This is a genomic window from Paenibacillus sp. HJGM_3 (genome assembly GCF_045062745.1).
Classification (GTDB): domain Bacteria; phylum Bacillota; class Bacilli; order Paenibacillales; family NBRC-103111; genus Paenibacillus_AA.
In genome coordinates, this window is the sequence record NZ_JBJGED010000027.1 from 1 (window position 1) to 57,671 (window position 57,671).

Below are 57,671 nucleotides of genomic sequence, written 5' to 3' on the forward strand. Positions count from 1 at the left end.
TCCCCCATCGCTCCATGGTTTGGTTAGGAATTATTAACCAATATTATGGAGTTTGAAAAGGGAACCTAAGTAGTAACTTCTGATCTTACTTTTGAAAATGATACAAGATCTTTCACTGTTAAATATGAAACAGCAACAAATAGAGAAAATAGCATAATATTGCTACGAATATTATGGTGGGAGAGCATAAGAATAATTAAGTCAACAGTAGTAGGAGATAAAAAAACAACAGAATACTATAATCCATTTGATGTTTTCAAGTCAGAGAGCCTTGAGTTTTATTCCATTAAATAGGAAAAAGACTATCGAAGTTTGATCAGAATGCCGAAAATCGAGAAAAACGAAGACAAGATTTTCTTGTAAAGTGGGATTGCCTTGATAGTAAAAAAATACAGGAGTGGTACTACGAGAATAACTCTAGTTATAGGAAGGAAATTGATGTTATTAATTCAGTTTATTGGGTAAACACTTGTGAAGTAATCTTGACAAATGTGGACCTCGAGTTAACAAAGGATATTGTGCAAGAACATTACCAATCGTGGAACCAGAAAAGTCTTGAATATCTTAATCCAAAAGTTGAGAGAGTTGATCCATATCTATACGACCCATATTACTAAGATCCATTTGAGGGATATTACGAGTATATGCGCGACTTGGAAGATGCTGAATTACTCAGAGGAGACAGAAAGAGAGAAAAAGCCCCATATACTGATGCAATGAAATATAGGCGACCTGGACACTTTGGGGGATAATAAAATCCGATTTTACCGGATAGGGGATGAATTTGATTGAGTTTGGATAATATTTTCAAGGAACAAATCGATAATCTAATGTCCGAAGATTGGAACATTTCACTTGATCCCATAACTCTTGAGGTGAAAATAGTAAACAAAAGAGGTAGTGAAATGGACCATAAAACATTGACTTATCTCTTTGATAAATTGGATGATTTCATGTATAGAACCAAAGAAAAGGAATTTGGTCCTGATAGAAGAGAACCAATAGATGAGTTTACAAAGAAAAGACTAAACTTGAAAGATTATGCCTTAGCACAAGATGAAATTGCACCATATGGTAGAGTAATTACAGAAATTTATCACGATGATAATGAAATATTGACGATAAATAGATTCACAGTTTTGAGTAAAAGAAAGCGTGTTTCTCAAGATTTTACAGCACATTTATTAAGAGATGAAGCAGAAAAGATACTGCCTACTATCCAAAGTTTTGTAGATTCAACAAAACGTGAAAACAAATAATATTTCTAAATGATAGGGGGAGAAACGTGACTACCATTGATAGATCGTGCCAAACATGTAAAATGAACTTGGGTGGAGTTTGTGCGGATCATTCGGGAATTAACGGTTATGGTTGGAAAATTGATGATCAGAAAGCAAATCGAACTTGTTGGGATGCGAGTATTGAATATCTCTACAAACTAGCCCATTCTTTGCCTGAAGATCATCGTTTATTTTTTGAATATAGGGTTGTACCAAAAGAGGATTTGTATTTTCGGGTTGAACACGGTGTCTGGCCCAAGAAGATAAATCGATGATGTCATATTTTGAGGAGAACTTACAAACATGGTGAAGAAAAAATTTATTCTTAAAAGAAGCGAACTTAAATTTTCTGATCGCCAAAAGATGTATATTGATTACCATGTTAACTTGAAAAAGAACTGGAAAAATTTTAAGGATTTAATCGATATTGAATTAGTTGAAATTGATGATAACTCATTCACTGTACTTGTGAGTGATACTGATACTAAATGGCATTCTGGATTCTCAAGGGAACTTTGTAAAAAAGCTGATCTAAATAATTTGAAACTTAATACAGACAATGACGCGTTTCTTTTTGATGTTGTTATACTATAGAGGAATTATATAGAATACTATTTCATGGAGTATGTTATTAATGAAACATTCTAGAGAATCAATGAAATTATTAGCAGAGAAATATGGCGGTGCTTGTCTATCAAATGAATATATAAATAGCAAGACCAAAATGCTCTGGAGATGTGCCAAAGGACATACATTTGTGAAAAAGCCCAATGCTATCATTAGTGGTGGCCAATGGTGTCCAGAGTGTAAATTCGATAATGCTGAAGAGAAATGTAGATATATCTTTGAGAAACTTACTAATAACAAATTTCCTAGAACAAGAAAAGTAGTAGAAGGGTTTGAACTTGACGGCTATTGTGAACAGTTGAAACTTGCTTTTGAACATAATGGTAGGTTTCATTATGAACACATTGAGTATTTTGATAAAACAATTGATGAATTTGAAAGAAGAGTAAGGAGCGATATATTAAAAAAAAAGCGATGTTATGAACTGGGTATTAAATTAATTATTATCCCTCAAGATGTTGTAAAATCAGATGAAGACTTGCTTCATTTCATTTCTACAAATTTGGTTAATTCAGGAATTAAAGTTTCATCCATTAATGAGTTTACTTTCAAAGAGTTTTATATTAAATCTCCTATAATGGAGGAATTACAAGCATTAGCTATTGCTAAAGGTGGCAAATGCTTATCAAAAGATTATGAAGGTGCTCATAAACTCATGCTTTGGGAGTGCTCGTGTGGTAATAAATGGTTTGCGAAACCGAACACTATTAAGAATGGGCATTGGTGCTTCGAATGCAATGGAAATCAAAAAAAGACAATAGAAGAAATGCGTACAATAGCACATTCTAAAGGTGGTAAGTGCCTTTCAAATGAATACTTAGGAGCACATGTACATTTAGAATGGGAATGTTCGAAAGGACATAGATGGAAATCAAAACCCATGACTGTAATAAATCAAGGTACATGGTGCCGAAAGTGCTCTGGAAAAGAAAAAGGTACAATAGAACAGATGAGACAGCTAGCCGGGAGATATGGTGGGGAATGTTTATCTCTGGAATATGTTAATAGGAGAACAAAATTACAATGGCGTTGTAATGAAGGCCACATATGGGAACGTGATCCGGCTTCAATTGCAAAAGGACAATGGTGTTCAATTTGTCGTGGAACAAGGAAAAGCAAATGAAGAGAAGAGGAATCACTATGTCTCAAGTAAAGAAAGATCCCAATGTCCTACTTGCTAGAATGGAATACCAAAGAAAAACAAATTCCCGTCCATTTCCCTCGGAAAAATTGATAACAAATGGAAATTTGTTGGAACCAAATATTCGAGCAGGCTTATTGAATGTTTGCGCGAAATTGACCGACAATAATTGGTGCGGTAGGTCGGAAATGTGCATCTATTTTGCTTGCTTACTACGTTATTCATTAAAATTGTTAGGGCACAAAGCAGAGGTTCATGTTGGAGATGCTACCTATTACGGGGTGATGGGGACATCCTTTACGTGGGAACATTCATGGGTTGTTTGTGGTGAGATATTAATCGACGGTAATGTTGATTCCATGATAGAAAATCCTTACGTTCCTGTGGGGATAGATCCAAATCCTTACTGGGGGATTTTGAGTCAAATTCCATCAGACAGAACATTCTCTTTGAAGAGAACTATTAAAATTCTGGATGAGGAATTCGAGCTGGATGATGATTATTTGGAGTGGAAGCGAAGACTTAAAGAATTTATGAAGATTAACGATCTATTGAAATAACACCTTTATTAAGACCTATTAATATGGTCTGCTGAAATAGCAGGCTTTTTTCTTTATATATAAATATTTAATTTGAATAACAAGTTAACTCCGCTACTAAACCTTTGCGGTCAGATCGTCGTAGGTGATGGTATCGGTAGAGATACAAGCAGTTAGCAAACGGTTAAACATCTGACCTCCAAACTGCCGATTGGTTCGAAAGCAGAATTCATTCAAAAAGGATTGCAGATGCTTGGAATCTAATCCGTGAAATGTGCCGCCAATAAAGGCTTTTGGCGTTGGAAATCATCGTATGCAGCCACTTCAAGTGATCAGGATTATCCTTTACATTGAACTTGATTGGTTGGGGTCAAATTCTTCAGAGAGTGCGTTATAAGACCGATATGCGTCGCTACTGATCGTTGAACCTGGCTCGATGTGCAGTTTCGCAAACTCAACAAGCGTCTTAACTTTCACGTCTGGAATCACTTGCATCTTGACGTATTGCGGTGCTCCTTGTTATTGAGCGAAACCCGACAAGCACTGGCGTTTGATCCGTGCCACACCCACGTTTGCCGCCTTCTGTTGGCGCTCCGAAGAATGCGTCATTCAACTCCACTAAAGTTTTTGACAAGCACTAACTGAACAGGAACTCGACGAAATGGGGACTGCCTTCAAGCTAACAATAACTATGTTTGAAATGCGGAAGTTAGAAAGCCACCCACATATTGCCAGTATGACAAATGATCGAGATTGGCAGCACAAAATTTGTAGGCGCATTGAAGAACTGGAGGGAGGTTGGTCTTGATGCACCAAACGAGATATAAACAACTCGTGAAGGAAGCATGTCTTAGATAGATATCGCTCGAAAGAAGACTAGCAATTAGGGAATCATCCGATTATTCCAACAAGCGTGGTCGCTTTCTGCATCGCGGATTATGTGACTAAAGAGATTTATCACATCCACAACGTGAATGCGCATCCCGAACGGTTCAAAACCTTCCTGCACCGCTTCCGCGGCGTGGCTACGAAGTATTTGAATCACTATACAGCCTATCATTGATTCTTGGATGGAACAACATCTCTGTCCGCACATACGCGGACCAGAGAACTCTTTCATCAGGCGCTCCGGCAGCCCATGAAAACAACTGGCAAGGCTCTTTCAGCCAAAATTAAGTCCGAATTAAATTAACTAACGAAGTTTGATCAGACTTAATAGTCTGTGGTAAAATTTAGGTATTCTGTATTTTTGGGAGATGACATTGCATGGATGTACAAATAGGTTTGGTCTATAAAATAAACGACGGATCCAACACAACAGGTATCGTAACTGCAATCGTGGGTCAAAATGTCATTCTTAGTCACGGAGTTAGAACAAGTATTAATGGATTCATGAATGGCGATCGGTATGAAATAATCGGTAAAATTAATATTGAAGACATTCAAAAATAAAAAACTTTAAGACGCCACGAAGTGGTGTCTTTTTTATTTAACAAGCGAAACTCGTAAGTTTAGAGCTAACCACCTTATGTGGTCAGCAATCAACAATCAAGGATAAAAGAGCCATACAAAGGGGGATGTACCTAATAGCCACAGCGATTTCAAAATTCGCTAAGTGGTATTCCCCATTCTATTAAAAAAGCACCGGTTAGGTGCTTCAAGTACAATATATGATTATTGCCATGAATCTTTCGTCCTTCCCGTTAAACGCGCCAGCAAATTTGATATCTACCAGACTGCTTCATCAAGATGAGACAGTACTTCGTTAAGTTCATCCTCCATAGTCTTTAGTCCTGACGCCTTGATTCCCGTAGTTTTTAACATGATCTCATCACCTCCCTAGTGTCATACTTCGTCAAAAGGAAGGAATTTCCTACATGGTGACGAATAGTTATTTTCGGAGGTGTTACATGTACAATAAATATCCACTACTGAACGAGCCTGGAATGACAATGTTCGTTTTCGAAAAGTTTGGCAAGGTGTACGGCCATATAATCAAAGACCCTACTGATAAGGCACCAGCGAAGCTTATATTCGAAACGCCGAAGTATGATTCAGTCGAAAAGTTAGAAAGTGATTTTCCACCTAAGATCGAGGAGGACGAAGAATAACAATGTTCAAAACCAATCATATCCTTAAAACCCCTTCCGAGATCCAGGTTGCCGTAGACAATCAAATTCCAGTTTTCATACTTCAGAGAAACTGTATAGTAGAGTATGACGTTCTCATTACTTCCCAGAACGAAGATGTTGTAGTGATTGAGGACGGAAAGTACTTAAAAGCCACCTGCGAAATTAGAGTTCGCTAGGTGGCTTGTTTTAATCAATTCACATTCGATCATTGCCTTATTCAATCGAAACAATATTATCGTATCGTTTAAACTCGGAACGGAGATGATTAATGTGATTAAGGTTAAGCTTGGTTTCTTGCAAGTTTTACCGTTAGATTTGTGAATGGTATAACTCGAACCTGCGGCACTGTCGACTTCCGTAGACATGTCTATAGATGAGTATACATCCCCTTGGAAATGCGAGTACAAAGTCCACACGCTGGCTTGAGAACAACAACTGAAAGGATTAGCTAACTGACACGCTTCAAGACCTTACGCATTCGATTAGGGCTTATCAGCCGTATTGTCTACAATAAGATGCATCCGCTATCTTTTAAAGTGTTTTGACTTTGCACTTTTGCCTGAAGTAATTTGGTGATGTGGTATTACGTTTTAAAAATACACCAGAATGCCTGCTTAAATAAATTATGGGAGGACATTAAACCTACTGGCTATAAAGGGTCCTACTGGTTGCACTCTGAAATATATTCTTATCACTCGATAGGATTGTATCGTAAGGATTCAATATTCCGGCAGCACCAATAAAGAAAGTAAGGAACAACACTTGAATAAGAACAAATGTTCCGGTTATAATAGGATCGATGTTCTATTTTTTTCGAAGGGAGGCGATTGTGATGGAAGGAGCTGAGTAAGAAGATCGGGTGTATTATTTAGATCATTTACATAAAAAAACCAACTTGATCACTCAGTGATGCATTGAGATCCGATCCGTCTCGGATTGTGTAATTAAAACGTATTGCTTTCAGCGTAGAGCACTGAGGGTAATTTCGAATAGGTAAATATTCTTACCGTGGGGCAGGACTTCACGCTACCTGATGCTGAAAGAAAGGTCTGGAACCTTGATCAAAGCCAATGGACACGGCCAGACTTCCCCAAATCATGCAGGTTGACTGGCCGTATTGAATCTCAAGTAAGGGAGTGCTTGGTGACGCTTGTTAAGACTGGTCACATTTAATACGCCCAGGAGAGCTTAGAATGTCGGATATATGAAAGGTGCTTCGACAATAGATGGGTAAGAAACTTGATAATAACGGACTATGGGAGTCGTCGCGGATGATGTTGCCACAACATAAGGAACAAAGTCTTCAGCAAGCCAGGGAAACAAAGATGCGATCCCGGCCAAAGCTAGATCCACAGGAACAAGAGCTAATATTTCAAGAAATCGGGTACGCATTGCAGTCCAGGTCCGAAATCACGCTTACTTTGTTCGGTAGCTACGGTGATAGGATTATCACGGGGCAGCCTGTTATCTATAATCAGCACAAGAAAACATTGAATCTCAACGTCGGTGGCGATATTGAATGGGTCCTGATCAACGACATAATTGGGGTAGTGAACTCGGACTAATAAATCAAAGCTAACTTCATAACATTTTAAGTGAGACATTCGAGAACAAGCCGCATCTGATGGTCGAATTCTCTTATCCAGCTACAAACAGAATACGGAGACCCAGAATTAATCTGCGGTCTCCGTTTGCTTTATGAGTTTTCGAATATTTAATTCTCTCATTCCATGTGCTGCGAGTAGTTTAAGGTACAACGGATGATTCTGTATCCTTCTGAAGTTCCGTTCACTGCTTTCACCCGCCCACCCGAGTTTTTGACGAATGTCTTTTTTGCTGATCTCCTGTCCAACTTCCAATTGGCTGAACACCTCAGCAAGTGGCTCATACCAGTCCGGTAGGTCAAATAGCATTTCTAGCCCCGCCCAAGAATTCAATATACTCCCATTAAAATACTCAAGAAGTAAGTTCACGATCACCTTGTCTTTGGTTGGTAAATAAATTTTTACTGGCTCTCGGAACTCAGGGTTTCTGATAGCAATTCGGCAGATGTCCTGTATTAAAGAGACAAGCTGGTCATTCAGTCGGAGTCTTTCCAGTTCAAGGTCTTGAAAACGTCTTACCCCTTTAATTGTAGTGGTCTCCCGTTGTTCTGGAAGCTGTCCATTGATCTCGGCATGCTTCGCGATGTAGTACGGATCACCCTTATGGAGAGTTCCCGCGGCCACCAAGGCCGTGCACATCATGTACTCATTAGACCCCTTCACGTTACCGAAATGATTTAATAAGACCGCCCCCGTTGAGATCTCGACCTCCAAATGAACCATCAATCGTTCCTCGAACTCTTTGTGGCACAATACAAGAGTTTTATCGTTGGTGGCGATCTGCTTAATCTGATCTGCCAGAGTAGCGATAAACGCGCTCTGATTACGAAGTACATATTTACTGAACGGGACTTCGGCAACGTGGAAAGAAACATTATCGTACATCCTCATACCCTCTGGAATTTGAAGAAAGTCAGTTTGAAGCATAGTGTTATACTCCATGTCCAGAGCAGATGTCCCGTCCAGAATCAATGTGTTATAATCCGTAAAGTCAAATTGATTCATCTGCGCTACATGGATTTGGCCTTTTTTGCTCGGGTGTTTCTGCCAAATGCCACCCTGTCGAATCAACAATTCGACCTGCTCCAGAAGCCCCACCCTATTCCCATGGTAACGTTTATACCATAGAGACTTAAAACAGAATGCAAATTCTGGATCGATAGCCCCAACTATTTCTTGAACAGCAGTCTGGCAAAACATGTCTTTGACTTGGCCAAGAATCTGTTTTGTTTTCGTAAAGTCAGGGATCTCTTCAGCCATAATTTCGACCTGCTTTTCAAGTACGATTATGTCGGCTAAACTCAGTGCAAAGACAGTGACTGTGCATGGTTTCTCGTCTACAATCAGGAAACGTCTGCGGTGCAACTTTTCATTGGCATCCTGCCAGTCGTTGTACTTGTTTAAACTTTGTTTTTCCATCACCAATCGGCTATGTGTGATGATTACTATAGGGTGGCGGCGTTGTTCACTGTACTTGTTGTAGGTAGGACAATCAAACCTATACCCACAGCCCCTGCATATACCGTACGTATACTCAGTTAGCTCTTGCTGACAATGCTCGGACGTAAAGGCGCTCTCCATGACATAAGCCGCCTGCCGCTCTTCGGAGTATGGAGCATCTATATCCAACATGACTTCATAAGAACCAAGTTGTTTAGCCAGTTGTTTGGCGCTCTCAATACGTTCTACAACAATGACCGCTCCGGCATTCGCTAGATCATGCTGTAGGTTGTACTGGTTGAAAGCGACATTCCATGTGCTTTTCCCGCCGCCGGGGGGTACAGGGACACATAATGTATTGGTCGGTCTTAGAATGTGGTAAGTCATGTTGGCGAACACCTTTGCCAGTGCTGGTGAAATCTCAATACCTCGGTCTTTGTACAGTCCCATTACCCTCTCTAAAACACTTTGAACAGCGTCTGAATGATCCCCATATGAATACATTAAGGGAACTACCATCTGAATAGACATGCTGGTCAGGTCAATGTCTAAGTATTTCTGTTCCCGTATGGATTCCAGCTCAAGAAGGGATTGTTGGATGTCGTCCCACAGTTCACTCTCAGCCACCCATTTTAAATGTTTGCCGTTCTCAATGTCACAATTTCCAGCTGCCCCCGCTGAACAGTGGATGACCAAGTCGCTTTTAAACATGTATGCTGAAGGAGATGAGTCATCGTGAATGGGACATTGGAAGGCAAATCGATCATCATAATCCTTCCACTCCAAGCCATCCATATCCAACTGATCTGTAAATGCTTTCAGCACTGCCCCAAGATGTTCGGGATGCTCCTCAAGAGAAAATTTCGCCTTCTGGAAGTGGTGTACTTTCTGACTAGGCGGAAAGGCGTTGATGAGCTGCTGTTGACTATAGATGTGGTCGGGGGTAAACGATACCACTTCCTCTGTGGCAACTTGCGGCCAGTCCTTGTAGTTCTTTACGAAAGGCAGACGGAGTGCATTTGACGGGTTTATAACGGCTGGATCACCATTAAAATATTCTATGAGCTGTTGTTGAACGTTCTTGAAGTGGGCAATCGACTTCTGGATGGCTTCAGGTGATGATGTATCCCAAAAAGCTTCCGTAACACGGTACAATAACTTGTGCCCCGCCCGCCCTCGGTAAACTATGGTCGGTTGGAGGGGGGCGTCTTTAATAAGTTTCCACTGTTCCTCCTTACTCCTTTTATCAATATCTACAAAATGCCACTGAATGCCTTTCACCCATTTATCCTTGCGCTGTCCATTGGGATAAAAGAACACAGCTGCTCGCTTCTGTTCCATGACTGAAAGCAATGTATCGACTTCAGACTCGATACAAAACATATTCAAGCAGCCTTCCTCCCGCCACTTGTATTTGATACTCTTTGGGTCTTCTATGAAGAACAAAGGCATATACTCCATACCTTCACCCAAGTAAGCAATTGCATTCCTAAGGCTTTCCATTTCAGTTAGCATTAATGTTGTCATTCCCGCCCCTCCTTGATTTCAGATTGGCGGCGGGGGCGCGAAAACCGGACATTCGCCTCATAGTATATTTATAAGAGAATGTCCTCTTTTGGGATGGCAAATCCGTAATCCGCCCCCCCCGCCAAAAAGCACTAGCTACATAGCGGCGGGTGGCAAACATCTGAAATAAAGTCCCCTGTAATGTCCGCATCAGTGTTGCTTCGCTTGAATGGAAGCATAAGTAGCATAGTTTCCCCGCACTTATTCTTACTTCTTGCATAAAAACTACCTTCCTTCGTATGTTTAATTTCTTGTGCGTACCCTTATACGATTACTCGGCGCCCTTAATTAATGGGACTGTAAAAGGAAATTAGCACCAAGAATTTCGGGAAATTTTTCCGGTGTAGTTCGTCGGTCCCCGTGACCTGGCATGCAGACTTGCTTTTTCTAGGCACTGGGCGGGTTCGAATTTGAGGGAAATATCACGAAAAACAAGTGATAAGCGGTAGACTGCATAATCTTAATCTCAACCGACTACTCAGGTCGTGTTTTACTGTTCACGCGCGGGTGAATGCGCCCAAGAAAGGAGGGTGGCGGGGAGATTAGCAGGTGAGTATAGGGCAGTAATTTAGGGGTGTATCACTGAGGAATGATGTTAGTCTGAACTAGTTAGAGACTGGAGTAGTTTAATCCATACCACCTAGCCTCCCCAAAGAGAGATTTTGTCTACGTGAGTAATTCGCAACCGTAACTGCTGGTTAATTCCAAGAACGGCGGGGCGTATAAGAGTATGTGTAAGATAAGAATAATCAGGGAGTGTGGCAAACATGAGTAAAGCAGTGGGTGTTGGTAAGACGGGGAACAAATGGTATTACGTCATTACTGTGGGATACGATGAATCAGGGAAGCAAAAGCAGAAGAAACAGAGGGGTTTTAATACAAAGAAGGAGGCAATGGAAGCCCGGACTAAGGCACTCAATGAAGTGATGAGTGGAACATACATTGAACCAACCAAAACGCTGTACGGAGATTTCCTTAAGGATTGGCTAGAGAGTAAGAAGGTAAGTGTAAAAAGGCAGACACTCGACAATTATAAAATTATTATTCGCACCCACGTTGCTCCAACACTTGGACATATTCCATTAAGTAAACTGACTGCGTTAGACTTACAGCAGTTTATTAATAAGCTTCAAGAGGAAGGTCATTCAGGAGCGTATATGCGGAAAATATACTCCGTTGTTAGCGAGTCACTAAGAAAGGCGGAACGGTGGAACTTGATCTCGAGAAACCCCGCAGAACGTGTTGATCCGCCGCGCATAAATAAGAAAGATATTACCGTGTGGAATACGGAGGAGATTGCTATGTTCCTCAACTCCACGAGAGAAGAAGAGCTCCAAATTGCTTTCGTTCTTGCCATAACGACAGGGATGCGTCAGGGAGAAATATTGGGACTTCGCTGGTCGGATATTGACCTCGACAATAAGGTGCTTTATATTCGGCAGACGCTGAGCCATGACGGAAAGGAATTGATGTCTGGTGGAAAAACGAAATCCAGCGTCCGATCTGTGATGCTGCCAGAAAAATCGCTGACCGCTTTGCGAAAGCATCGGGGTACAATCAGAGAAAAGAAGGTAGCGCAGGGTAGAAACTTTCAAGAAAACGATCTGGTGATCTGCACGAAATTCGGAACACCAGTAACTCCACGGAACCTGATGCGGACGTTTTACAGAGTGATGAAAGAGGCAAAGGTACCGAAGATCAGATTCCACGACCTCCGTCATACTCATGCTACACTGCTTCTAATGCAAAACGTCAATCCGAAGATCGTTGCGGATCGGCTCGGTCACGCCAATGTTCGACTTACACTTGATACGTATAGTCATCTCTTGCCGAGTATGCAAAGAGAAGCCGTGCAGGAGATCGAGAAAGTGTTCGCAGATATGAAGCAATACGCCATTGCTATATGACCAGAATATGACCACTTGGCCGTTTTGGGGTGAAAAATGCCTCGAAACGGTCTTTCCTTTTGCTGATAAAAAGCAAAGAACCCTTGATTCATCAAGGGTTCTTCCGTATGACCTGTAGAGGGCTCGAACCTCTGACCCCTACCCTGTCAAGATAGTGCTCTCCCAGCTGAGCTAACAGGTCATGATCCAATCTTTTTGGGGAACGAGATTTATAATACCAAGGATCATGTCCAATGTCAACAAGCAATGTCAAATTTTTTGGCGGGGCAACGGAGGGACCTATGTCCGCCAAAATCCAACTAGGACGTAAGACAGCCAAATCATAACTTTTTTTGCTTGTCATCGGGGACAAAGAAGGATTTGTAAAGCAGGCGTCGAAACCATACATGTTTACTAAATCATGCCACATTCATAGTAGTGACAACTTATAGAGGCTGAGGGGTAAGAAAATGCAAAAAGGACTTTCGCACAACACGGTAATCGATCAAGAGCTTAGAGGAGTCAAGCTTTTTCTAGTCCTTTATTACTTATTGCAAGTGATTTTCGATTACAGCTACTATTATTTGTTTCCGAGTCTCGTAAACCGGAGCGGCAGCTTCAATGAAGGCGGGTTAGGCTACTATTTGTACGCGATTGAGCTCGCGCTGCTGCCATTCGCCATCTATCTGATCCGGAACAACAATCCGGTACCCATCAAGTACATCTACTTATGCGCGTTCTTGTTGGCCACTTTGGTCAACGATCTTATGATTTACTGGGGAACCGATGAGAATTACGCCAGCGGCAATATCGGGGATGTCTTATTCTTGATTTTTACCCCGATTTTTCTGAACCGGCGATACTTTTTCCTCGTATTCAGCGGATTTATTTTGAAATATGCGATATTGGGAATCGTCCTGCTTCAAGGGATCGTCATCGTCCCCATCTCCCTAACCGTTGTCATCTCCTGTATTACGTACATATTGCTGAACCGCTTCCTGGACTATGTGAAGGCGGTACGCGAGTCCTACAACACGCAGATGGAAGAGATCGTGAAGGGAATCGTTGCCACGCTGGAGCTGAAGGACCCCTATACGAGAGGACATAGCGAGAGAGTAGCCCATTTCTCCCTTCTGCTGGCTCACCGGATGGGACAATTCAGCGAAGAAGTATTGAAGACGTTCTACTATGCCTGCCTGCTGCACGATGTCGGCAAGGTGAACATACCTGACTACATCTTAATGAAGCCAACAACATTAACGGAGGAAGAATACGAGACGATTAAGAGTCATCCGGTAGTAGGCGCCGATGCCATGAAAGGGATAGAAGGATTGAAGGAAAGTGTCGACGTCATCCTTCATCATCACGAGCATTGGGACGGAAACGGCTATCCGGATCAGTTGATCGGAGAAGACATTCCGATTCTGGCCCGGATTACGGCGGTAGCGGATGCTTTCGATGCGATGACGTCGATGCGCTCTTATCGGGACGCGTTGCCGGTAGACGAAGCGTACAACCGGATTCTCGCCGGAAAAGGCACCCAATTCGATCCTCGGGTCGTAGAGGCGTTCCAGGAAATTTTCCCGCTCTGGGTGGACTATATCAAAACGCGGGATAGTCTGATGACGGACTCCATGAAAAAAGCAGCCATATAAAAGTTATCATCTAACGATTCGTAAAGGGGGTGAAACTATGTGCTGGTGGTGCTGGTGGGCTCCGTAAATTGAGCTGAATGAAAAAGAGGTGTCGACCTTGGTCGGCACCTCTTATCTGTGATTAGGCGGATGTCCCGGCATACAGCTCATCGCAGCGCTTCATCAGCTCGAAGTCGAGCTCCGAGATCCCGCCCGCGCTCCAGGTGGAGACACTGACGGTCACAAGCTTATAATCGATCGAGAGCATAGGGTGATGGTCCATCGCTTCCGCGGCGAGAGCGGCTTGCCGTACGAATTCGATCCCCTCCAGATACTGCGGGAACCGGTATTTGCGGGCCAGCCATTTCTCGTCCTTCCGCTGCCAGCCGGGGTACATCTTCAGCTTCTCCTCCACATCGGCATCGGCCATACGTTCCGTTCGGCTCATCCTAACGCCTCCCTTATCGAATTAAGCTCTAGAATTGGATAAACGGCGCCGCCCTATGCAGGACGACGCCGTTTGGTAAGGAGCTTCCCGCACATTCCTTATTGTACGATCAGCTTGGTTGTCATAGTAGCATGGCCGGCGCCGCAAGGTACGGTGCATACGATATTATATGTGCCGGCTTTGTCGAATGTAACTTCCTTGGAAGTTCCTTCGGTACCGCCTAACTTAATATCCAGCCCCTCAATCTCCATCCCGTGCTTGCCTTCCTTGTTCGACAGGACGACCTTGAGCGTCTCGCCTTTGGTCACTTTGTATTCGGTTTGATCAAACTGGAAGTTGGAGGCCACCAGCTTGAGTTGCTTTGCACCGCCTTCCGCCGCGGCTTCGTCCTCGGATTTCTCCGGTTGAGCCGATATCGTCAGGAAGATGAGGCCGAACAAGCAAGCTCCGAAAAACAAAATGGACATGAACCATTTATACATTGGGATCCCCCTCGTCGAAATATCACTTCAAAATTATAAACTATTTCCTAGCAAGAATCTATTCGACACCGCTCCGTCTTTTTGACAAAACGTTGAACAAACTTCCGCTCTAGTAGACGCTTGTACCCCTACCCAGTATGTCCACGGATTGACCTAGGCAAACGTGGATTTTGCCACAGTTGGGTGTTTACCGTGATCCTAGTGGGTGCTTCCCCATAGACTATCGTGTATCGTCAGAACAAAAGGGAGGTGGATTTATGGAAAACAAACATTATCCTTCTGTAAGTCCTGCAATGACACAAGGGCCGTTTCCGACATCGGTCATGCCGGCTATGATGAATGCCCCCATGGCGCCTATGCAAGTTTCCCCCGCCGCTTTCGAGAACGCGCACGTTATGGGGATGGGCATGGGCAAAGGCAAAGTATCGCCAGCCGCGGTAGAACCTTACTGCGCCTTCAACCCGGCGGTCGTGCTCGTCTTGTTCATCTTGCTCGTCATCGTCCTGCGCGGCGTATTTTTCTAGACATCCTGAATAACACGCTTGCCAATCGGGGGACGGCGGAGCCGTTCCCCTTTTCGGCTAAGCGGGTCAAGAGGCAGGAGAGGAGAGAGGAGCAGGAGGAATGTCCGGTTCGAAACGGTCCAACAAGTCTCAAGCTCGTACAAGCGCGATGCGCCATCGGAAGGTTAGCCCTTTGTTGCGCCGGCATTTGCAAACGATGAACAAAGGGGCGAGGGCTCGTAAGAAGATCAAGGTTATTATAGAATTCAAGCGTCTCCCATCCCGGGAGCAGCTGCGTGCACTTCGCGGCCGCATCGCGAGCCGGCCGCATCACTTCCGGGTGCGCCGCAAGCTGAAGCTGATCCGCTCGGTGGCGGCCCACATGCACGCCGGCTGCTTGCGCAAGCTGTGCGCCCACGGACTCGTCAAGCGCGTGCACCTCGACCGCAAGCTGCGCACGACGCTCAATGTCGCGACGCCGGCGATCGGCTCTACCGCCCTGCAGCGCCGCGGGGTGACAGGGAAGGGCGTGACGATCGGCATCATCGACACCGGCGTATTCCCCCACCCGGATCTGGTCAAGCCGGTCAATCGGATCACCGCCTTCCGCGACTTCGTAGGCAACCGGAAGAAGCCGTACGACGATAACGGCCATGGCACTCATGTGGCGGGGGATGCCGCCGGCAACGGGTTCAGCTCGAACGGCCGGTTCACTGGACCCGCGCCGCGATCGCGGCTCGTCGTGGCCAAGGCGTTCAACCGCAACGGTTCGGCGAACACCTCCGATGTGATCGCGGCGCTCGGCTGGATCCTCCGGACGCGCAAAAAATTCGGCACCCGAATCGTCAACATGTCGTTCGGCGCTCCGGGCGTTACGAATTGCGCGAACGATCCGCTGTGCGCCGCCGCTACGAAGGCGTGGAACGCCGGGCTCGTCGTTGTCGCAGCGGCCGGAAATTCCGGCCCCGGTGCGCGGACGATCGAATCGCCGGGGATCAACCCGAAGATCATCACGGTCGGCGCCGCCGATGATCGCGGCACGATTAGGCAGGCCGACGACACAGTGGCCGGCTTCTCCAGCCGCGGGCCGATCGCGGGCGGCAAGGTGAAGCCGGACCTCGTCGCGCCGGGGGTGGGCATCATCTCCCTGCGGGCGCCGGGCTCGTTGCTCGACATCGAGGAGCCCCAAGCCCGCGTGGGACGGAACTACTTCCGGATGTCAGGCACAAGCATGGCAACCCCGATCGTCAGCGGGGCGATCGCCCAAATCCTGCAGCGCAGGCCGAAGCTGTGCCCGGGACAAATCAAATCGAAGTTGAAGCGGACGGCCGTGAAGCTGCGGGGGTTCGGCCCGAATGCCCAAGGGCAAGGGGAAATCCATGTGTAAGGCGGAACTGGCATGAAAGGGAAAAAACGGTTGTCAGAATACCGCGGGCATGCTAGTATGTTCTAAACAAGTGGAAGGGTTTCTAGGGATCCGAGGTACGTCCTGTCATCAGGACCGGCACCGTCGAACCGAGCGAAGCCGGATGCGGCGGTTAGCCGCGTTACACCGTAGGGATAAAAGACCTTCGGCAAGTTCCGCCTCCCCAGGCGGCTTGCTGAAGGTCTTTGTTGCTGTAATCGGTTAAACCGCCAAAAGGGGCATACCAAAAGTGCGGGAGTGTGGGAGCGGGAATGAAAGCGATTCGTGTGCAGGGATTAAGCAAGCAATTCCAAGTGAAACGAAAAGGGGCCGGTCTCCTCGGCAGCTGGAGGGCGTTAGTCCGTCCCGAATACGTGGAGAAGACGGCGGTCCAGCCGATCGACCTCGAGATCGAGCGCGGGGATTTCGTCGCCTTCCTCGGACCGAACGGAGCCGGGAAATCGACGACGATCAAGATGCTGACCGGTATCCTGCATCCGACCGCCGGTACGGCGGAGGTGCTCGGACTCTGTCCGTGGACCGAACGGGCGAGGCTGGCGTTCCGCATCGGAACCGTCTTCGGCCAGAAGTCCCAGCTCTGGTACCACCTGCCGCCGATCGATACGTTCGAGCTCATGTCCCGCATCTATGAGCTGGGTCGTACGGATTTCAAGCTCCGCAGCGAAGAGCTGATCGAGCGGTTCGAGCTGCAGCCGTACTTGCACACGCCGGTGCGGAAGCTGTCGCTAGGAGAGCGGATGCGCTGCGAGATGGCGGCGGCGCTCCTGCACCGGCCGGACATCGTCTTCCTGGACGAACCGACGATCGGCCTCGACGTCGTCGTCAAGCTGAAGCTGCGGGAGCTGCTGCTCGAGATGAACCGGCAGGAGGGCACGACGCTGTTCCTGACGTCCCACGATGCCGGCGATGTGGAACAGCTGTGCCGCCGGGCGATCGTCATTAATCATGGGACGATCATCCTGGACGATCTCGTCGCGAACATGAAGCGGGCGTACATGACGCACAAGACGATCCGCCTGAAGCTGCGGGAGCCGGAAGCGAATCGTCCGCTCCCTTTCGATGGAGTGCAGGTAACGGAACGCCATGGGGACCGGTTGCAGCTGTCGGTCGACACGCGCCGCATCTCGATCGAAGACGTGCTCGCCCGCATCGTCGCCGAATTCAGACTGGACGATGTGACGATCGAGGATCCGCCGATGGAGCAGATCATTACGCAAATCTATGAAGGAACCGGGAAAGGAGCGAAAGAGCATGTCCACACGGGCTAAGTGGAGCAAGTACGCGGCGGTCGGCCGGATCACGATTCGAAGTCAGCTGGCGTACGTCGGCGACTTCGTCATTCGCTCCCTGTTCCTCCTGCTCATCCTCTACATCTTCATGCAGCTATGGCGGGTCACGTTCGCGGGAGAAGGGACGGACCGCATCGCCGGCTATACGTACGAGCAGATCATCTGGTATTTGATCGTAGCGGAGTCCGTCATTTTGTCGACGCCGAAGCTGATCGCCTTGATCGAAACGGAAGTGAAAAACGGCGACGTCGGCTACCGTCTCATTCGTCCGGTCCACTATGTGCTGTACCACTATGCGGGGTTCATGGGCGAAACCGTCGTCCGGCTAGCGGTTAACTTGGGCGTCGGTTCGCTATTAGGCGTCGCCGCATTCGGCTGGTCGATGCCGAGCGGAATCCGGCTCGCGGCGCTGGCCGTCGTTCTGATCGGCTCCTTCACAGTGCAATACGCGATGAACATGGCGATCGCGCTCTGCGCCTTCTGGGTAGAAGAGACCCGAGGCCTCGACTTCGTGTACCAGAAGCTGCTGTTCACCGTAGGCGGCATGCTGCTGCCGCTCGAGCTGTTTCCCGGTGCGCTGCAGTCGGTCAGCTCGTGGTTGCCGTTCCAGGCGGTAGCGTATTTCTCGGCGAAGACGGCGGTCCAGTTCGAAGCGAACGAATGGCTGCGGATGCTGGCGGTGCAAGGGCTGTGGATCGCCGCGCTGCTGACGCTCGCGTTCGCTATATACCGGAGAGGAGTGAGGAAGCTGCATGTTAACGGCGGGTAGCATGTTCCGGCTCATGCTCACATGCTGGAAGTTGAACTTGGCCGGAGCGATGGAATACCGGATGAGCTTCTTCTTGACGGCGGGCATGATGCTGATCAACAATGTAGTGTGGATTTTTTATTGGATGGTGTTTTTCCACCGGTTCCAGGTGGTGAAAGGATGGACGTTCGACGACGTGATGATGATGTGGGCGGTCGGCGCAGGTGGATTCGGGTTCGCGGCCGTATTCTTCGGCAATTGCTTCACGATCGCCAATCTAGTGGCGAACGGTATGCTGGACCCGTTCCTGCTGCAGCCCAAGCCGGTGCTGCCGCACTTGTTGGTGAGCCGTATGTCGGTATCCGCGATTGGCGATATCGTCTTCGCCCTGCTCCTGTATGGCGTGTTTGGGCCTCACAGTGCGTTGGGGATGTTCAAATTCGTTCTCGGATTGACGCTGGCGACGCTCCTGTTTATCGGGTTCAACGTGCTGGTGCAGTCGCTCGCCTTCTATCTCGGCAACGCCGAAGGTTTGGGCTATCAGATGAACATGGGTTTTTTGACGTTCGCCACATACCCTACGAATATTTTCCGAGGGTGGGGCAAGCTAGTTTTATTCACGCTGATCCCGGCCGGATTCATCAGCTATATGCCCATTGGGTTGCTGCGCGATGTGCAGGGTCCGTATTTAGCGGGCGTATTCGCTGTAGTCGCGGCATTCGCGGCAGGCGGGATCGCCTTGTTCTATAGAGGATTGCGCCGGTATAGCTCCGGCAATCAAATGACGATTCGCATGTAAGGGGAAAGGGGTATAAGGATGAAAGCGGAAGTGGTTACGACTCCGGAGCAGTTGGAGCAAGGGTTGGCCGTTCGCAAGGCGGTGTTCGTGCAGGAGCAGGGGGTGAGCGTGGAGCTGGAGGTGGACGAGTATGACGCCGCTCCCGACCGTTGTGTCCATTTCCTGCTCAGGAACTCGAACGGGGAAGCCATCGGCGCTTCTCGGATGAAGAGGTTCGACGCCGAGAGCGCGAAGCTGCAGCGCATCGCCGTTCTCCGGCCCTGGAGAGGAAAGGGTCTAGGCAGGATCATCGTGGAGGAGATGGAGCAGCGGGCGAAATCGGACGGGTACAAGTATGCGGTGCTGGACGCTCAGGTCCAGGCGGTGCCGTTCTATGCGAAGCAAGGCTACGAGGTCATCTCGGAGGAACCTTTCTACGATGCGGGCATCGAGCACGTGCGGATGCGCAAGCGGCTCTAGTCAAGCGCTTCCTCCGGCACCATAGCCAGCGGGAGCGTAATGCGGAACGTGGTGCCGACCATCAGTTTGCTCTCCATCTCCATGCTGCCGCCGTGATCGACGACGATTTTGTGGCAGATCGACAAACCGAGGCCGGTTCCGTTGTCCTTCGTCGTGTAGAACGGATGGAACACCTTGTCCATCTCGGTCTCGGGGATCCCTTTGCCGGTGTCCTGCACTTCGATGACCGCATACGTATCGCTTGCATACAGCCGGATCGTGACGACGCCTTCGTCCGACATCGCTTCGAACGCATTTTTGATGAGATTCAGGAACAGCTGCACGAGCTTATCCTGATCCATGCGGATCTCCAGCTCCGGATTGATCGGCTGATAGATGATCCGGTGCCCCAGGCGGACCGACTCGGATTCCATGAGGGAAATGACCCGGTGCAGGCATTGATGGATCGGCCGGACTTTGTATAGCGCGACATGGGGTTTGGAGAACTGCAGAAACTCCGCGGTCAGCTCGCTCATTCGGTTGATTTCATCCATAATAAGCTCGTACCAGGGTTCGATGTTGTAGCCATTGGACCTTGAAATTTGGAGGAAGCCTTTTACGGTCGTGAGCGGGTTGCGGATCTCGTGAGCCATGCCGGAGGCGAGCTCGCCGACGACCCGAAGCTTCTCCGACTGCACCAGATGATTTTCCCGCTTGATCCAGATCTCGCTTTTCATATGAAACAGCATTTTCTCGGCCGCATGGATGAGTGCTTCCTTCGTCGTCCCGTCGCTCGGGTACACGGCATAGCCGTACGTAATCTGCACCCCGGTCAGCTTCGTTATCTCGGACTCGAGCATCTGCCGTACGTTCGACACCCGCTTGTCCGCATGCTGGCCCTCGATCGCTAGAGCGAATTCGTCGCCTCCGTAGCGTGCGATCATGTAAGCGTCCGAGAACGCAGTTTTGAGCATCTCGGCGATTTCCTTCAGGATGCGGTCGCCGCCGGCGAAGCCCTGCATCGAATTAAGCGATTTCAGGTTCGTGCAGTCGAGCAGAATGAGAATCAGCGGGGTTTTGTTGTGGATGAGCTTGTCCACCTGGCGGTGGTATTCCTCGAAATTATACAGCCCGGTTAATGCGTCCGTCTTGGTCAGCAGGCGGTTTTGCGTATCGAGCGTTTCCTTGTTTTGCTCCGACCGGAACAAATACTTGCTCAAGTAGATCGTCAGGGCGAACGATAAGGCATCATAGATCGTGACTAGCAAACTGTAGTTGGTAATCGTCGTGTAAGAGAGCCGGATCGCGGAATACATCGCTGTATAAAGGAGCCAAAGGCTTATTATGACCTTGCGCGACTTCACCGGATAGCAATCGCGGCCCAGCAGCAGCAAGTAAAGCGGATGCATCCAATTCAGCTGCGTGGCCCAATGCATGAGCGCGAGCAGTGCGAGACGGACGGGCATAAGCCGGGAGTAGCGGAATTCGAGGCCGTATACCGTCAAGAAGACTAGGCAGACCAGCAGCGTGAGCCAGGGGGACGGCGCCATATGCAGCGCGAGCGAGGAGAGCAGCACCAGGACGACATAGATCGGAACTACGATTCGTGAGAGCATACTTGTACCTCCACAACACGTAATCAGGCGCGAGTGAACCTGTGCGAACCGTTGCTGGAAAACAGGAACTCATAAAGTGCCGTGTTAGCGGGAACACTAAGCCGAGACTGATAGGGAGGAGGGATACGAGCATGACCCCACAAGGCATGGAGCGGGAATCGTTCGTAGCCGTTCAGAAAAATGGCGACGGGGACTTGACCGCATTCAAGACGTCTTCCGGCCGCGTGCTGAATTACGAGCAGGCTAGAGAAGAAGTGAACCTCGGGCAGATTCAGGGCGTAAACTTGTTCAAAGGCCGGGACGGCGAATTGTACATCCGGGGAGACGCGGATGGCGATCCTAGCAACAACTTGGACAATCTCCCGCAATTTTAAGCCAAGAAGGCCAGGCGCGTGGATACGCGGCCTGGTCTTTTTCCTGTTCGGACTAAAAAATAGGTCCCGCAGTCGCCTCTATGTGCCAAACGTATAAATTCGGTGCTGCTCTACGAACTGCATCGGCCCCGTCTTCCCCGCGAACTCCGGCATCGTATCACCGTAATGCATGAGCATGATTCTCTCCTGAATGTCTAACGGCAGCGACAATAGCTCTTCCAATGTCGTATGGACCAGCCCCGAACCGATCAATTGGCAGTCATGCAAGATCGTCTTGCATCCGCGCTTGTGTACGATCTCTTCAAGCAGCGCCGCATCGAAGGTCATGTCCGAGGTATAAAACACCGAATCGTTCAAAATGATCGAATAACTGGGCATGTTCGGGTAATGTTTCGTCCGGACCAGCTCGACCGATAGCCCGGGATGAATCTCCTGACGTACCCCGGCCGCAAGCGGCACGACCTCGAAATAACTGTCCAGCGTGAGCTGCCCGTCGAACGAATGGACCAGGCCGGCCTTGAGCGAATGCTCCCAGAGCGTGTCGATCAAACCGGATTCTATGTACAGCGAAGGCCTTTGCTTGAATTCATATTTCATGCGCAGCGCGAACTCCTCTAGCCCTCCGATATGGTCCGCGTGCAGGTGGGTGACGAGGACGCCCTGGATACCCGCCATCGGCACTTGCATCCGATGCAGCGACCAAGGGGCCGTAATTCCGCAGTCAATCAAGAGCGTGCAGCCGCCCGATGAGATCAGCGCGTTGTTGTTGTAATACGATTTGGCAAAGGCGGCGCCGGTCCCGACCATTTGAAGCTGCCACTGCATAATGTACCTCCTCATATAGACAAGAACACCATTCAACAAAAAAAGGGGCTAACCCCGTTTCGTTTCATTACTAATTTAACACGTTTATATGGAAAAAAAAAGAATCATGCCGCCCCGATTGTGCGAATTCCGAGTAAAAAATTGTTACGGGCACAGGCATTCGCGGAGACTCGACCCCGTGGCCAGCCATACACTGCTAATGATGTCAGGGCGTGCGCCTTGAAGGTCCCTGAACGGAGGAAAGGAGCTAGCAGCGACTATGGCTACCAAGGGAAAAGCGAAAAAAAAGCAGCCGTCCGGCAACGCAAATAACGGCTATCAATTGAAGATCGTCACGTCCGACGTATGCGCCGTGTGCAAAACCCCCTGCGCCCGGGGGCTTCGCTATCTGGAGCGGATGCGCGTGCCCGGCGCCTCCGGCAACGGCGTCCCCTGCATCCTGACGCGGTATAAAGCGTAGCGGCGAAGCTAAGCGGCTCGGCTACTCCACGATCCGGTGGGCATGCGTGTACACATTCATGCCCGACCCGCGCAGGAAGCCGACCGCCGTCAAGCCGAGCTCGTCCGCGAGCTGCAGTGCAAGGTCGGTAGGCGCCGACTTGGACAGGAGGACGGCAGCGCCGATCTTGACCGCCTTCAGCACGACCTCGGACGCCAGCCGGCCGCTGAAGACGATCGTCTTGTCGGCCGTGGACAAGCCGGTGCGCAGGCAGTGGCCGTACAGCTTGTCGAGGGCGTTGTGCCGGCCGATATCGGCGAACGCTGCGACGAGGGTGCCGCCATCGGCCAGTGCGGCCTGATGGACGCCGCCCGTGTCGCGATGCACATGCGACGCGGCATGCAGCCCGCGCATCAGCGCGTAGCAGGCGGCGGCGGAGAGCCGCGGGCCGGCCTCCGGCGCGAGCGGCCGCGCCGTCTGGGCGTCGGCGTGGAAGTAGAACGACTGCCGGCTCTTGCCACAGCAGGAGGCGATCCGGCGCTTCGTGAACAGTGCCGGATCGAGCGCCGACCGGTGGTGCAGGTCGACGTAGGCGCGGCCTTCTTCCTCGTCGACCAGCAGCTGTGCAAGGTCCGCGGTCGTGCGGATGACGCCCTCGGAGGCGAGGAAGCCGACGACCATCGATTCGAGATCGGCAGGGGTGCATACAATGGTCGCAAATTCGCTGTCGTTCACATAGAGGGTAAGCGGGTATTCGGCTACGACGATGTCGTCCGCCTCCACCCACGTGTCGCCGCTGTACCGGCGGATCGGCCAGGCGGCCGTGATCGGCGGTTCAGGTTGGGTCATGTCCGGATGCCTCCCAGGCGGCTCGAAAGTTTTCCTCGGAAGAGGGGTGATCGAACCGATTCTCTCATGCTATGATAAGCATAGCCGATCTTGTCGGAATTGGAAATGAACTAGTAGAGATGCAGAGCCAGTAAGATGATCCGCGCTTGTTAGGCGCTTAGAGCATGTCGGGCATTCGACCGCTGGAGAAGGATGTGTACATATGGGGAAGACGAAGCATACCGGACCGGTTCGGCTGAGCAAGTCGCTGAAGCCGTCCCTGTGGGTGAGCAAAATGCCGCTCGGCCTCGGCCGGGTGAAACCGCACCACATACTCGATACGCTGAAGGTCGTGTACGACAACCGGGACAACCTGCCGTACGCCTACCGCATCCTGACGCAGGGCGTCTGCGACGGCTGCGCGCTCGGCGTCTCCGGCCTCCGCGATCAGACGCTGACCGGGCCGCACCTGTGCACGACCCGGCTGAACGTGCTGCGCCTGAACACGATGCCCGCCATCGAACCGCGTTGGTTCGAGGACATCTCGCGGCTCAGCGCCATGGACAGCACTGCCCTGCGCCAGCTCGGGCGCATCCCGTACCCGTTGTCCCGCCGGAAGGGGGACAAGAAGTTCACCCGCCTCTCCTGGGACGAGGCGCTGAACCGCATCGCCGCGAAGATCCGCGGCATCGACCCGAAGCAGCTGGCGTTCTACTTGACCGCCCGCGGCATCACGAATGAGGTGTACTACACCGGGGCGAAGGTGGCGCGGTTCCTCGGCACGAACAATGTGGACAACGCCTCGCGCATCTGCCATTCGCCGAGCAAGTCGGCGCTCAAGCGCTCGCTCGGCATTGCGGCGTCCAGCTGCAGCTACAAAGACTGGATCGGGACGGACGTCCTCATCTTCTGGGGCTCGGTGGCGGCGAACAACCAGCCGGTGTCGACGAAGTACATGTACGCGGCGAAGAAAGCCGGGACGAAGATCGTCTGCATCAACCCGTACAAGGAACCGTCGATGGAGCGGTACTGGATTCCGTCGATCGCCGAGAGCGCCCTGTTCGGGACGAAGCTGGTCGATTCGTTCGTGCAGGTGAACATCGGCGGCGACATCGCCTTCATGAACGGCGTCATGAAGGCGTGGTTCGAGATGGAGGCGGCGGAGCGGGGCGCCGCCATCGATTGGCGGTTCGTCGAGGCCCATACGCAGGGCGTCGAAGAGCTGCGGACGCACGTCCAGGCGCTGCCGTGGGACGTGCTGGAGCGTTCGTCCGGCGTGACGCGGCCGGACATGGAGCAGTTCGCCCGGATGCTGGCCGGGGCGAAGAGCGGGGTTTTTGTGTGGAGCATGGGGCTCACCCAGCACCGGTTCGGGACCGACAACGTGTCCCAGGTGGCGAATTTGGCCATGCTCCGCGGGTTCCTCGGGCGCGAGCGCTGCGGCGTCATGCCGATCCGCGGCCACAGCGGCGTCCAGGGCGCCGGCGAGATGGGCGCGGAGCCGATGTCCCTCCCGGGCGGCGTCCCGAACAACGCGGCGAACCGGGAACGGTTCGAGCGGTTGTGGGGGTTCGCCCTGCCCTCGTGGGAGGGGGACATCGTCGGCCTGACGCTGGAGAACGCGCTCTTGCCCGAGGGGCATGAACGGCGCACCCGCCTGTTCTACACGTCCGGCGGCAATTTCCTCGAGACGATGCCGGATCCGGTCTTCGTCCGCGAATGCCTGGAGGCAGTGGAGCTGCGGGTACATCAGGACATCATCCTGAACACCTCCGCCCTCACCGAAGCGCGAGAGGAAGTCATCTTGCTACCCGCAATGACGCGGTACGAGCAGCCGGGCGGCGGCACATCCACCAGCACGGAGCGGATGGTGTACTATAGCCCGGAGATTGAAGGGCCGCGTATCGAAGAAGCCCGAGCGGAGTGGGACATCTATATCGACTTGGCCCAGCGCGTGTACCCGGAGCGCAAGCATCTGATCGCGTTCCAATCCGCCCAGCACATCCGCGACGAGATCGCTTCAGCGGTGCCGTATTATGACGGGATTCAGCATTTGAGGCGGAAGGGGGAGCTGTTCCAATGGGGCGGCGCGTACTTGTGCGAAGGCGGCGTCTGTCCGACCGACACCGGCCGGGGAACGCTGCTCCCGATCCAGGTGCCGGAGCTGCGCAAGCCGGAAGGGCACTTCTACGTGACGACGCGGCGGGGCAAGCAGTTCAATTCGATGGTGTACAGCGAGAAGGATCCGTTCAATAACGCCATGCGGGACGATGTGCTGATGCTGGCCGCGGACGGCGAAGCGCTCGGCATCCGGGAGGGCGAGGCGGTGGCGGTCTATAATGCCCACGGGACGTACATCGGCCGGGCTAGATGGGCGGAGATCAAGTCGGGCAACATCGAGTTGTACTGGCCTGAAGGCAATGTGCTGATGCCGAGAGGGGTTTACGAGCCTTATGCCGGCATTCCGGAATACAATACGGCCGTCGTCGTCGAGAAGGCCGAGACGTACATGGCTCACAAAGACACCCGGTATGTCGAGCGAAGAATCGAAGAGCTGGAGACCGAGCCTACTTAGGGTGGCGATTCATGTATTGCACGATGAGCCGGTCCAGCCGTTCGCTGAGCTCGAGGACGCGAGGGTGGACGAAGTTAAATTCGTACCGTTTGACGGTCGCCTCCAGACGCTTTTGCATCCGGAGGATTTGTTTCTGCAAGCCTGCCTCATTGTGCATGCGCCGTACCCGCTTCCTCGTCATAGAGTTGGTTCTGCCATTATTTTACTATATTTGCAACGAAAAAGGTATTGTCCGTCACGCGCGGGAAGCGCTGATTTTTTGCAAGACGATCGCAACTCTTTCGCCGGACTGGAGTATAAACTAGCAGATGATTTGGAGATGGAGGTTTGATCATATGAAAGGGAAGCGACTGGTCGTCCTGACTCTGCTGTTCACGGTGCTGGGTGCCGGGATCGCCTATGCCAGCAGTCCTTGGGGGGATTTTCAAGGCTTCACGAAGGTGAAGGTGACCGTGAACGGCAACGAAGCGGCGGCAGGCGACGTGCCCGCGTTCGTCATCTCGGGCCGCGCGGTATTGCCGATGCGGGACATGACCGATTCGCTGCAAGGCTTGCTTCGCTGGGACGATGCGAATAAGACGGCCGAGATCTACAAGCCGAACGTGCATATGTTCGTCGCCCGGGACGTGAGCAAGGATTACAGCATTAAACAGCCGTTCGGCAAAGTGAAGCGCGGCGACAAAATCGATTTCGTCGTCTTCGCCCAGGTGGACAGCTTGAAGACCCCGGTGCATTCGTTTAAGCTCGAGCTTCTTGGTCCGGACGGCAGTGTGCTCCGCAGCAGCGATCCGGAGCTGCTCGGCGCCGACAAGGACAGCTTCTGGTACCCCTGGCCGTTCGCAGGTGTCACCTTTGACGCATATGGGGACTACAAGGTGCGCTTCCTGATGAAGCTGGAGGAGAAGGACGGGTATACCGTCGTCTCCGAGAAGGTCATCAAGTCCGAATAATAACGTGCATTCCCTCTCTTGCCACGGAATTGACCCGTCAAGTTCAAAATGATACGATAGGCTACGTAAATTCAATCCCTGACGAAGAGAGGGCTTATTGCATGAGCGATCACCAGCACGACGAGAATTGCAACCATGACCATGAGGAGGACGTATTCCTTGTCACCGACGAGGACGGCCAAGAGCATGAGATGGTCATCGTCTACACATTCGAGTCGGAGAACAAAGCCTACGCGGTCATGATCGATCGCAACGATCCGGAAGCCGACGGCATGATATTCCGGGTGGAGGAGCAAGAAGACGAAGCCTACTTGGTGAACATAGAAGACGACGCGGAATGGGAACGGGTATCCGCCATTTATGAGCAGATCGTGGAAGAAGAATCCAAGTAATCAGCGGGAACAATCAGACAGACCTGACCGTCCAGTAGACGATCAGGTCTGTTTTGTTAGGATAAAATCTGTATTGAGGTTATCATGATTCGGTCGGGTTCCCGTATTCCATACAAAATCCCCACCGCCCGTAAAGACGGACTGGAGGGGATTAGGGGAAAGCTTATTTGCGTGGATTGAAGTACATAATCCGCCCATTGAACAGATGAAGCTCGGCCTTCAGCAGCTTGGCCAAATATTTGCACAGCTCGTTGCCCTTATTTTTGTCCCCGATCGTCGACCCCGACGTAAGCACGATTTGCACGAACGGACGCGAATCGCCTTCCTCACTCGAGCCGCCCACTCCGAGAATCAGGTTCTTGTAGGAAGGATCCGTCCCTTTCAAGTAAAACCATTTGCCCTCGCCCTCAGGCTTCGATTCGATCGTATAGGGGAAAGCCGCTTCGGAATAACCCCAGCCCAGCTGCTGGCCGGTCTTGCTCAGTTGGTCCTTGTAATGAAGCAGCCGCTCTTTGAGCTCCTCAAGACTAAGAGAAGGAACGGCAGACCCGTCGGTAAAATACATGTAAGCGCTTTGCGCCATGAGTACACCTACCCTTATGCATACAAGTTCATGAACATCATAGCACTTCAGTTCACCCAATTCAAGGAAGAAAACCGCTCCGATCGAACAAGCCGCGGAAAATGGGGGGTGTTCAAGACAAGATCTTTTGTGCTATATTATTGTAAAATATAAAATATTCAGAAAATTAGCAGAATGGATGGTGGCGCCCATGTTTGAACGTTTCTACGATATGAGCGAGCAGGCGCAAGTGAACTATATCGGTTACGCTACAGATACGGCACGCTACGATTTTGCGATTGTGTATACGAAATTTTTCTTCGGCAAACCGCTTGTCGTCTGCATGCAGACGAATCGATCCTCGCTGCTCGACGCCGACGACTTGAACAATCTCGATCATCTGCAGCACGCGTTCCAGCTGAAGCCGGAGGAGGCGAAGGAGCTGTCCGAGTTTCTCAGCATGCGCATGCCTCTAGTTCCCGTGCACGATCAGTACTGATTCTTCCCATCCTATTTGCGACGAAAAGCCGTGTACGAGCCTATTGGCCCGCACACGGCTTTTATATTCGCAAATCTCCTTACGAGATCGGAGTCGTTTCTACGATGACCTTCACTTGCTGGATCGTACGGTCCTCGGGACCTTTGACCGGCAGACCGACCTCGACATGATCGACAATATAATCGATGTGCGTCTGGGAGACGACTTCCCCCGGGAGCAAGATCGGAATGCCCGGCGGATATACATAGATGAATTCGGCGATGATACGGCCGGCCGATTCCTTGAACGGGATCGTCTCCGTGTCTCCGTAGAACGCGTCTCTCGGCGAGAGCGAGAGGTGAGGCACCTCCGGAATGTCGACGTTCATCTCTCGTGGCGGGTTATTCGGGTCATAGCCCTTCGCCAGCTTGGCTAGCGCGTTCAACAGCTGATCGACGGTCTCCCGGGTATCGCCAGGGGTAATCAGGCACAGGATATTGTACATGTCGCTTAGCTCGATCTCGATATTGGCCTGCTCGCGCAGCCAGTTCTCCACGTCGTAGCCGGTCAGGCCGAGATGGCGGACGTGAATCGTAAGCTTCATCGGGTCGTAGTCGAACGTCGCCTCGCCGCCGAGAATGTCTTCGCCGAAGCAGTACAAACCCGGCATAGCATTGATCGCCCGACGCGCGTATTGAGCCAGCTCAATGGCTTTCTCCGCCATGTCTCTTCCGTTCAAAGCCAGGTTGCGGCGCGACGTGTCCAAGGAAGCAAGCAGCAGGTAAGAGGTGGACGTCGTCGTAAGCATGCTGATGATCGTCTGCACCCGCTTCGGGTTGATCCGATCGCCCTTGATGTTCAACACGGAGCTCTGGGTCATGGAGCCCCCCAGCTTATGTACGCTGGTGGCGGCCATATCGGCTCCCGCCTGCATCGCGGAGAGAGGCAGGTCGTCATGGAACTGAATGAGCACCCCGTGGGCCTCGTCTACTAGTACGGGAATGTTGTAGCTGTGCACGAGATCGACGATTTCCTTCAAGTTCGCGCAAATGCCGAAGTATGTCGGGTTGATGACGAGCACCGCCTTCGCATCCGGATGGCGCTCCAGGGCGCGCTTCACGGAACGGGTCGTGATGCCGTGGTCGATGCCCAGGTTCGGGTCGCTCGCCGGGGAGATGAAGACCGGCTTCGCGCCCGCGAATATAATAGCCGCCATAACGGACTTATGGACGTTGCGCGGAACGATGATTTTATCCCCCTCGCCGCATACGGAGAGGATCATCGTCATGATGGCTCCGCTCGTCCCTTGCACGGAGAAAAACGTATAGTCAGCGCCGAACGCGTCGGCCGCGAGCTGCTGCGCTTCTTCGATTACGCCGGTCGGTTGATGCAGATCATCCAAAGGTGCTATATTGATTAAGTCAATCGAAAGGGCGCGATCTCCTATAAAGGTACGGAATTCCTCATCGGCGCCGACCCCTTTCTTGTGGCCCGGAATGTGGAATTGCAACGGATTTTTGGCTGCATGCTCGGTGAGCGCGGTAAAAAGGGGAGTACGACGGTGATCCATCTGTTCATCCCTGCCCTTCAACAATGTATTAATTCTGCGATCCCCGCATGGGGGGTTTAGAAAAGTCAACAAGGTTGAGTATATCAAAAACAGACGTGGATGCAAGGGCTGATTCCGGTTCGATCTGGTTGCGCCTAAGGGGAAACGGATACACTGTTCTAATAGTTACAAATCTCGAGGTGAAGCCATTGAATTCGATCCGGGCATTCTGGAGCAAACAGAAGCAGCTGTTTACTCCGTTCGTGCTGCAGCTGCTTGTCATCATGTTTCTTATTGAATTTGTTAAGGGAGCCATCCTAATCTCGATTTTACCGGTGTACATGCAGTCGGCACTCAGTCTGTCCGCGGTGATCATAGGATGGACACTCGCGGTCCAATACATCGGGGACAACGCGTTCCGCGGTCCGATCGGTTGGGTCATCGACAAGGCCGGTTACCGTCCGGTGATGCTTACCGGCGTCGCGCTTACATTTATCTCCGTCCTTATGTTGGTTCTGTTCTCGCACTTCGCCTGGCTCATTGTCGCTTGCGCCCTGCTCGGAATTGGGACTTCGCCGCTATGGCCCTGCGTTATTACCGGGGCTACCGAATCCGGGGGGCAAGAAGCGAACGGCACAATGATGAGCGTGATCTACATGTCCTGGCTGACCGGGGTAGGGCTAGGGCCGATCGTCATCAATTTTTTCGTCACCGATACATATGCGACTGCGTTCCGCATCTTGTTGGTGCTGACGGGTCTCAGCGTCATCATCGCCATGTTCCTCCCCGGGCAGAAAGGGGGAGGCGGTTATCGGGCCGTCTATCAGCTGTGGAAGGCTCGACCGTCCAGAGGGAATGCCAGGCCGCTCTCGGAGCGGCTGGAAGCGTGGACAGCCGACCGGATCAGGCGGTCGCGGCAATATATCGCCGAGGTGAAGGCGTCGCTGCACGTAAGCTGGGTGTTCTATCCGGCCTTGTTCCTGCAGACGTTCGCCATCGGGCTCTTGACGCCGGTACTTACAATCTATGCGCGCAGCGTCCTGGAGCTGACTCCGGCGCAGTACAGTTTGTTCCTCGTCCTGGGCGGCGGGATTACCGTGCTGTTTCTCATTCCGGTCGGCAAACTCGTCGACCGCTTTGGCGCCCGCAAGTTCGTGAACGCCGGACTGCTCGTCAGCTCGTCGGCCTTGATGCTGTTCACGGTGTCGGAGAACGTCACCACTCTCTTCATGATGGTGACCTTGCTCGGGTGCGGGTTCGCGTTGATCATTCCATCGTGGAACGCGCTCATCGCTTCGGTGATTCCGAAGGAGAAGCGCGGCGCGGTGTGGGGCTTCTTCCTGACGATCGAAGGCTCAGGCACGGTATTGGGCCCGATCGTCTCCGGCTTGCTGTCGGACCATATCGGTTACCACGCTCCGTTCATCGCCAGCGGGATCGTGATCCTGGTCATGTTCGTTCTCCAATTGTTCATTTTTATTGACCGAAAAGTTGTGGTAAGATAAGGGCGTTTACCGCCCAAAGGATTGTGGTTTGGGTTCGTCGGGAGGAGAATACGCCATGAAAAAACCAATGCTTACGATCATGCTCATTCTAATGACGATCTTCATAGGGTTCGGGATCATCATTCCGATTATGCCGGAGCTGGTGACCCCCTTCCATCTAAGTATGCTGCTCGTGTTATACTCCGCGGTTTCCTTTATAATGTCGCCCTTCTGGGGTTCGCTGTCCGACCGGATCGGCCGGAAGCCCGTACTGTTAATGGGTTTAGGCGGGTTCTCGCTCAGCTTCCTGATTTTTGGACTCGCGGACGGCCATCTCTGGATCATGTACGTATCCCGTCTGCTCGGGGGATTGTTCTCCGGTGCGGCGACGGCATGTGCGGTTGCCTATGTAGCGGACATCACGACGCCGGAGCAGCGGACGAAGGGCATGGGAATGGTTGGAATGTCGATCGGACTCGGGTTCATCTTCGGTCCGGCGCTCGGCGGCTTGCTCAGCGTATTCGGCTTGCAGACGCCTTTCTTCGCCTCCGCTATTTTGTCGCTGATCACCTTGATCTTCGCCGCCAACGTGCTGCAGGAATCTCTGACACAGGACAAGCGCTCCGCGCCTAAGACGAAGCGGGTATCCCGCTGGACGGCGTTCGCCGGTCCGCTCAAATATTTGTACGTGCTGTCGTTCTTCGTTACGTTTACGCTTGCCGGCATGGAAGCGACGCTGCAGTATTTCGAGATCGAACGGATCGAGGCGTCGGCGTTTGACATGGGCATCCTGTTCCTCGTCAGCGGCATCGTCGGAGCCGCGATCCAAGGCGGTGTCGTTCGCCGGTTCATCAAGTCGGGCGACGAGACCAAAGTGATCGGAATCGGTCTGGCGATCTCCGCGCTTGGCTTCTTCCTTATTTTGCTATCGTCCAGTCTGCTGACGGCGACGATCTACATGTCCGTTTTCGCCGCAGGCAACGCCTTGATCCGTCCGTGCGTCACGTCCCTAATCACCCAAAAGACAAAGGTGGGGCAAGGCGTGGCGTCCGGTCTCAGCTCCTCCATGGATAGTCTGGGCCGCATCGCGGGACCGCTTATGGGGATGGGGGCGTTTCACTTGAACATCCGCCTGCCTTTCCTGATCGGCGGCGTTCTGTGCCTGGCCGCGATCACACTCTTATTCGGCTTTCTCGCCGCCGACCGGAACGCCAAGGCGTCGGCTTCTGCCGCTTGATTACCCCGAGCGAGACATCTTCAAATCGGCTTGCTGCTTGACGCAGCGGGGCGATTTGGAGATTTTTTTATGGGTGACTTTGAAAACGCTTTAGCATATAATGGACTCAAAACGGGCGGGAAATGCGGAAAAATGCCGGTTTATTCATTATCACATCAGGGGGGCACTTCATTGCTGAAGGCAGGTCCACATTGGTCGAAACGACTCCGATTCGCGGCCGCATTTTTTATTCTGCTTATTTCGTTCTGCTTAATTCCGAACATCTCCGCGGTGGGAAACGACAACCACCCGAAATATATACTGCTGCGGCTCGAGGATATCGGGCCCGGCGGGCAATATGAAGGGCTAGAGCAGCTGGGGAAGCTGCGGGCCGTCATGGAGCTGCTCGAGGAGCACCATGTTCGCTATCAGCTCGCCGTCATCCCCCGCTGGATCAACATCGAGAAGGACGGGACGCGGTATGACGTCTCGCTCGATCAGCAGGACAACCCGTACGCGCGCGCTTTCGTCGAGCTGCTGCGCAAAGCGGAGGCCGGCGGCGCGGTCATCGGCATGCACGGGTATACGCATCAGGTGGGCGATGTCCGGCGTAACGACGGCCAGCACGAGTCCGGCATCGGCAACGAATTCGACGTGTCCGACGTAGCGGAGACGCTAACGCCCGCTTACGCACAAGCCCGAATGGAGGAAGCGCTCCAAATATTCGCGGGGACGGGACTGTCGCCGAAGTTCTGGGAGGCGCCTCACTATCATACGCGGCCGGAGCAGGATGCCGTGTTCCGCTGCTATTTCGGGTTGAACTATCAGTCCGATACGGCGAAGGATCGCAATGCCAACCATCCGCAATATTCCGCCGGCCGCAATACCGGTTATGGAGAACCGTCGCTCGGGGCGGTGTATGTCCCGACCCCATTCTCGTACATCCCTTACAACCGGGACGCCGATATCATCGTGAAGCAGTTGGATAAGACCGACAAACTGCCTTCGTTTTTCTTTCATCCGTTCCTGGAGTTCAAGTATTTGACCCCGGTGCTGGACAGTCAGGGAGAGCATGTGATCGTGGACGGCTTGCCCCAATACCAGTATGCCGGGAGCGGCAAAAGCATCATGCAGCGGCTGCTTCCGCAGCTGGAGCAGAAGGCGTATCAATTCATCTCGCTTACAGACTTCGTGCCGTTTGCCCCGGCCAAGAGCGTTCGTTTGCAGGTGACCCCGGAGTCCGGCGTGCAGCTCGCCGATGTGACCGGAGACGGACAGCCGGACGTCGTGCAATGGGACGGCGAAAAGGGCGAGATTCGCGTGCAGCGCGGCCGGATCACCGGCGTACGGAATGAGCCGGTCGGCGAATCGAGCGTCTGGGCACGCATTCCTTTGAAGCCGGGCGAAGTGTGGACGATGTTCGACTACAATGGAGACGGGCGCAGCGATTTGTGGGTCATGAAGCTCGACGGCACGATGTACGCTTACCGGGCCGGGGAAGGGACGTTCACCCTGAACCGGACGTGGAAGGTCAGCACGGCCGCATGGGCCGATCTGTACGCGTTGAACGAAGGGGGAGACGGCTGGGTGCTGGCCGGACAATCGGCCGATCGGATGCACCTGGAGGCCATTTCCCTGCAGGGTGATACGTTCCGTCCGCTCGCGCCACTGCCGCTCGAGCGGAAGCTGTCGCAGCTCGTGAAGGGCGATTTGGACGGGAACGGCAAGGAAGAGCTGATCGTTCCGTTCTCCCGCTCTTCGCGCTGGCTGCAGCTGTCGCCGAACTTGACGGCATGGAAATGGGAGAAGAATGCGCCTGCGTTGGAGCTGCCGACGGGAGAAGGCGGTCTTGCCAAGGTGGCCGACTACAACGGGGACGGAGCGCAGGACGTGTTGTTTTGGAACCGGGCTCAGCAATCGTTCACGGTATACTTGCAGACCGCCCCGAACAAATTTCAATATTTGTCCCAGATGGGGCCATGGGGGCCAAAGAAAGGAAAGCTCATCGTAACCGATCTGAACGGGGACGGCCGTGCGGACATTGCCGTCGTGAACGGGGAGGAGCCTTATGTGGATACCGCGGTTTCTTGGGAGTCCCGGAACTTCGTCCCCATGGACCAAGGATCATAACTATAGAGATGCACCAGATATTGCAGGTTTATCCTATACCGGAACGTTCCCGACTGCTTTTATACTGAAGGGGACGGAAGGAGGCGCAGCACGATGTACAAACTTCTGGTGGTGGACGATGAACCGGCGGTCCGGTTCGGCTTGCGCAGCTATATGAATTGGGAGCAATTCGAGATCGAGTTCGCCGGCGAGGCGGACGATGGAGACACGGGGCTGGAGGCGGTGGAGCGGCTCATGCCGGACATCGTCTTGACCGACGTGCGGATGCCGAATATGGACGGGATTACGCTTTCGAGAGAAATTCGAAGGCGTTTTCCCCATATCAAAATCGTCTTCGTGAGCGGGCACGACGACTCGGACTACTTGAAATCCGCGATGAAAGTAAGCGCGGTCGATTATATCTTCAAGCCGGTCAATCTTCAGGAGCTGCGGACGGTCATCGAACGGGTCGTGGAAGAGCTGCGCGCGGAGCAGTCGGAGCGCCGCATGACGCAGGAGATGCAAGAGAAGCTGAAGGAAAGCATGCCGCTTCTCCGCGAGAAGTTCCTCATGTCGCTCCTCCGCGAAGCGGCGCCGCCGCCGGAACGGCTGCAGGAGCGGCTTGATTTTCTCGGTCTGCAGCTGCCGCCGACCGCGTCCTACTGGGTCATCGTCGTCTCGGTCGACCAGATGGCCGACATTCGGGAAGCCCGGTCCGAGCGGGATTGGCAGCTGCTCAGCTATGCGATGCGCAATGTGTGCCAAGAGCTAACGGACCGGCATATGAAAGGCATCGTCTTCGAGCACCGGGACGGTGAATTCGTCGGCATGCTGCATGCGGATGTGAATGCGGATGTGAAGGCGGACGCGGTTGCGCAGGCACGAGCGGAAGATCCAGCCCATGAAGCCGCAGACGATCCTTCGGAAGACCCGGAGGAGCGGCTGTTCACGCTGGCGAGCGAGATCCGCGACAATTTGCAGCGCTGGCTGAAGATCAGCGTCACGATCGGCATCGGGGACCGCGTATCCCGTTCGGGGCTTTCCGCCTCGTATGGGCAAGCGCGGGAAGCGGCCGATCGCAAGTGGTTTTTGGGCCAAAACCAGATCATTACGATGGACAGCCTGTCGATAGAGCGTCACGAGCCCAACGAGGTCAGCCGCTACCGGTTCGGCCAGGAGGAGAGCGGGAAGCTGGCGTCGATCTTGAAGGGCGCCGATCCGGAGCAGCTGAAGGCCGTTCTGGACGAGTTGTTCGCCCAGTTCACGCCGAATCGCCGCGACGGGTTGAAGCTCAGCCGCAATATTATGCTGCAGATCGTGCTGCTGGCCGGACAGCTGCTGCTGGAATTGAATCTTCAGTCCGAATCGCTGGAAGACCGGGAGACGCAGCTGTGGGAAGAGCTATTCAAGAAAGAGACGATCGCCGAGCTCCGGCAGGTGCTGGAATCGTATCTGACGGAAGTGTGCCAGAGCATCCGGGAACGGCGCAGCGGACGGGCGAATAATCTGGTGGAACGAGTGCGGGGCGTCATCGAGCGTCGGTATTCCGACAACGCCCTGACCGTAGCGGAAATCGGCAAAGAGGTGTATTTGACCGACACGTATGTGAGCCTGCTGTTCAAGCAGGAAACGGGGAAGACCGTCAATGAATATTTGACCCATTACCGGATCGAGAAGGCGAAGGCAATGCTCACCGACCCGAGCTATAAGTTTTACGACATTTGCTTTGCCGTGGGGTACGCCGATCCGAGCTACTTCAGCAAGCTGTTCAAAAAAATAACCGGCCTGACGCCAAGCGCCTATCGGGAAAACCAGCCTTCAGGAAAGTGACGGTGAGACGCATGCTTCAGCTCATCCGGCAAGGCGCTTTGAAACTGAGACAAGTGGCCCGCCGCTTCGGCATGCCCCGGAGATGGCTGCTCACTTACATGCTGTTGATCGTCCTGCCGGCGAGTATTCTGCTCTATGCCTACTATCAACGCTCGGCGACGGTGCTGGAGGACGAGGTGTCCGATTCGATGCTGCAGACGGTCAAACAGGCCGGCATCAACTTGTCCTACCGGCTTGGGCACGTGCAGGAGATCAGCAACATCCTGTCGATGAACCAGAAGCTGTATCAATATTTGCAAGAGGAAGAGAGCTCTACGATCGCCAAGCAATTGGAAGTGCTGAAGGAGCTTCGCTATCTAGTGGACACGATGCAGCTCAACACCGACGTGTTCCGCATCCGGTTGTTCGTCAAAAATACGAGCCTGTTCTCGGAGGAGCGGGTCAACTTTTTCTCCCTCGATACGCTGAAAAACTGGTCTTACTACAATAAAGTGCTTCAAGCGAACGGGGCGAGCGTCTGGACCGCGATCTACAGACAATATTATATCGACAGAGATTTCGTCCCGATCTTGTCCAACGCGCGGGTGCTGCACGACTCGAACCAATTCGATCAAGTGTCGGGCATCCTGGTGGTCGATATGCCGGAGAAGCTCGTCATGGACATCCTGACCGATCTCCATCTATCGAAGCAAAACAACGTGTATGTCGTCGATGCCGAAGGGCTGGTCGTCGCCCATGCCGACAAGTCGCGGATCGGGATGCCGATGCCGGAGGAGCTGATCTCCACGGTCAGAGGAGGCACGGAAGGCAAGCTCAACATTGAGCTGAGCGGCCAATCCGAGTACGTAATGTACTCGACGATTCAGCCGACCGGCTGGAAGGTGGTCGCGCAAGTGCCGGCTTCGGAATTTTCCGAGAAGGTCAAGCTGAATCAGATCGCCGGCATCGCCACGCTCATCGCCATCTTCGCGCTGTTCCTCGTGCTCGTGTTCGCGCTGCTCGCCCTGATCGTACGCAGCATGAACCGCCGGGTGCAGCAGGTGATCCGCGTCATCCGCAAGGAAGGCATTGACCGGCTGGACGAGCCTCATCCGATGCCGGAAGGCGACTTCCTGATGCTGGAGCGCAGCGTCGACGTGCTCATCCACCGGGTGCGCTCGCTCATGGAGCAGACGTACAAGGCGCAGGTGCTGGAGCGGGAGGCTCAGCTACGGGCGCTGCAGGCCCAAATCAATCCGCATTTTCTATATAACACGCTCGATACGATCAACTGGCTCGCCATCGGTCACGGGATGCAGGACATCAGCCAAATGATCGATTCGCTGGCCAAATATTTCCGCCTCAGCCTGAACAAAGGCCGCGACATGATGAGCGTGGCGGACGAACTGAATCTCGCCCAGGTGTATTTGGACCTCCAGAAGAGCCGATTTCTCCATACATTCGATTATGTCATCGAGCCCGACCCGGAGGTGCTGAATTATATCGTGCCCAAGCTGACGCTCCAGCCGATCGTGGAGAACGCGCTTCTGCACGGGATTCGGAAGATGAAGCATAAACTGGGGCTGATCCGTGTAACCGCCCGGCGGGAAGGCGACGAGCTGTTGCTGATCGTCTCCGACGACGGCATCGGCATGGAAGCGGAGCGCGCGCAGCGCCTCTTGATCGAGCCGCCGCCCGTCGACCGCAAGGACGGCGTCGGCAGCTCGTACGGGCTGTACAACGTGAACGAGCGGATCAAGCTGTTCGCCGGCGAGGCGTCGGGGCTGAGCATCGAGTCCCGACCCGGCGAGGGGACGACGGTGACGGTGCGCATCCGGTTGAAGGCGCATATGGAGAATGCGGGTTAAGGGTATGCAGGAATCATGAATGGGATATACGAACGTCCGGCTGAGTGCCGGACGTTTTCTATAGAAATGCACCAGAAATTGATGCTTTGCCTCCTCCAACCGGACCGCTCGTCCCTTATATAATGAAGTTACGAACAAGAAGAGACGAGGAGGCCTACAGATGAGCTGGCCAACAACCGCTAGAAAGACGATACGCTCGTCGGCTCAACCGAAAACAATGAAAGCGAGCCGCTGGAGATTGTTCCGCACCAACTTGGACATGTACCTGCTGCTCGTACCCGGCCTGGCGTTTTTGCTCCTGTTCAAATACACGCCGATGTACGGCATCGTGATCGCGTTCCAAGACTTCAACATTTTCGACGGCATTGCCGGGAGCAAGTGGGTCGGTCTGGAGCAATTCCAGAAGCTGATGCATTCCGATGAATTCATGCAGGTATTCCGCAATACGCTGCTGATCAGCTTGTACAAAATCGTCCTGCTGTTCCCGATCCCGATTATCCTGGCGCTGTTCCTGAACGAAGTCGGCCGCATGTGGTTCAAGCGTACCGTGCAGACGATCGTGTACTTGCCGCACTTCCTGTCGTGGGTCATCATCTCGGGGCTGTTCATCAACATCCTATCCCCGAGCGGGGGGATCGTGAACGAGGTTATCAAGTGGTTCGGCGGACAACCGATCTCCTTCTTCATCGACAACGACTTTTTCCGCAGCACGGTCGTCTTCACAGCAGGGTGGAAGGAAGCGGGATGGAACGCGATTATCTTCATCGCCGCCATCGCCGGGATCGATCAGGATCAATACGAAGCCGCAGATATTGACGGCGCCGGCCGAATCCAAAAAATGCTGCACATCACCTTGCCTGGCATTTTGCCGACCATCATCCTCATGTTCATCCTGCGGATCGGGCACCTGCTCGACGCCGGCACCGAGCAAATCCTCACGATGTACAACCCGGTCGTCTACGAGACGGGCGACGTCATCGGGACGTATGTGTACCGGGTCGGGTTGGGCAAGATGGACTACAGCTTCAGCACCGCCGTCGGGCTCTTCAACTCGGTGGTCGGGTTCCTGCTCATCATCTTCGGGAATTATCTCAGCAAGCGGTTTGTCAAACGCAGCATTTGGTAGGAGGGACTAACAACTATGCGCAAACGCACTTTCGGCGATATCAGCCTGGACGTCGTGATCTACGGGACGCTGCTCCTCTTGACCTTCGCTACCCTGCTGCCGTTCGTCAACGTCTTGTCCAAGTCGGTCAGCGAGGAGTGGGCCGTCGTCTCCGGCAAGGTGGGCGTCTTCCCGATCGGCTTCCAGCTGGAGACGATGAAATTCGTCGTCACCTCGAACCAGTTCCTGCGATCGTTCGGCGTTTCCCTGTTCATCACAGCCGTGGGGACGGCGCTGTCGCTAATTCTGACCGCTGTCTCGGCGTACCCGCTGTCGAAGCGGCAATTACCGGGCATCAGCTTCATCATGGTGCTGTTCATCTTCACGATGCTGTTCAACGGCGGCATCATTCCGAACTACATGCTGATCCGCAACCTGGGGTTGATCAACAGCCTGTGGTCGCTGATCCTGCCCGTGATGATCAACGTGTTCAACCTGCTAGTCATCAAAAGCTATTTCGAGGGTCTGCCCGAGAGCCTGGAGGAATCCGCGCGGATGGACGGGGCTCGCACATATACGATTTTGTTCCGCATCCTGCTGCCGCTGAGCGGTCCGGTACTCGCTACGATCGCCCTGTTCTACGCGGTGTATTACTGGAACGACTTTTTTAATCCGATGCTCTATATCAACAGTCCGTCGCTCAAGCCGCTTCAGCTGTATTTGCGCGATATCGTGATGGATGCGAACTCCGTGACCGCCGGAATCAACCGGAGCGCGGACGATTTAATGAACGTTTCGCCCGAGGGCGTACGCTCGGCTACAGTTATCGCCTCGACCATTCCGATTTTGTTGGTGTATCCGTTTCTCCAGAAGTATTTTATTAAAGGCGTGCTGATCGGGTCCGTCAAAGGTTAGCGGTTGGCAACGCTCAACAGGGCATTAACTTCTGGCGGGGACGCCCGCGAGATTTAATGGGATAGATCTAATAGATAAGTGACTAGGGAGGGTTTCGATTGAAAAAGAGCTTCAAGCAAGCGATGGTATTCACGCTGGCCGGATCGATCGCCGTTACTGCGGCCGCCTGCGGCAAATCGGATCAAGGCAACTCCTCGGGCAACAACGCGGCCAGCCCCTCGGCATCCGCGACCGAAGGGCCGAAGCCGGCGCTCAAGGCGCTTCAGATTTGGCAGAAGGATGATTACAACGGGTATCCAGTGGCCAAAATGCTGGAAGAGAAAACAGGCTACAAAGTGCAGTACGACATGCTGCCTCAGGACAACGCCGTAGACAAGCTGAACTTATTGATTTCGTCCTCCGAGCCCTACGATGCGATCACCACAGGCGGCGGCAGCGACTTCAAGGCGCTGTACTCCGACTATGCCAAGCGCGGGGCGTTGGTCGACTTAGGTCCCCTCATCGATAAGTATGGCCCGAACATCAAAGCGGCGTTGTCGCAATCCACGCTCGATGCGGCCAAAGTGGAAGGGAAGCTGTATGCGATCCCGACCAAATCGCTCAACTTCAGCGGCAGCAGCTTGATGATCCGACAGGATTGGCTGGATAAGCTGGGGCTCAAGATGCCGACGACGACCGATGAGCTGGTTGCCGTATTGAAAGCGTTTAAGGAAAAAGATCCGGGCGGCAACGGCGACAAGAACATCCCAATGACGATTAACGGAACCGCTCCGATGGTGGAAAATTTGAATGGCGCGTTCGGAATGCCCAATGGCTGGAACGATGTGGGCGGGAAGCTCGTCCCTCGTGTGCTGGATGCCGGGTTCAAGGATTACCTCACCTACATGAACGATTTGTTCAAGCAAGGCTTGCTGGATAAAGAATTTGCCGTGAACAAAGACGCTACGATGAAAGAGAAGTTCACAAGCGGCAAAGTCGGCGTCGTGCCCGTCAACTGGGCGGATGTGCCGACGATGTCAGACGCCCTGGCCAAGAACCAGCCGAACGGGAAAATGGTCTACATTCCGACGCTCAAAGGCCCGCAAGGCAAGTTCGGTCTCTCCGCTCCCGACGGCTTCGACCGGATCACGTTTATCCCGAAAGCGTCGAAGCACCCCGAGGAGGCGGTCAAATGGCTGAACGCCAAGCTCGATCCCGCTACGTTCAAGCTGATGGCAATCGGCGAAGAAAACAAGCATTACACGTTCAAAGACGGAGCCTATACGCCGATCCTTCCGATTTTCGTAGACGAGCGGAACAACGCGAACAATTACTTGTCCGGCGTCGACGAGAAAAACTATCCGCTCTATTGGCAAGCCCGCGTACGCAAAGACCTGCGCCTGTTTGACGCCTGGGCGAACTTGAACGTTCAGCAAGCGGCGAATACCCGGGTCACGGATCCGCTCGGCTTAAGCCCGTACTTGGCGGAATACTCCAAGAATAACGCTTCGCTCAATACGCTCATGAACGACCAAGCGATCAAATTTATCGCAGGGGCGGAGCCGCTCTCGGGCCTGGATGCCTTCGTAGCGAAGTATAAAGCGTCCGGCGGCGACGCCAGCGTGAAAGAAGTGAACGACTGGTATACGACGAAGAAGAAGTAAAGGTATAATGGGGAAGGCTGGCGGAGGCCGGCCTTCTTTACTATGTTGATTTCAATGAAGCGGAAGGGGATCCAAATGGACGCGAGATGGAACGGCAAACGCTGGGGGACACTCGGAGACAGCATCACGGCCGCGGGAGGTTATCAGCCCCATGTGCAAGCGGCGCTCGGATTCGCGGAAGTGATCAATTACGGCAAGGGCGGCTGCCCGATGACGGCCGGCGGCGACCGGGATTACGGCGCGACGACGCATATCGGGAAGACGATCGATCCGACGCTCGATTGCGTCACGATCTTCGCCGGGACGAACGACTATCGGCTGGACAAGCCGATCGGCGAGCCGGGGAGCGAAGATATATATACGTTCTATGGCGCATACCGATCGGTCATCGAGCACATCCTCACCCACAATCCCGCTTGCCGGCTCAGTCTGTGGACGCCGCTGCAGCGGGACAAGGACGGGTACGACATCGATCGCCGGAATGAAGCCGGGCACCTGCTGTATGACTACGTCGCCGCGATCCGATCGATCGGTCTGCGCTATGCGCTGCCGGTCCTCGATCTGTACGCCGAGTCCGGCTTCAACAAGCTGACCCTCGGCACGTTCACCGACGACCGGCTGCACCCGAACGAGCTCGGCCATCAGCGGATCGCGCGTATGGCCGCGGCGTTCCTGGCCCGCCTGTAAGCGGGGGCGGGCGCTTGCGGGTGCCGGCGCGGCGGGAGGGCGTGGCTGAGCGCGGATGGCGGACAGCCTCAGAGCTTACGTCCCGCCGTGCACGATGCGCTGCAGGACGGCGGCCGCCTCGGCCCGGGTGATGGACTGGCCGGGGCGGAACGTGCCGTCCTCGTAGCCCTGGAACAAGCCGGCCGACGCGGCGGCTTCGATCCAGGCGCGCGCCCAGTGGGCCGGCGCGACATCCGGGAACCGGGCGGCGTCGCCTGAGCCGCCCGGTGCAGGTTCCGCCGCAGCGAGCGCCTCGCTGCGGGACAGGACGGCCGCGATCTCGGCGCGGCTGATGGGCTGCTCCGGACGGAAAGTCCCGTCCGGGTAGCCGTCGACCAAGCCGTAGTCGAGCGCGGTGTAGATGTACGTCTTCCGCTTCGACCCGGCGATGTCGGTCAAGCCGGAAGAGGCGGAGGAGGCGGAGTTGGACAGGAACAGCTCCTTCGCCTTCACGAGGAACGTGACGAAATCTTCCCGTGTGATGTTGCGATCCGGCTTGTAGAGCAGCCGGCCTTGCTCGGTATAGCCGTCGACATAGCCGAGCTCGAGCAGCTCGGCGATCGGCTCGGCCGCCCAATGGTTGTCCAGGTCGGAGAACTGCGTCGGAATGCCGTTCAAGCCGAGTACATAACGGACGATCGCCTTGTATTCCTCCTCGCGTAGAGAGCCGGGATCGCTCGCCGGCATGTTCGTGCTGATGAATGCATAAGCCTTGTCCATCGACCCGTACTTGCGCTTGAACTTGTTCCCGGCAATATCGGGGTATCGGTCGGAGCCGTGGCCATCCGCCGCATGGCACGCGAGGCAGTGCTGCATGTATAGCGCTTCGCCCGCGTCGGCGGCGGGAACGGCCGGTCCGGCCTGCGAGGACGTCGGATCGTAGACGGTCATGCTGCGGATGCGGTCGGCTGTCCGCTCCGGCGAGCTGGTGTACAGGCCGATCGCGAATAAGAGCGCAACGCTTGCTGCCGCGAGCCATGCACTATGCGGACGATTAGGATGCACTTGTAATTCCCCCTTGCCTGTCTGGATCGGGATTGCTCCCTTCAGTGTAGGCAAGAGGTGTTACAAATTGATGACGCTCGCTATTTCTTGAGACAGACGGGGACTGCATGAATACAAGAAGGACCTGAGGCTTTTGGCTTTGCCTCAGGTCCTTTCGCGTTCGTGGCGGAACGGGTTATTGCTTTTCGCCTTCTCGCTTCATATGAAATCCTTTGTGATGGATCATGTATTTCAGCTGATCGGGCAGCCGTTCCTTAACCCTGTCCGCTTTTTCGCTTGTCCACTTGCCGGATTTGACCGCTTCGTCGATCTTTTTCACCTTGGCTTCGAACAGCTTGCTCGTCAGGTCCGCTTCCTTGATGCCTTTCGCCTGCGCGACCTCGGCGATGCTTTTGCCGGCCTTGAGCTCTTTCTTCAGCGCTTCGGGATCGATTCCGATGATCGTGGCGGCGTCCGTGATTAGATGCATGCTGTGTTTATGCATATGCGGATGCTTGCGGTCCGCCGGCTCTTGGCTTTGTTCCGCGTCGCGCTCGGCATCGTTGTCGATATTCGAGTTGGGCTCGGGCTTCACGTCGGGCTTAGGGGCTTCCTTAGCCGGCTTCTGAGCCGGCACCGCCGACTCCGTCGGGTCGGAGGGTTCGGCCTTGGCCGATGGAGCTGTGAACGCCGTCCAAGCCGCGATAGCAACAGCAAGCGAGAGCAAGGTTCGGAGCGTGCGTCCGGTAAATCGATGATACATTGTACTAACACCGCCTTATCTGGATTGGATGTTGCTCCCAAGTAGTATGTACAAGTGCAACCCAGATTATAGGCGTCGATCGAAAAAATGACGTTATTTGGCAAGCCGGTAAAGCGGGAGCAGGGCTTCGAACGTCGACTCGATCGTACCGGAGAGCGCTCGCGCGCTGGACAGCCGGGCATCGCCCCGCTTCAGCTCCAGGCCGCACAGCAGCTCCGCCTGCTTGACCGACCGCAGCCGCTCCAGCAATCCGGCGAGCTGTTCGTCGGACAGCTCACGGTCGGGCGTGTTGGCGGGATCCATATGATCGCCCGACCAGAAGAAGGTGTCCGGCACGAGCCGCCGCACCTCCGGCAGCCGCTCCAGCACGCGTTCCGCGAACACGGTTTTGTTCTCGCACTCGTAGATGATCGCGAACTGGATGAAGAGGTGGGTCGACCATAGCCCAACTTGAAAATGTGGCAGCGCCTTGTAGCCCTTCTTGCTGCTGGACCATGCAACCCAGGAATCGTCCGGCGGATTAATCGTTCTACGGGCGTGCCGGGCGACATGAGGGTACATCGGCTCTCCGCAGATCGTCGTCAGCCATGGGGCGAGTTCGTCACCGAGGCGATGGAGCTTCGGCCGGACTTGTTCGATCAGGGCGGTCATGCGGGGCTCGAGGCCGGGAACGGTGAATACTTTAAAATCTTTCGCAGTAAACGTTGGTACGGCCACGGCGAATCCTCCCCCTATTAGGTTTACTCTCTTACCGTACACCAAATGGAGGTCCTTGGCAAACGGCGTCGAATGAACGCGAACAAAGGCTTATTATGCTGTACTTGGATATAGCTGGTAAGCTATAATAACAGCGATGACCGACCGCTTGTCGAGGGAGAAGGAGAACTAGTCGAGGGAGAAGGGGAACGTACGATGATGAAACGTCGATTGGGGAAAAGCTTGGCATTCGCAGCGGTGATGGGGGCATGTTTCACCGCCGGCGCCTATGCGGAAGACGCGATTCAAAAGGTGGAGGCGTATTTGAGGCCGGATTTTCATGTGAGATTGAACGGGGATCCGGTGCCGATGACCGACCCGCCCCTTATTTATAATGGCAGCAGCTACTTGCCGCTCAAGGCAACCGGGGCGCTGCTCGACGCGCAAGTCAGTTGGGACGAGCGTACGCAGTCGATTCTGATCACACAGAACCGGCCAGCCGTCGGGACGCCGAGTCCGGGACAAGTGCCGGGACAGCCGGGAGGGACTCCAGGAGCGCAGGGGCTGAAGCTGACGTATGCGGTGCTGTATGACTTGGAATATGAGTCGAATACTTATCCGGCGCTTGCCGTACTTGCCAACGATACCTCGTACCTGCGTTGGGTCGATGTCCAGATGATGCCCTTCGACATGTCGGGCGTGAAGCTGGTGACCGAGAAGTTCACGGGCGATTCTTATGTATCGGTGGATCAGGTGCTGGCCTCGTGGCAAGGCAAAGTGATGATGAAGAACCGGACGACCCCCATTTTTCCAGCTACGATTACAGCCGGTCAGCAAAAAGCGCTAGAGCCTTACACGATGTTCGGCGCGCTTTCGGTCACACAGCGCTCGGACAAGGAGTTTTTCATCCTTTCGCAGCAAGTGGACAGAAAATTCATTGGGTACACGATTCTGCTCAAAAACTTTAACAATGATGATACATGGATGGTCGATAATGTAAAGCAATCCTATTTGACCGATTGATTCGCCGCACCGCCAAAAGGAAAGCCCCTGGCTGCCATCCGGCGATCCAGGGGCTTGAATCACTCGTACACTTGCATCCCCCTAAGTGGGGGTGCGTACATATGCAGCGAAACGACTCGCTCCGGGTAAGGGTTGCGCATCTGGTGAACCTGATTGCGCTCCGCGAGGAACAGTTCCTCGCAGTGCGCGAGCCGGGCTTCCTGCTCCAGCGCTTCGCCGCCCTCTTCCAAGCGATAGAGGGCATTGACCAGTTGTCCCTCCAGCACGAGAGCGGCGCCGATGGAGTCGCCATGATCGTGGATTCTCGTCGACGCATATGGGGGGAGGTGGACGAGAATCACTTCCAGCTCCTCGTTCGCGTACAGCACCTTCCGGCCATACGGCAGCTCTCCGGGCATGGGGATCTCCTCCGACAGGAGCCGCTTATGCGCTTTCAGACTCATAAGGGCATCGATCAGCTGCTCGCATGTCGGCTCACCTATCGAATGGATGACGGGGGAAATGCATTCGGACATTCGGGTCATCTTGGGCCTCCTAATATCAAGAAAGTATATGAATGTCATAAGAATAATTTATGATTAGAACGACGAAACGTACCATCCCTGGGAAAAAAAACACCAATGCCCGTCCAGGACAGGAGCCCGGTAACGAGAGGATGACGGTATGCACACCCGTAGTATGGAATTAAGCTCGATGTTCGCCAAGCGATGGGCGCATATCCGCAATTCACGAAAAATGCTGCTCCTGGCTTTCCTTGTATTCTCCGCGGCGATTGCGATCTGGTTCGTGCTGTTGAACGAAGCGGACCGAGGCAAGCAAGTCCCGCATGCGGAGCAAGGGGTGCTGGATCTCAGAAGCTGGAGCTTCGCTGAACAGGGCATAGTTGCCTTGAATGGAAAGTGGCGCTATTATCCCGAACAGTTCGCGGCCCCGGGTATCGGAGCGTCCTCTTCATCCGCCGTCGGGTCGTCGGCTGAATCCACGCCGCCGAAGCTCGTAACGGTTCCGTCCAGCTGGTGGCCTTGGAACGAGGAGAGCACGCCGATTATGTTCGGTTACGGGACGTTCCGGCTCGAAGTGCTGCTCCCACCCGGAGAACCGATGCTCGGCCTGCAAGTGGCTAACATCAAGACGGCCCATCGGCTTTATGTGAACGGCCTCGAGATCGGACACAGTGGGGACCCGGGCACCGATGCTTCCGATACGGTGGCGGAGAACGTGCCGTATGCCCGGTATTTCATACCGCAGGGAGAACGGCTGGACATCGTCATTCAGGTCGCGAACTTCGATTATTACTACGGCGGCATTACACATCCCGTCCTGCTTGGCCTGCAGGAGCAGATCATGAACAAGCGGGAGCAAGCGCTCGCCTTGGACACGATCGAATGGGGAGGCATCTTGGTTTTAGGAATTTACTTTCTATCGCTGTACCGCATGCGTCCCACGGAACGGGCCTGGCTGTACTTCGGCCTATTTGGCTTGGTTGGCAGCGTCTATGTTTTGGGGCAGGGAGAAAAGATTCTCGGCCTCATTATGCCCGGAATGAACTACGCCGTGTTCACGAAGATTCAATTCTGTTCCGGTCCGATCGCGACTTACTTTTTGGTCCGTTACATCCAAGTGTCATACCCCGCGATTTTTTGGGCTCCGTTTCGACGGGCGGTTCAAGCGGCGACGATCCTGTGGACGGCAGTGGTCCTTTTGACGCCTCCACACTTGTTCACCCGCCTGGAGTTTATGTACGTCCTGTCATTTATCATTCTCCTCTACCTCTTGTATGTGATGGTGATCGGGGCGTTGCGCGGAACGGAAAGCTCCGTCTATATGATCCTCGCCGCGATCTCGGTGCTCGGGATTATGTTCGTGGTGTTCGCGAACAACATCGGCTACTCGGTCACGAAGCTGCTGATCGCGATGTTCATTTTGATCTTCCTGTTCTCGCAGGTGATGCTCATGTCGAGGAGGTTCACCAAAGCGTTCGCGACGGTGGAGAGCTTGTCGGAGCGGCTTCTGTCTATGGATAAGCTGAAGGACGAGTTCCTCGCTGCCACGTCTCATGAGATGCGCACGCCGCTGCATGGAGTGATCAACATCGCCCAGTCTCTCTTGGAGGGCGCAGCTGGAGCGCTCACCCCTCAGCAAAGAAGCAACATGTCCCTCATCGTTACGACCGGCAAACGGCTCGCTCATCTTCTGAACGACATTCTGGACTTGTCCAAGCTGGAGAGGGGCGATGTCCGGCTCGTCCGCAAGCCGGTCGAGCTGCGCCCGATCGTGCAGGTGATCTTCGAAGTGCTGCATGGACTCGCCGATAACAAGTCGATCCGGCTCGTCAATGAGGTCGACGAGAGCAGTCCGGCCGTCTATGCGGATGAGGACCGTTTGTCGCAGATGCTCTACAACTTGATCGGCAACGCGATCAAATTCACGGACCAGGGTCACATTACCGTAGCCAGCGAGCGTCAGGCCGGATGGCTGCTCGTCTCGGTAAGCGATACCGGCATCGGAGTCGCGCCGGAGCTGCGGAAGTCGATCTTCGAAGCCTATGAGCAAGGAGGCGGCGTTATCGCGGAGAAGTATGGCGGAACCGGGCTCGGCCTGAGCATCACGAAGCGGCTCGTAGAGCTGCACGGCGGCACGATCGCGGTCGAGTCCCGTCCCGGCGGCGGAGCTGTCTTTCTGTTCACGCTGCCTATTATCGAAGTGGAGAGCCTCCAGACGGCGAACGCGGCTGAAGCGATTGCGGAGCCGCTCGCCGAAGGAAGGAGATCGCCCGTGCTGGAGAGGGCTGACGAGGTCGCCGTCCTCCCGGAGCGCATGGAGCTGCATCAGCCGGGAGAGACGACAATTCTTGTCGTCGACGACGACGCGGCGAACCGCCAAGTGCTTATGAACTTGCTCTCGGTAGAAAAGTATTCGGTCATCACTGTAGGAAGCGGGAGGGATGCGCTGAGGGAGCTGGAACGCGGTCCGAAGCCGGATCTAGTCCTCGTCGACCTTATGATGCCGGGAATGAACGGCTATGATCTAACCCGGGCGTTCCGCGAGCGCTTCTCGCTCTCCGACCTGCCGATCGTCATGCTGACGGCGCGCAGCTGGGAGGCCGACATGCTGGCCGGATTCGCCGCAGGCGTCAACGATTTCCTGGGCAAGCCGGTCGACGCTTCGGAGCTCAGAGCAAGGATCCGCACACTCCTGGACATGAAGCGGTCCGCTACGGACAAAATCCGGATGGAAATGGCGTTTTTGCAAGCCCAGATTAAGCCGCACTTTTTGTTCAATACGCTTAATACGATTATGGCGGTCAGCCATTCAGACGTCGCGAAGGCGCAGGAGCTGCTGGGGGAGCTGAGCGAATACTTGCGCCGGAGCTTCGATTTCCATAACCAAGAACGATTCGTGCCGCTTGAGCGCGAGCTGGAGCTGGTCGACTCCTATGTGTTCATAGAGCAGGCGCGATTCGGCGACAGGCTCCGCTTCATCCGCGACGTGGACGAGCAGTTGGAGTACTGGATCCCGCCGCTCACCGTTCAGCCGATTGTGGAGAACGCGGTGCGCCACGGGGTGACGAAAAATCCGGATGGCGGCACCGTCGTACTGAGCGTGCGGGAAGAAGGGCGGGAGCTGATCATTGAAGTGCTGGATGACGGGCCGGGCGTGCCGGAGGTGCTGCACAACCGGCTCACGGCCGGGAAGGCGACAGGCGGGGTCGGACTGATCAACATTGAACGCCGGCTCCGCACGACATACGGCACCGGCATGGAGATCGGGAATGGGCTGCAAGGAGGGGTCAGCGTCCGGATTCGGATCCCGGCCCAGCAGGCGAACGGTGTCCTTCCAAGACAAGGGAAAAGTGGTTAAGCCCGATTCGATCGGGCTCTTTTTTTCCGCTCTCGGGGTAAAAAATAATCAATAATCCAAGTTGCTAAAACATAAAAATCATAATAAGATAATGGTAAGAAACCAAGTTGTCTGAACATTCTGTCAAAAAGTCCCCTTTGCATGAAACTATGCGAGAAGCCTTTACAGAGCATTCAGCAAAAGTTTCTTACGCTGCAATGGCAGGAATCATGGGTTAAGGGGGGATTGCCGTGAACAAGAGTTATGAGGTGGAATATTGCAACTTGGAGTTGCGTTTTGATCGCCGGCAAATCCGCAATTTCATTAAATCGTTGATTCAAGTCGGCTACTCGCTCTACTGGAACGAGAACGAGCATCAATTCATCATTTCGATTCGCACGGGCCGCAAGCTGATCAAGCTTCGTTTTCAGCGGTTGGGCGACCGTTATAAGATCGTCGGAGACTACTCCTTCAAGGACGAGAAGCTCGCGGAATTGATGGAGAAGATGATCGGAGATACGCGCGGCCATGCCATTGTGAAGCGGTTCAAGGACCGGCAAATCTTGATCGAGAACATTATGTTCGGAGAAATTATCCGGATGGTGGAAATTACGGGCGTAGAGCATAAGGTGTTGTTCCAAAAGGAGCCCGTCGTGACGATCGACGAGATTATTCAGGCTTTCAAATCGAAGCGTGCGGAAGAGCGTGCCGCCGTCTTGAGGCTGGAGCTGGATTATGAGCTTACCGTGCTGCACGATGCCCTTACTGCGGGCGAGGAAGAAGCGGTGGCGGCGAGCAAGGAGAGGCTTCAAGGGCTCCGGGAAGAGATGCTGCTGCTTGAACTGTAGACCCTTTGCGCATGACCCTATCCCCAGTTGGCTACAATAGGAAACGCCCCTGTCAGAAGTGAGGACGGAGGGCGTTTTTAGTTTGGGGTGGGGGACTGCCGATACAAAATGAGCAGAAGCTATTACCGCCGTTCCAAGTGAAAAAGCCCCCCTTAAGCTCAAACATCTTGTTTGAACCTCCTTTGATTATAGAAGATTAAGTGGTAGGAGGTTCAAGCCAAAACTCGCCGGGGGCCTCTTTTTCACTTTCCACTCCTGCATTCTGCGAAATATCGACAGTCTAGGGAGAAGGGTAGAAGTAGTTGTTGTTAACGTGTGCATGATGTGCTATGATCGAAGCGATAGAGGTGGTAGCATGTCGGTAACGATAAAAGATATTGCCAAGCTGGCCGGAGTCTCGCATACGACCGTCTCTCGGGCGCTGAACGACAGCCCGCTCATCCAGGAGGCGACCAAGGCGCGCATTCGCCAAATCGCCGAGAGCTTGAACTATACGCCCAACTTCAACGCGAAGAGCCTCGTGCTGGCGCGTTCGTTTCATATCGGGCTATTCTTCTCCACGATCGATCAGGGGACGACGGCCGGTTTTTTTCATGAAACGGTGACGGGCGTGCTCCATGTGCTGCAGCACCGCTACCATTTGATCGTGAACGCGATCGACAGCTATGCGGGCGCTTACAACACGGTGACGGGGCAAAGCTTCGACGGCATCCTGGTCATGAGCCAGAGCCATGACGATCAATCGTTCATCCGCTACGTGTACGACAAGGGGATTCCGCTCGTGGTCATCAACCGCAGCACGGATCCGCTCCCGCTCGTGAACGTGCTGTCGGACGACGAGGCCGGCGCGATGGCGGCGGTCGAGCATCTGATCGAACGAGGCCATCGGCGCATCGCGATCATCGAGGGCAAGAGCGGCTTTCAGTCGGCGGAAGCCCGGAAGAGCGGGTACTTGCAGGCGATGGCGAAGCATGGCCTCGAGGTGCCGGCGGCGTACCAGGTGAAGGGGAATTACGACCTGGAGAGCGGCTATCGCGGCATGTCGTCGCTCTTGGCCTTGGACTCGCTCCCGAGTGCGGCCTTTTGCTCGGGCGACGAGCTCGCGGTCGGGGCGATGAAGGCGGTGCTGGAGCGGGGGCTGCGCGTCCCGGAGGACATCTCGATTGCGGGTTTCGACGACAATGCGTTCTCCGCGTTCCTGACTCCGGCGCTCACCACGGTCAAGCGTTCCGTCGAGACGATGGGAAGCATCGCGGCCGAGCAGCTGCTGCATGTGATCGGGCGGCAAGCTCAGGCGCCCAAAACGATTCGGGTGCCGACCGAGCTGGTCGTCCGGCAATCGGTCAGTGACATCCGGTCATACTAGAAAGAACCATCGCATAGGGAGGGTATTTCGATCCATGAGCATTTTACGCACGCTATTGCAGGACATCCCGATTCCCCAGATGGTGCGCATTCGTCAGAAGTTTGACGGCACCGTCATCGAAGACCACGAGCGCGCGCTGCGCCGCGAGCTGCAGAAGCCGGGCGCGATCGACCGGATCCGGCCCGGCCAATCGGTCGCCGTAGCGGTCGGCAGCCGGGGAGTGGCGAATATCGCCGACTTCACCCGCGTGACGATCGAAGCGATCCGCGCCGCCGGCGGCGAGCCGTTCATCGTGCCGTGCATGGGCAGCCATGGCGGGGCGACGGCCGAAGGCCAGCGCGACGTGCTGCACCATCTCGGCGTCACCGAGACGGCGATGGGCGCTCCGCTTCGCTCGTCGATGGAAGTCGTCAAGATCGACGAGCTGCCGAACGGACTGCCGGTGTACGTGGACAAATATGCATCGGAGGCCGACGCGATCGTCGTCATCAACCGGGTGAAGCCGCATACGGCGTTCCGCGGGCCGATCGAGAGCGGCATCATGAAGATGATCGCGATCGGACTCGGCAAGCAGAAGGGCGCGGAGGCGTGCCACCAGCTCGGGTTCAAGTACATGGCCGAGAATGTGCCGGCGATGGCCCGCATTATGATCGACAAGCTGCCGATCGTGTTCGGCGTCGCGCTCGTCGAGAACGCCTACGATCAGACGTGCCGCGTCGAAGTGCTGCCGGCTGCGGAGATCGAAGCGCGCGAGGTCGTGCTGCTCGAGGAAGCGAAAACGCGGCTGCCGAAAATTTTGTTCGATCAGATCGATGTGCTCGTCATCGACTACATCGGAAAGAACATCAGCGGCGACGGCATGGATCCGAACGTCACCGGCCGTTACCCGACCCCCTACGCGCATGGAGGGCCGGACGTCTCGAAGATGGTCGTGCTCGACCTGACTCCCGAGACGAAGGGCAACGCGAACGGCGTCGGCACCGCCGACTTCACGACACAGCGGCTCGTCGACCAGATGGATCGGGATGCTACATACGCGAATGGGCTTACGTCGACCGTATGCGCTCCCACGAAGATTGCGACTACGCTCGAGAACGACTACTATGCGATCAAAGCCGCCGTCAAGACGTGCAACATCCTGGACTATACGAAATGCCGGCTCGTCCGCATCCAGGATACGCTCCACCTGGGCGAGATCGAGATCTCGGTCAACCTGCTCGACGAAGCGAAGCGGCATCCGGATATCGAGATCCTCACCGAGCCTTACGACCTGAAGTTCAACAGCGAGGGGAACTTGACGACATGACGACCAGCTCTAGTCCGACCGGCGCCTCCAAGCGCTACGTCATCGCCGCCGATCTCGGCACGACGAGCGCCAAGACGCTCGTGATCGATCGCGACGGCCGCGTGCTCGCGTCCCATTCGATCGAATACCCGCTGCATACGCCGAGCCCGGACCGCGCTGAGCAAGATCCGCTCGAGATCTTCGCGGCGGCCGTACGCGGAATCGGCGAGGTGCTGCGCAAGTCCGGCGCCGCCGGCAGCGAAGTGCTGTGCGTCTCGTTCAGCTCGGCGATGCACAGCCTGATCGCCGTCGACCGCGACGTCACGCCGCTGACGCCGTGCATCACGTGGGCCGACAACCGCGCTGTCGCCTACGCGGACATCCTGAAGCGCGAGCTGGGCGGCCACCGCATCTACCGCAACACCGGCACGCCGATCCACCCAATGTCTCCGCTGCTCAAGCTCATGTGGTTCCAGCAGCATGAGCCGGAGCTCGTCAGCCGCACGTACAAGTACGTCGGCATCAAGGAGTTCGTCTTCGCCAAGCTGTTCGGGCGTTTCGTCATCGACCACTCGCTCGCCAGCGCGACCGGGCTGTTCAACCTGAGGGCGCTCGACTGGGACGAGGAAGCGCTCCGGGTCGCCAACATCAGCCGCGAGCAGCTGTCTACGCCGGTGTCCACGACGCACATCGAGCAGGGGCTCGCGCCCGCTTATGCGGCGGAGACCGGCTTGCCGGCGGACACGCCGTTCGTCGTCGGCGCCTCGGACGGCGTGCTCGCCAACCTCGGCGGAGGGGCGTTCGAGCCCGGCGTCTACTCGGTCACGATCGGGACGAGCGGTGCGGTCCGAGGCACGGTACGGGAGCCGCTGACCGATCCGGAAGGCCGCTTGTTCTGCTATGCGCTGAAGGAGGACTTCTGGGTCATCGGCGGCGCGATCAACAACGGCGGCATCATGTTCCGTTGGGTACGCGACCAGCTCGCGACTCAGGAAGCGGAGGAAGGCCGCCGGCGAGGCATGGATCCGTACGACTACTTAACGGAGCTGGCATCCCAGGTGGCACCCGGCTCGGACGGGCTTATTTTCCATCCGCTCCTCGCCGGAGAACGGGCCCCATACTGGAATGCGAATGCGCGCGGCATGTTCTTCGGCCTGTCGCTGTTCCACGAGAAGAAGCATATGATCCGGGCGGTGCTTGAAGGGGTCATGTACCGGATTCACTCCGTCATGCAGGCGCTTGAGGACGTTGGCGGCCCGACGAAAGAAATTAGGGCGTCCGGCGGCTTCGCGAGGTCGCCGTTCTGGCTGAACATGATGGCGGATGTGTTGGGCTCCACCGTGACCGTCCCGCCCTCCATCGAGAGCTCGGGCCTTGGCGCGGCGCAGCTCGGCTTGCTCGCCATGGGCGAGATCCGCGATTTTACCTCCATCCGCCAATGGGTGCACGGGGGCGAGCGCTACGAGCCGAATCCCGCGAATACCGCGGTATATCGGGAGCTGACCGAGATATACATGCAGGTGTATAAGCAGCTGAAGGAGCCGTTCGACGCGATCGCCGCTTATCAGAAGAAGCATGTGAACGGCGGTTCCGGCAAATAATTTACCAGTGGGGGGAACACGGAGATGAATTTATTTGAACTAACCGGCAAAACTGCGGTCATCATCGGAGGCAACAGTACGCTGGGCGGCGTTATGGCGGAAGCGCTCGGCGCATATGGCGCGGATGTGGCCATCGTCGGCCGCAATGCGGAGAAGAGCGAGGCGGTCGTGAGCCGGGTAGGAGAGAAGGGCGCGCGCGCCAAGAGCTTCTCGGCCGATACGACAAGCCCGGAGGATTTGAAGCGGGTGCTGGGCGAAGTGCTCGAGTGGACCGGCCGTGTCGACATCCTCATGAATTGCCCGGGCAAGAACAGCCCTACGCCTTTCTTCGAGATTACGATGGAAGAATGGGATTCCATCATGGACGTCAACTTGAAAGGCGTTGTGCTCGCTTGCCAAATCTTCGGCAAACATATGGTCGAGCAAGGCGAAGGGGGCAGCATCATCAACATTTCGTCGGTGTCCTCCGATCCTCCGCTGTCCAAAGTGTTCACGTACTCCGCGTCTAAGGCCGCGGTTAACAGCGTGACGAAGTTCCTCGCGCGCGAGTTCGCACCGGCCCGGGTGCGCGTGAACGCGATCATTCCCGGCTTCTTCCCGGCAGAGCAGAACCGGAAGATTCTTTCCCCGGAGCGGACGGCCTCCATCCTCGGCCATACGCCGATGAACCGGTTCGGCGACCCGCAGGAGCTGCAAGGGGCGGCGGTGTACTTGGCGGCGGAGAAGGCCTCCGGATTCGTAACCGGCACGCTGCTGCGCGTAGACGGCGGGTTTGGGGCCATGACAATTTGACCGTTTTGAGATAAGATAGCGTAAGACACAATACATTGAAGGAAAAGGGTGGAATGACAATCATGGCTAAGCAACAAATCGGCGTTGTCGGACTCGCGGTAATGGGCAAAAATTTGGCGCTGAACATTGAGAGCCGCGGCTTCACCGTTTCGGTCTACAACCGCTCTCCTGAGAAGACGAACGACCTGCTGAACAATGAAGGCAAAGGCAAAAACCTCGTCGGCACCTTCAGTGTCGAGGAGTTCGTGCAATCGCTCGAAAGCCCGCGCAAAATATTGCTGATGGTCATGGCCGGCAAACCGACGGACGATACGATCAACCAACTGCTCCCTTATTTGGACGAAGGGGACATCCTCATCGACGGCGGGAACGCTTATTTCCCGGACACGCAGCGCCGCAACAAGGAATTGTCCGCGAAGAACATCCGCTTCATCGGCACCGGGGTTTCCGGCGGCGAAGAGGGCGCGCTGAAAGGCCCGTCCATCATGCCGGGCGGACAAGAAGACGCGTATAAGCTCGTGGAGCCGATCCTGACGGCGATCTCGGCGAAGGTCGGCAACGATCCTTGCTGCACGTACATCGGGCCGGACGGGGCGGGGCACTACGTTAAGATGGTGCACAACGGCATCGAATACGGCGACATGCAGCTCATCTGCGAAGCGTATCACCTGCTGAAGGACGTGCTCGGACTGACGCCGCAGGAATTGCACGAGACGTTCTCGGAGTGGAATAACGGGGAGCTCGACAGCTACCTGATCGAGATTACGGCGGATATCTTCACGAAGGTCGATCCGGAGACGGGCAAGCCGATGGTCGACGTGATTCTGGACAAGGCCGGACAGAAGGGCACGGGCAAATGGACGAGCCAATCGGCGCTCGATCTCGGCGTACCGCTGTCCATCATCACCGAATCCGTCTTCTCGCGCATGCTGTCCGCGATGAAGGACGAGCGCGTAGCGGCCAGCCGTATTTTGAAGGGACCTAAGGCTATCCATGCCGGCATGGACAAGAGCACGTTTATCGAAGCG

52 protein-coding genes, 1 tRNA gene and 3 pseudogenes (1 of these 56 running past the window's edge) are annotated in these 57,671 nt (G+C 54.3%); 41 read left to right on the forward strand and 15 right to left on the reverse strand.

What is annotated here, in order from left to right:
- The first annotated feature begins 788 nt into the window (after positions 1–788).
- Genes ACI5FR_RS25105 through ACI5FR_RS25125 form a run of 5 tightly spaced genes read left to right on the forward strand, consistent with a single transcriptional unit; the run spans position 789 to position 3,608 of the window.
- Positions 789–1,259, forward strand: coding sequence for a hypothetical protein (locus tag ACI5FR_RS25105; RefSeq protein WP_405459515.1), 471 nt, complete (start codon positions 789–791; stop codon positions 1,257–1,259).
- A 26-nt stretch (positions 1,260–1,285) separates the two neighbouring features.
- The gene (locus ACI5FR_RS25110; protein WP_405459517.1) at positions 1,286–1,555 is read left to right on the forward strand and encodes a hypothetical protein; all 270 of its coding nucleotides are present in this window, start codon (positions 1,286–1,288) and stop codon (positions 1,553–1,555) included.
- 28 nt (positions 1,556–1,583) lie between these two features.
- Positions 1,584–1,874 carry a hypothetical protein gene (locus ACI5FR_RS25115; protein WP_405459519.1) on the forward strand — a complete coding sequence of 97 codons (291 nt, stop codon included), beginning with the start codon at positions 1,584–1,586 and terminating at the stop codon, positions 1,872–1,874.
- 40 nt (positions 1,875–1,914) lie between these two features.
- Positions 1,915–3,030, forward strand: a complete 1,116-nt coding sequence (locus ACI5FR_RS25120) for a PDDEXK family nuclease (RefSeq protein WP_405459521.1) — start codon at positions 1,915–1,917, stop codon at positions 3,028–3,030.
- Positions 3,031–3,047: 17 nt separating this feature from the next.
- Positions 3,048–3,608, forward strand: a complete 561-nt coding sequence (locus ACI5FR_RS25125; protein ID WP_405459523.1) for a hypothetical protein — start codon at positions 3,048–3,050, stop codon at positions 3,606–3,608.
- A 96-nt stretch (positions 3,609–3,704) separates the two neighbouring features.
- On the opposite strand, the pseudogene ACI5FR_RS25130 reads toward ACI5FR_RS25125, so the two are convergent.
- Positions 3,705–4,209 (reverse strand): annotated as a pseudogene (locus ACI5FR_RS25130) (IS1595 family transposase); the annotation flags it as partial.
- 24 nt (positions 4,210–4,233) lie between these two features.
- Here ACI5FR_RS25130 and ACI5FR_RS33820 point away from each other — a divergent pair.
- The 5 genes and pseudogenes from ACI5FR_RS33820 to ACI5FR_RS25150 all read left to right on the forward strand — a co-directional run.
- Positions 4,234–4,395: pseudogene (locus ACI5FR_RS33820) on the forward strand (DUF7667 family protein); the annotation flags it as partial.
- A 129-nt stretch (positions 4,396–4,524) separates the two neighbouring features.
- Positions 4,525–4,644 (forward strand): annotated as a pseudogene (locus tag ACI5FR_RS25135) (IS1595 family transposase); the annotation flags it as partial.
- 209 nt (positions 4,645–4,853) lie between these two features.
- A complete protein-coding gene (locus tag ACI5FR_RS25140) occupies positions 4,854–5,039 on the forward strand; it encodes a hypothetical protein (protein ID WP_405459525.1) in 186 nt (61 codons plus the stop codon).
- Between the two features lie 458 nt (positions 5,040–5,497).
- Positions 5,498–5,698 carry a hypothetical protein gene (locus ACI5FR_RS25145; RefSeq protein WP_405459527.1) on the forward strand — a complete coding sequence of 67 codons (201 nt, stop codon included), beginning with the start codon at positions 5,498–5,500 and terminating at the stop codon, positions 5,696–5,698.
- Between the two features lie 1,292 nt (positions 5,699–6,990).
- Positions 6,991–7,284, forward strand: a complete 294-nt coding sequence (locus tag ACI5FR_RS25150; protein WP_405459529.1) for a YolD-like family protein — start codon at positions 6,991–6,993, stop codon at positions 7,282–7,284.
- Positions 7,285–7,392: 108 nt separating this feature from the next.
- Here ACI5FR_RS25150 and ACI5FR_RS25155 read toward each other — a convergent pair whose 3' ends face one another.
- Positions 7,393–10,290 carry a hypothetical protein gene (locus tag ACI5FR_RS25155; RefSeq protein WP_405459531.1) on the reverse strand — a complete coding sequence of 966 codons (2,898 nt, stop codon included), beginning with the start codon at positions 10,288–10,290 and terminating at the stop codon, positions 7,393–7,395.
- An 806-nt stretch (positions 10,291–11,096) separates the two neighbouring features.
- On the opposite strand from ACI5FR_RS25155, the gene ACI5FR_RS25160 reads away from it, so the two are divergent.
- The gene (locus ACI5FR_RS25160) at positions 11,097–12,236 is read left to right on the forward strand and encodes a site-specific integrase (protein ID WP_405459533.1); all 1,140 of its coding nucleotides are present in this window, start codon (positions 11,097–11,099) and stop codon (positions 12,234–12,236) included.
- Positions 12,237–12,344: 108 nt separating this feature from the next.
- On the opposite strand, the gene ACI5FR_RS25165 is transcribed toward ACI5FR_RS25160, so the two are convergent.
- Positions 12,345–12,417 (reverse strand) — tRNA-Val (locus ACI5FR_RS25165).
- Between the two features lie 268 nt (positions 12,418–12,685).
- Here ACI5FR_RS25165 and ACI5FR_RS25170 point away from each other — a divergent pair.
- Positions 12,686–13,870, forward strand: a complete 1,185-nt coding sequence (locus ACI5FR_RS25170; protein WP_405459535.1) for an HD-GYP domain-containing protein — start codon at positions 12,686–12,688, stop codon at positions 13,868–13,870.
- A 121-nt stretch (positions 13,871–13,991) separates the two neighbouring features.
- Here the strand turns inward: ACI5FR_RS25170 and ACI5FR_RS25175 are convergent, their stop codons facing one another.
- Positions 13,992–14,297 carry a 4a-hydroxytetrahydrobiopterin dehydratase gene (locus ACI5FR_RS25175; RefSeq protein WP_405459538.1) on the reverse strand — a complete coding sequence of 102 codons (306 nt, stop codon included), beginning with the start codon at positions 14,295–14,297 and terminating at the stop codon, positions 13,992–13,994.
- 98 nt (positions 14,298–14,395) lie between these two features.
- Positions 14,396–14,779: a cupredoxin domain-containing protein gene (locus ACI5FR_RS25180; RefSeq protein WP_405459541.1), complete on the reverse strand. Its 384-nt coding sequence runs from the start codon at positions 14,777–14,779 to the stop codon at positions 14,396–14,398.
- A 257-nt stretch (positions 14,780–15,036) separates the two neighbouring features.
- Between ACI5FR_RS25180 and ACI5FR_RS25185 the strand changes: the two genes are divergently transcribed.
- From ACI5FR_RS25185 to ACI5FR_RS25210, 6 genes are all read left to right on the forward strand, one after another.
- On the forward strand, positions 15,037–15,303 hold the full coding sequence (locus tag ACI5FR_RS25185; protein ID WP_405459543.1) for a hypothetical protein: 267 nt from the start codon (positions 15,037–15,039) through the stop codon (positions 15,301–15,303).
- 100 nt (positions 15,304–15,403) lie between these two features.
- Positions 15,404–16,669, forward strand: coding sequence for a S8 family peptidase (locus ACI5FR_RS25190; protein ID WP_405459545.1), 1,266 nt, complete (start codon positions 15,404–15,406; stop codon positions 16,667–16,669).
- A 290-nt stretch (positions 16,670–16,959) separates the two neighbouring features.
- Positions 16,960–17,976, forward strand: coding sequence for an ABC transporter ATP-binding protein (locus tag ACI5FR_RS25195; RefSeq protein WP_405459547.1), 1,017 nt, complete (start codon positions 16,960–16,962; stop codon positions 17,974–17,976).
- Positions 17,960–18,766 carry an ABC transporter permease gene (locus tag ACI5FR_RS25200; protein ID WP_405459549.1) on the forward strand — a complete coding sequence of 269 codons (807 nt, stop codon included), beginning with the start codon at positions 17,960–17,962 and terminating at the stop codon, positions 18,764–18,766. The genes ACI5FR_RS25195 and ACI5FR_RS25200 overlap by 17 nt, the downstream gene beginning before the upstream one ends.
- A complete protein-coding gene (locus ACI5FR_RS25205; protein WP_405459552.1) occupies positions 18,750–19,544 on the forward strand; it encodes an ABC transporter permease in 795 nt (264 codons plus the stop codon). Before ACI5FR_RS25200 ends, ACI5FR_RS25205 begins: the two co-directional genes overlap by 17 nt.
- A gap of 18 nt (positions 19,545–19,562) precedes the next feature.
- Positions 19,563–20,003 (forward strand): GNAT family N-acetyltransferase, encoded by a 441-nt coding sequence (locus tag ACI5FR_RS25210; protein ID WP_405459554.1) that lies wholly within the window; start codon positions 19,563–19,565, stop codon positions 20,001–20,003.
- On the opposite strand, the gene ACI5FR_RS25215 is transcribed toward ACI5FR_RS25210, so the two are convergent.
- Positions 20,000–21,598 (reverse strand): sensor histidine kinase, encoded by a 1,599-nt coding sequence (locus ACI5FR_RS25215; RefSeq protein WP_405459557.1) that lies wholly within the window; start codon positions 21,596–21,598, stop codon positions 20,000–20,002. The two genes, ACI5FR_RS25210 and ACI5FR_RS25215, sit on opposite strands and share 4 nt — an antisense overlap.
- 131 nt (positions 21,599–21,729) lie before the next feature.
- Between ACI5FR_RS25215 and ACI5FR_RS25220 the strand changes: the two genes are divergently transcribed.
- The gene (locus ACI5FR_RS25220) at positions 21,730–21,972 is read left to right on the forward strand and encodes a DUF3892 domain-containing protein (protein ID WP_405459559.1); all 243 of its coding nucleotides are present in this window, start codon (positions 21,730–21,732) and stop codon (positions 21,970–21,972) included.
- Between the two features lie 78 nt (positions 21,973–22,050).
- On the opposite strand, the gene ACI5FR_RS25225 is transcribed toward ACI5FR_RS25220, so the two are convergent.
- On the reverse strand, positions 22,051–22,797 hold the full coding sequence (locus ACI5FR_RS25225) for an MBL fold metallo-hydrolase (RefSeq protein ID WP_405459561.1): 747 nt from the start codon (positions 22,795–22,797) through the stop codon (positions 22,051–22,053).
- A gap of 259 nt (positions 22,798–23,056) precedes the next feature.
- Here ACI5FR_RS25225 and ACI5FR_RS25230 point away from each other — a divergent pair, with 259 nt between their 5' ends.
- Positions 23,057–23,257, forward strand: coding sequence for a hypothetical protein (locus tag ACI5FR_RS25230; protein WP_405459563.1), 201 nt, complete (start codon positions 23,057–23,059; stop codon positions 23,255–23,257).
- A 21-nt stretch (positions 23,258–23,278) separates the two neighbouring features.
- On the opposite strand, the gene fdhD is transcribed toward ACI5FR_RS25230, so the two are convergent.
- A complete protein-coding gene (fdhD, locus tag ACI5FR_RS25235) occupies positions 23,279–24,085 on the reverse strand; it encodes a formate dehydrogenase accessory sulfurtransferase FdhD (protein WP_405459564.1) in 807 nt (268 codons plus the stop codon).
- A gap of 202 nt (positions 24,086–24,287) precedes the next feature.
- On the opposite strand from fdhD, the gene ACI5FR_RS25240 reads away from it, so the two are divergent.
- Entirely contained in the window at positions 24,288–26,639 is a 2,352-nt protein-coding gene (locus ACI5FR_RS25240; protein ID WP_405459566.1) for an FdhF/YdeP family oxidoreductase, read from the forward strand.
- Here the strand turns inward: ACI5FR_RS25240 and ACI5FR_RS25245 are convergent.
- Positions 26,632–26,796 carry an aspartyl-phosphate phosphatase Spo0E family protein gene (locus tag ACI5FR_RS25245; protein WP_405459568.1) on the reverse strand — a complete coding sequence of 55 codons (165 nt, stop codon included), beginning with the start codon at positions 26,794–26,796 and terminating at the stop codon, positions 26,632–26,634. The two genes, ACI5FR_RS25240 and ACI5FR_RS25245, sit on opposite strands and share 8 nt — an antisense overlap.
- A 178-nt stretch (positions 26,797–26,974) precedes the next feature.
- Here ACI5FR_RS25245 and ACI5FR_RS25250 point away from each other — a divergent pair, with 178 nt between their 5' ends.
- Entirely contained in the window at positions 26,975–27,589 is a 615-nt protein-coding gene (locus ACI5FR_RS25250) for a stalk domain-containing protein (RefSeq protein WP_405459570.1), read from the forward strand.
- 101 nt (positions 27,590–27,690) lie between these two features.
- Positions 27,691–27,981: a DUF1292 domain-containing protein gene (locus tag ACI5FR_RS25255; protein ID WP_405459573.1), complete on the forward strand. Its 291-nt coding sequence runs from the start codon at positions 27,691–27,693 to the stop codon at positions 27,979–27,981.
- 163 nt (positions 27,982–28,144) lie between these two features.
- On the opposite strand, the gene ACI5FR_RS25260 is transcribed toward ACI5FR_RS25255, so the two are convergent.
- Positions 28,145–28,564, reverse strand: coding sequence for a DUF1885 family protein (locus ACI5FR_RS25260; RefSeq protein WP_405459575.1), 420 nt, complete (start codon positions 28,562–28,564; stop codon positions 28,145–28,147).
- A gap of 190 nt (positions 28,565–28,754) precedes the next feature.
- Here ACI5FR_RS25260 and ACI5FR_RS25265 point away from each other — a divergent pair, with 190 nt between their 5' ends.
- Positions 28,755–29,042 carry a DUF3055 domain-containing protein gene (locus tag ACI5FR_RS25265; RefSeq protein WP_405459576.1) on the forward strand — a complete coding sequence of 96 codons (288 nt, stop codon included), beginning with the start codon at positions 28,755–28,757 and terminating at the stop codon, positions 29,040–29,042.
- Positions 29,043–29,121: 79 nt separating this feature from the next.
- Here ACI5FR_RS25265 and ACI5FR_RS25270 read toward each other — a convergent pair whose 3' ends face one another.
- Positions 29,122–30,591: an aminotransferase class I/II-fold pyridoxal phosphate-dependent enzyme gene (locus ACI5FR_RS25270; protein ID WP_405459578.1), complete on the reverse strand. Its 1,470-nt coding sequence runs from the start codon at positions 30,589–30,591 to the stop codon at positions 29,122–29,124.
- Between the two features lie 188 nt (positions 30,592–30,779).
- Between ACI5FR_RS25270 and ACI5FR_RS25275 the strand changes: the two genes are divergently transcribed.
- The 9 genes from ACI5FR_RS25275 (at position 30,780) to ACI5FR_RS25315 (ending at position 43,406) form a co-directional block, all read left to right on the forward strand.
- Positions 30,780–32,075: an MFS transporter gene (locus ACI5FR_RS25275; protein ID WP_405459580.1), complete on the forward strand. Its 1,296-nt coding sequence runs from the start codon at positions 30,780–30,782 to the stop codon at positions 32,073–32,075.
- Positions 32,076–32,130: 55 nt separating this feature from the next.
- Positions 32,131–33,291: an MFS transporter gene (locus ACI5FR_RS25280; protein ID WP_405459582.1), complete on the forward strand. Its 1,161-nt coding sequence runs from the start codon at positions 32,131–32,133 to the stop codon at positions 33,289–33,291.
- Between the two features lie 171 nt (positions 33,292–33,462).
- A complete protein-coding gene (locus ACI5FR_RS25285; protein ID WP_405459584.1) occupies positions 33,463–35,400 on the forward strand; it encodes a DUF2334 domain-containing protein in 1,938 nt (645 codons plus the stop codon).
- Between the two features lie 93 nt (positions 35,401–35,493).
- Positions 35,494–37,209, forward strand: a complete 1,716-nt coding sequence (locus tag ACI5FR_RS25290; protein ID WP_405459586.1) for a response regulator — start codon at positions 35,494–35,496, stop codon at positions 37,207–37,209.
- Between the two features lie 11 nt (positions 37,210–37,220).
- Positions 37,221–39,056: a sensor histidine kinase gene (locus ACI5FR_RS25295; RefSeq protein WP_405459693.1), complete on the forward strand. Its 1,836-nt coding sequence runs from the start codon at positions 37,221–37,223 to the stop codon at positions 39,054–39,056.
- A 217-nt stretch (positions 39,057–39,273) separates the two neighbouring features.
- Positions 39,274–40,182, forward strand: a complete 909-nt coding sequence (locus ACI5FR_RS25300; protein WP_405459695.1) for an ABC transporter permease — start codon at positions 39,274–39,276, stop codon at positions 40,180–40,182.
- Positions 40,183–40,197: 15 nt separating this feature from the next.
- Complete coding sequence (locus ACI5FR_RS25305; RefSeq protein ID WP_405459588.1) at positions 40,198–41,076, forward strand: carbohydrate ABC transporter permease; 879 nt, start codon at positions 40,198–40,200, stop codon at positions 41,074–41,076.
- Positions 41,077–41,174: 98 nt separating this feature from the next.
- Positions 41,175–42,719, forward strand: coding sequence for an extracellular solute-binding protein (locus ACI5FR_RS25310; RefSeq protein ID WP_405459591.1), 1,545 nt, complete (start codon positions 41,175–41,177; stop codon positions 42,717–42,719).
- 75 nt (positions 42,720–42,794) lie between these two features.
- Entirely contained in the window at positions 42,795–43,406 is a 612-nt protein-coding gene (locus ACI5FR_RS25315) for an SGNH/GDSL hydrolase family protein (RefSeq protein WP_405459593.1), read from the forward strand.
- A gap of 75 nt (positions 43,407–43,481) precedes the next feature.
- Here the strand turns inward: ACI5FR_RS25315 and ACI5FR_RS25320 are convergent, their stop codons facing one another.
- From ACI5FR_RS25320 to ACI5FR_RS25330, 3 genes are all read right to left on the reverse strand, one after another.
- On the reverse strand, positions 43,482–44,450 hold the full coding sequence (locus ACI5FR_RS25320) for an S-layer homology domain-containing protein (protein WP_405459595.1): 969 nt from the start codon (positions 44,448–44,450) through the stop codon (positions 43,482–43,484).
- Between the two features lie 175 nt (positions 44,451–44,625).
- Complete coding sequence (locus tag ACI5FR_RS25325; protein WP_405459597.1) at positions 44,626–45,192, reverse strand: hypothetical protein; 567 nt, start codon at positions 45,190–45,192, stop codon at positions 44,626–44,628.
- Positions 45,193–45,285: 93 nt separating this feature from the next.
- Complete coding sequence (locus tag ACI5FR_RS25330) at positions 45,286–45,909, reverse strand: YktB family protein (RefSeq protein WP_405459598.1); 624 nt, start codon at positions 45,907–45,909, stop codon at positions 45,286–45,288.
- A gap of 195 nt (positions 45,910–46,104) precedes the next feature.
- Between ACI5FR_RS25330 and ACI5FR_RS25335 the strand changes: the two genes are divergently transcribed.
- On the forward strand, positions 46,105–46,911 hold the full coding sequence (locus tag ACI5FR_RS25335) for a stalk domain-containing protein (protein ID WP_405459600.1): 807 nt from the start codon (positions 46,105–46,107) through the stop codon (positions 46,909–46,911).
- Positions 46,912–46,970: 59 nt separating this feature from the next.
- On the opposite strand, the gene ACI5FR_RS25340 is transcribed toward ACI5FR_RS25335, so the two are convergent.
- Positions 46,971–47,435, reverse strand: a complete 465-nt coding sequence (locus tag ACI5FR_RS25340; protein ID WP_405459602.1) for a cysteine dioxygenase — start codon at positions 47,433–47,435, stop codon at positions 46,971–46,973.
- A gap of 139 nt (positions 47,436–47,574) precedes the next feature.
- Here ACI5FR_RS25340 and ACI5FR_RS25345 point away from each other — a divergent pair, with 139 nt between their 5' ends.
- The 7 genes from ACI5FR_RS25345 to gndA all read left to right on the forward strand — a co-directional run.
- A complete protein-coding gene (locus tag ACI5FR_RS25345; protein ID WP_405459605.1) occupies positions 47,575–50,772 on the forward strand; it encodes a hybrid sensor histidine kinase/response regulator in 3,198 nt (1,065 codons plus the stop codon).
- Between the two features lie 230 nt (positions 50,773–51,002).
- The gene (locus tag ACI5FR_RS25350) at positions 51,003–51,599 is read left to right on the forward strand and encodes a hypothetical protein (protein WP_405459607.1); all 597 of its coding nucleotides are present in this window, start codon (positions 51,003–51,005) and stop codon (positions 51,597–51,599) included.
- Between the two features lie 355 nt (positions 51,600–51,954).
- Entirely contained in the window at positions 51,955–52,965 is a 1,011-nt protein-coding gene (locus tag ACI5FR_RS25355) for a LacI family DNA-binding transcriptional regulator (protein WP_405459609.1), read from the forward strand.
- A 34-nt stretch (positions 52,966–52,999) separates the two neighbouring features.
- Complete coding sequence (locus ACI5FR_RS25360; RefSeq protein WP_405459610.1) at positions 53,000–54,271, forward strand: nickel pincer cofactor-dependent isomerase, group 22; 1,272 nt, start codon at positions 53,000–53,002, stop codon at positions 54,269–54,271.
- A complete protein-coding gene (locus ACI5FR_RS25365) occupies positions 54,268–55,851 on the forward strand; it encodes a gluconokinase (RefSeq protein WP_405459613.1) in 1,584 nt (527 codons plus the stop codon). The genes ACI5FR_RS25360 and ACI5FR_RS25365 overlap by 4 nt, the downstream gene beginning before the upstream one ends.
- Before the next feature lie 24 nt (positions 55,852–55,875).
- Complete coding sequence (locus tag ACI5FR_RS25370; RefSeq protein WP_405459614.1) at positions 55,876–56,643, forward strand: SDR family oxidoreductase; 768 nt, start codon at positions 55,876–55,878, stop codon at positions 56,641–56,643.
- Between the two features lie 62 nt (positions 56,644–56,705).
- Positions 56,706–57,671 carry the 5' portion of an NADP-dependent phosphogluconate dehydrogenase gene (gndA, locus tag ACI5FR_RS25375; RefSeq protein WP_405459616.1) on the forward strand. The gene runs 450 nt beyond the window's last position, so only the first 966 of its 1,416 coding nucleotides appear in the window; its start codon is at positions 56,706–56,708; its stop codon lies off the right edge, out of view.

Bases quoted from the DNA above. Each gene is read 5' to 3' on its own strand.
- ACI5FR_RS25245 (WP_405459568.1), bottom strand. From the start codon at position 26,796: ATGCACAATGAGGCAGGCTTGCAGAAACAAATCCTCCGGATGCAAAAG.
- ACI5FR_RS25120 (WP_405459521.1), top strand. From the start codon at position 1,915: ATGAAACATTCTAGAGAATCAATGAAATTATTAGCAGAGAAATATGGC.
- ACI5FR_RS25260 (WP_405459575.1), bottom strand. From the start codon at position 28,564: ATGGCGCAAAGCGCTTACATGTATTTTACCGACGGGTCTGCCGTTCCT.
- fdhD (WP_405459564.1), bottom strand. From the start codon at position 24,085: ATGACCCAACCTGAACCGCCGATCACGGCCGCCTGGCCGATCCGCCGG.
- ACI5FR_RS25155 (WP_405459531.1), bottom strand. From the start codon at position 10,290: ATGACAACATTAATGCTAACTGAAATGGAAAGCCTTAGGAATGCAATT.
- ACI5FR_RS25215 (WP_405459557.1), bottom strand. From the start codon at position 21,598: ATGCTCTCACGAATCGTAGTTCCGATCTATGTCGTCCTGGTGCTGCTC.
- ACI5FR_RS25240 (WP_405459566.1), top strand. From the start codon at position 24,288: ATGGGGAAGACGAAGCATACCGGACCGGTTCGGCTGAGCAAGTCGCTG.
- ACI5FR_RS25180 (WP_405459541.1), bottom strand. From the start codon at position 14,779: ATGTATAAATGGTTCATGTCCATTTTGTTTTTCGGAGCTTGCTTGTTC.
- ACI5FR_RS25345 (WP_405459605.1), top strand. From the start codon at position 47,575: ATGCACACCCGTAGTATGGAATTAAGCTCGATGTTCGCCAAGCGATGG.
- ACI5FR_RS25185 (WP_405459543.1), top strand. From the start codon at position 15,037: ATGGAAAACAAACATTATCCTTCTGTAAGTCCTGCAATGACACAAGGG.
- ACI5FR_RS25205 (WP_405459552.1), top strand. From the start codon at position 18,750: ATGTTAACGGCGGGTAGCATGTTCCGGCTCATGCTCACATGCTGGAAG.
- ACI5FR_RS25325 (WP_405459597.1), bottom strand. From the start codon at position 45,192: ATGTATCATCGATTTACCGGACGCACGCTCCGAACCTTGCTCTCGCTT.
- ACI5FR_RS25170 (WP_405459535.1), top strand. From the start codon at position 12,686: ATGCAAAAAGGACTTTCGCACAACACGGTAATCGATCAAGAGCTTAGA.
- ACI5FR_RS25355 (WP_405459609.1), top strand. From the start codon at position 51,955: ATGTCGGTAACGATAAAAGATATTGCCAAGCTGGCCGGAGTCTCGCAT.
- ACI5FR_RS25250 (WP_405459570.1), top strand. From the start codon at position 26,975: ATGAAAGGGAAGCGACTGGTCGTCCTGACTCTGCTGTTCACGGTGCTG.
- ACI5FR_RS25365 (WP_405459613.1), top strand. From the start codon at position 54,268: ATGACGACCAGCTCTAGTCCGACCGGCGCCTCCAAGCGCTACGTCATC.
- ACI5FR_RS25200 (WP_405459549.1), top strand. From the start codon at position 17,960: ATGTCCACACGGGCTAAGTGGAGCAAGTACGCGGCGGTCGGCCGGATC.
- ACI5FR_RS25305 (WP_405459588.1), top strand. From the start codon at position 40,198: ATGCGCAAACGCACTTTCGGCGATATCAGCCTGGACGTCGTGATCTAC.
- ACI5FR_RS25265 (WP_405459576.1), top strand. From the start codon at position 28,755: ATGTTTGAACGTTTCTACGATATGAGCGAGCAGGCGCAAGTGAACTAT.
- ACI5FR_RS25175 (WP_405459538.1), bottom strand. From the start codon at position 14,297: ATGAGCCGAACGGAACGTATGGCCGATGCCGATGTGGAGGAGAAGCTG.
- ACI5FR_RS25280 (WP_405459582.1), top strand. From the start codon at position 32,131: ATGAAAAAACCAATGCTTACGATCATGCTCATTCTAATGACGATCTTC.
- ACI5FR_RS25360 (WP_405459610.1), top strand. From the start codon at position 53,000: ATGAGCATTTTACGCACGCTATTGCAGGACATCCCGATTCCCCAGATG.
- ACI5FR_RS25230 (WP_405459563.1), top strand. From the start codon at position 23,057: ATGGCTACCAAGGGAAAAGCGAAAAAAAAGCAGCCGTCCGGCAACGCA.
- ACI5FR_RS25115 (WP_405459519.1), top strand. From the start codon at position 1,584: ATGGTGAAGAAAAAATTTATTCTTAAAAGAAGCGAACTTAAATTTTCT.
- ACI5FR_RS25295 (WP_405459693.1), top strand. From the start codon at position 37,221: ATGCTTCAGCTCATCCGGCAAGGCGCTTTGAAACTGAGACAAGTGGCC.
- ACI5FR_RS25220 (WP_405459559.1), top strand. From the start codon at position 21,730: ATGACCCCACAAGGCATGGAGCGGGAATCGTTCGTAGCCGTTCAGAAA.
- ACI5FR_RS25160 (WP_405459533.1), top strand. From the start codon at position 11,097: ATGAGTAAAGCAGTGGGTGTTGGTAAGACGGGGAACAAATGGTATTAC.
- ACI5FR_RS25340 (WP_405459602.1), bottom strand. From the start codon at position 47,435: ATGACCCGAATGTCCGAATGCATTTCCCCCGTCATCCATTCGATAGGT.
- ACI5FR_RS25255 (WP_405459573.1), top strand. From the start codon at position 27,691: ATGAGCGATCACCAGCACGACGAGAATTGCAACCATGACCATGAGGAG.
- ACI5FR_RS25370 (WP_405459614.1), top strand. From the start codon at position 55,876: ATGAATTTATTTGAACTAACCGGCAAAACTGCGGTCATCATCGGAGGC.
- ACI5FR_RS25315 (WP_405459593.1), top strand. From the start codon at position 42,795: ATGGACGCGAGATGGAACGGCAAACGCTGGGGGACACTCGGAGACAGC.
- ACI5FR_RS25270 (WP_405459578.1), bottom strand. From the start codon at position 30,591: ATGGATCACCGTCGTACTCCCCTTTTTACCGCGCTCACCGAGCATGCA.
- ACI5FR_RS25140 (WP_405459525.1), top strand. From the start codon at position 4,854: ATGGATGTACAAATAGGTTTGGTCTATAAAATAAACGACGGATCCAAC.
- ACI5FR_RS25150 (WP_405459529.1), top strand. From the start codon at position 6,991: ATGATGTTGCCACAACATAAGGAACAAAGTCTTCAGCAAGCCAGGGAA.
- ACI5FR_RS25210 (WP_405459554.1), top strand. From the start codon at position 19,563: ATGAAAGCGGAAGTGGTTACGACTCCGGAGCAGTTGGAGCAAGGGTTG.
- ACI5FR_RS25290 (WP_405459586.1), top strand. From the start codon at position 35,494: ATGTACAAACTTCTGGTGGTGGACGATGAACCGGCGGTCCGGTTCGGC.
- ACI5FR_RS25190 (WP_405459545.1), top strand. From the start codon at position 15,404: ATGTCCGGTTCGAAACGGTCCAACAAGTCTCAAGCTCGTACAAGCGCG.
- ACI5FR_RS25225 (WP_405459561.1), bottom strand. From the start codon at position 22,797: ATGCAGTGGCAGCTTCAAATGGTCGGGACCGGCGCCGCCTTTGCCAAA.
- ACI5FR_RS25300 (WP_405459695.1), top strand. From the start codon at position 39,274: ATGAAAGCGAGCCGCTGGAGATTGTTCCGCACCAACTTGGACATGTAC.
- ACI5FR_RS25335 (WP_405459600.1), top strand. From the start codon at position 46,105: ATGATGAAACGTCGATTGGGGAAAAGCTTGGCATTCGCAGCGGTGATG.
- ACI5FR_RS25195 (WP_405459547.1), top strand. From the start codon at position 16,960: ATGAAAGCGATTCGTGTGCAGGGATTAAGCAAGCAATTCCAAGTGAAA.
- ACI5FR_RS25125 (WP_405459523.1), top strand. From the start codon at position 3,048: ATGTCTCAAGTAAAGAAAGATCCCAATGTCCTACTTGCTAGAATGGAA.
- ACI5FR_RS25145 (WP_405459527.1), top strand. From the start codon at position 5,498: ATGTACAATAAATATCCACTACTGAACGAGCCTGGAATGACAATGTTC.